We start from the raw sequence: 57,671 nt of genomic DNA, 5'->3' as shown, positions 1-57,671 counted from the left end.
AACGTCCAAGATGGCTAAAAATATGTTCCGAAATTCGGTTGTTTAAAACCCCCTTTCCGTCGATAATTTCATGTTTTTTTGCATTAAAGGCAGTTGCATCATCTTTAAAAAATTGAATATAAGTCCCTGGTTCAGGTCCTTCATATAAAATTTTAGCCTTGCCTTCATAAATACGGTGGCGACGATTCATCATGATTCTCTATTTATCTTGAGAGGTTTTTAATAACATTGATAAATGATACTATCCTAATTGATAGAATTTCTCAATGATATTGCTATGATACTTTTATAATTTTTATCATTACACGTTTACCCAAAGGTGAAGATACATAAGCGATGAGAAAGAAGATCACCTCTTTTGGATCAAATTTTTGCAAGAAAGTGAGAGAGGACCATAAGCCCTTCAGGCCAAGGTCCGTGTCCGGATTCTGCGTTAATATGGCCAGAATACCCAGCATCAACAAAGAGTGATCCCCAATCATTGGCAATTTTTTCTGCTACTGAAAATTGACAAAACTCATCGTTGCGACTGGCTATGACAATAGAAGGAAAAGGAAGCTTTTGGCGATGATAGGGGCCAAATGTCATTAAATGTTTGGGACGTATTTTTTCATTGGCGACATCTGGAGGTGCAACAAAGAATGCGCCACAAATTTTTTCTGTATTTTGTACAGTTGCATGAATAACACTGGGAACTCCTAATGAATGAGCAATAAGCATAACAGGCCTTTGAGCTTTTGCGATGGCGGTTTTAACTTTGTTAACCCACTCTTCACAAACAGGCTTTGACCAATGGAGTTGTTCAATGCGGCTGGCTGTCGACAATTTTTTTTCCCAGCGTGTTTGCCAATGATCTGGACCAGATCCTTTGTAGCCAGGAACAATAAGAATATCGAGTTGATTTGCTTTCATGAATTGTTTTCTTTGTTACAACAGATTTTTGATCATAGGTGGAATGGATTTTGGTTTTCTATGTCGCTTTATTGTTCTTCAAAAACACGTTTAAAAATCGTATTGATATGTTTGGTGTGGTAAGAAAGATCAAATTTTTCGCGAAGTTCTTCTTCACTTAAAGCTTTGGTAACATCTTTGTCGTTGAGGAGTTCTTCTAAAAAATCTTTTCCTTGTTCCCAAACTTTCATCGCATTTCGTTGTACAATTCGATAAGAATCTTCACGACTAATCCCTGCTTGTGTGAGGGCTAAAAGAACCCGTTGTGAGTGAACAAGACCGCGGAATTTATTGAGATTTTTTTGCATATTTTCTGGATAGACAATGAGATTTTCAATGACAGATGTGAGGCGAGAAAGAGCAAAATCAAGTGTAATAGTCGCATCTGGAGCAATATAACGCTCAACAGATGAATGGGAAATATCACGTTCATGCCAAAGTGCTACATTTTCCATGGCTGGGAGTGCAAATGCACGTACCATACGGGCTAATCCAGTTAAATTTTCTGTTAAAACTGGATTACGTTTATGAGGCATTGCCGATGAACCTTTTTGCCCAGGTGAGAAATGTTCCTCTGCTTCAAGAACTTCTGTTCGTTGTAAATGGCGTATTTCTATCGCTAGCCTTTCAATAGAGGAAGCAATAACACCAAGTGTTGCAAAAAACATAGCATGACGATCTCTTGGTATTACTTGGGTGGAAACTGGTTCAGCACGCATCCTCAAGGCTTTTGCTACATGTTCTTCAACGCGTGGATCGATATTTGCAAAAGTTCCTACGGCTCCTGAAATCGCGCAAGTAGAAATTTCTTCTCGTGCTGCAAGAAGACGTTTGCGACAACGGGAAAATTCAGCGTATGCAAGAGCAAACTTGATTCCAAATGTTGTCGGTTCAGCATGAATGCCATGACTCCGCCCAATGGTGATTGTCTCTTTATGCTCAAAAGCACGTCTTTTTAATGCTTCAAGAAGTTGATCTATATCCTTTAGCAAAATATCACTCGCACGCATCAATTGAATGTTCAGCGTTGTATCGAGAACATCAGATGATGTCATGCCTTGGTGGATAAAACGTGCTTCTGGTCCAATGAATTCAGCTAGGTGGGTTAGAAATGCGATAACATCATGTTTGGTAATTGCTTCAATTTCATCAATGCGATTGACATCAAATTTAGCTGCTGCCCCTTTTTCCCAAATGACTTTGGCGGCTTCTTTCGGAATAATCCCTAAGTGAGCAAGGGCATCACAGGCATGGGCTTCAATTTCAAACCAAATACGATATTTTGTTTCGGGAGACCAAATTGTTACCATTGCAGGGCGGGAATAACGTGCGATCATCATTTTTTTCCTTGTTGTGAGAGGATTGCGGCTTGGCGCAATGCATTAATACGTGTTCTGTAAAGCTCTTTATTTCCATCTTTATAAATTGCAGAGCCTGCGACAAATACATTTGCACCAGCTTTTGCTGCTATCCCAATTGTATCAACGGTGATACCACCATCAACTTCAAGATCAATAGGGCGGTTTGCAATCATGCTTTTAACGCGCTTAATTTTATCTTTTATTTCTGGAATAAAACTTTGTCCACCAAAACCGGGATTGACTGTCATGATGAGAATGAGATCTAATTGATCAAGCAAATATTCAAGTACATGTTCAGGGGTGCTTGGATTGAGTGCGATTCCTGCTTTTTTTCCCATTTTTTTGATTGTTTGTAATGAACGATGAAGATGTGGACTTGCTTCAGCATGAATGGTTATAATATCTGAACCCGCTTTTGCAAAAGCTTCCAAATAAGGGTCTACTGGTGCGATCATCAGGTGGACATCAAATATTGCTTTTGTTAATGGGCGTAGAGCCTTGATTATTTCAGGACCAAAGGTGATGTTAGGAACAAAGTGCCCATCCATAATATCAAGATGAAGCCAATCTGCACCAGCATCAACAACATCTAACATTTCTTGTCCAAGTTTAGAAAAATCAGAAGCCAAGAGAGAAGGCGAAATGAGATGAGAATGGGGCATTAAAATCTCCTTGATTGGCAGTTTTTATCATATCGCTGTGTATACACAAATATCTTTTGTGTTATGACGGAAAAGAAAAAATATGTATTATAGATCTTTTTATGGAAAGATCGCTTGAAATTTTAAAGCTTTATAAGTGAAAGATATGTCGAATCATAAAACATATTTGATGCCTGAACTTCAACATAAACATACTATCGCGGTTTCTTCCCAAGAATATCGAGATGCCATGAGTCTTTTTGCAGGAGCTGTGCATATTGTGACAACAAATGGTATTAAGGGAAGACGCGGGGTGACTGTTTCGGCGTGTTGTTCTTTATCTGATGATCCTCCAACCCTTCTTGTTTGTCTCATGCGCCATAATTTAAAGAATCAGGTGTTTATGGAGAATGGAAATTTTTGTGTTAATAGCTTGGCAGGAAAGCATCGTTCATTAGCGGATGTTTTTTCGAGGCGTTGCAATTCTACACAAAATGAGCGTTTTGATGTTGCTCAATGGGGAGCTTTGCAAACGGGGGCGCCTAGTCTTTCAGACGCTCTAGCATCGTTTGATTGTCGTTTGATTTGTTGGCATGAGCACGCAACCCATTGTGTTTTGATTGGTGAGGTTGTTGCAATTAACTGTAATCAAGAAAAAGATGCTTTGATGTATTTGAAACGTGAATATCACACTTTGCCTTTATAAAGATTTTATTTTTTTGCATTGATGAAATGATTTATTGTTGCTTCATTTAGACTTTAAACAATGAATGAGAGAGTAGGGGAGGGATGGCTCTGATATCTGATATTAGATTTCCTTCTTTTAAAAGTTTTTCAATAAGCGAGAAAAATGATTCTGGATGAGATTTGATCAAGAATCCAATCTACATAAAAAGCGATTAAACCTAAACAGTGCATTTAGACATATTCGTCAATTGTTATGAAAAGACATTTTACTCTTGTGTTGATGGGTATTGCACAATATATAGACCGCACATAGCATATGTGGAGGTTTTTTATTGCATGAGCGAAGAGATTGATGGTCAATATCGCCCTAGTGAAGATGAGCCTTTTATGAATGAGCGGCAAAAGGCGTATTTTCGTGCTAAACTGGTTTCTTGGAAGAATGATATATTAAAAGAAGCTCGTGAGACTTTGGAAAATTTGCAGGAAGAGAATGTTGGTCAACCCGATTTGACTGATCGGGCTTCTTGTGAAACTGATCGTACAATCGAATTACGTGCTCGTGATCGTCAGAGGAAACTTATTTCAAAAATAGATGCTGCTTTAGAGCGCATTGATAATGGGACATACGGTTTTTGTGAAGAAACCGGCGAGCCCATTAGTATAAAGCGTCTTGAGGCTCGGCCGATAGCCGTTTTGTCATTGGAAGCGCAAGAACGTCACGAACGACGTGAAAGAGTTTATCGCGATGATTAAGGTCATTGAAATGATAAAAAACGAAATTCGTGGTGATAAAATTGTGTATTTTTATTTTTGAGGAGTAGGAATGAATAAAGATGGTTCTTGCCGCCCCTCAATTTCGGCGGTGATTGCTGAATCTTTTACCGCTTGATTCGTAAAAGGAGAGGGATTTTTATCCGATATGTTGTTTCTTTCTGTAGGGGCGGAATTTAGATGTGTGTGTGTTTCTCTCTTTTGTATTTTAGATGTACCTGTAATATCGGATTCTACAACTACATCTGTTAATCCGCCAATAAGGAGCAAATGTTCTTTATTATCGCAACGGACTAAAACAAGGCGGCGTGCTCGATCTATAGAAATTACTTCACATAATGCTAATCGTGATAGACTTTTTTTTCTATTAATGCTGAATCTTCTCGTACTTAAACGACGTAAAAACAAGATAATTATGGTAATAGCTGTGATTGTTATTATAAAAAACAAAGAGCTTATCGTTATTTTCGCAGCAGATACACCTATTTGCTCTGATAACCAGATATACATAGATTTTCTCCCATTTTTGTGTGAAAATATCGTTTTTTATCGAGATAAATTTATAAATACACCCTTAAAAGGCTCACTTAAATACAAGAAATAAAATTTTTAACATTAAGTGAGCTTTCTTAGAAAGATAATATCATAGTATATACTTTATAACAATGAATATAAAGGAAGTTTTGTGATATAAGAAACAGCTAAATCTAAGGCAATGAGAGATGGATAAAGGTTTTGATAATAATAAAAGATCAGTGTCTTCTGTTCATCGAAGAGTTGTGATTTTTGGTGTTGTTTTTATATTAGTTTTTCTTTTCATTGTGGGTATTTTAGGTTTTTTTTATCCACAAAGCTATTTGCAAAAGGCGATATCAATATCTTTTTTGATTCTAGCAATTATCGGTGTTGCAACACTCGTTTTGTGTGGAATGGGCATTTTAAGATATCATGTGTGGTCGCATGAAGATTTTGATTTTAGCATCTTTAATAGGAGCGATGATGCAATTGTAATCTCTGATCTTTCTGGTTTTGTTTATTATTCTAATCAAAACTATCAAAAAATTCTGACCTATAAGCCTGAAGTGTCTTGTTATATGGTTATTGCTGATCTTCCAGGAGCAGGTGCACTCTCGTATCGCTTAAAGGTTGCTGCCTGTAATAATCTTGCAGCGCAAGAGGAATTGAGAGTAGAACAACCAATTTTTACCGATTCTACACCAAAAAAATCTGTTTGGTATAACATTTCCGTGCAGCCTATCACAAAACAGAAAAAAAAGCTTTTATTTTGGCGTATTACTGATATTTCGCATTTACAACAAACGCGAGAAGTTTTTTTCTCGAACCTTCAAGAGGCTATCAATCACTTGGATCAAGCCCCTATTGGTTTTGTATCCGTTAATAGACATGGAACTATTCTTTATGCCAATGCGATTTTTGCCGAATGGTTTTCAATTGATTTAGCGAATTTCTCAATTGGTCAATATAATTTTGATTCGTTATTTGATAGCGTTGGCGCTAAGAGCTCATGGAGTGATATCTGTTTGCAAACCAACAGATATCAAAGTTCAGGTTACTCTTTACCTTATAGGTTTTCGTTATGTTTAAATTCACACACGACTTGTGAGAAAATATTCCATTGTCTTATATCTGTTTCTTCTCTCTTAGAAGAGGAGGCCATTTATCGTATTGTGATCATTCCACAACAAATACAAAAAGAAGAGGACGATCAATTAAAATTACCCAGTATATTAGGAGAATATTTTGATGCGAGTCCTTTTGCAATAGCCGTGGTGGATCATGCAGGGCAATTGATTCATATGAATAAAGCTTTTTCATCACTCACGGGATGTATGGACAAAGCTGTCAATTTTTATGATGTTATTTCTCGTCGTGATTGTGTGCAGTTAGAGCGTTCTTTTCAGAGAATTGCGACAAATAAAAATTATTTTGTTTCTCTAGAAACTGTTTTAGAAAAAAATGAAGAATGCCATTTACGACTCCATATTATGTCTGTACCGCCTTATCATGGTGATGCATTGCAAGATTTGCTTATTATCTCTGTGATTGAAACAACCGAACAAAAAACACTTGAAGACAAAATGATGCAAAGTCAGAAGATGCAAGCTGTAGGACAATTGGCTGGCGGTATTGCTCATGATTTTAATAATGTTTTAACAGCAATTTTAATGTCGTGTGATCTTCTTTTAAATACGCATCGTAGTTCTGATCCTGCTCATGCTGATCTGATCAATATTAAAAATAATGCTAATCGAGCAGCTGCTCTTGTACAGCAATTATTAGCTTTTTCTAGAAAGCAAACACTTCGACCTGAAGAAGTTGATTTTACTGAATTTTTATCAGATATCCGCAATCTTATTTTACCACTTTTGGGGAATAATATTCAGTTAAAAATTATCCATGGAAGAGATTTGTGGAGCGTTGAAGTTGATCAAGCATCTTTCCAGCGTGTTATTATGAATTTGGTTATTAATGCGCGTGATGCCATGTTAGATGGAGGTATTGTTACGATTGCGACAAACAATATTACAAAGCAACAAAGTGCTGAATTTAATCATCTTGGTTTAGCAATTGGCGAGTATGTGCAATTGACTATTTCAGATACAGGGGCTGGTATATCTGCTGCTATACAAGAAAAAATGTTTGAGCCATTTTTTACAACAAAAGAAGTTGGAAAAGGAACAGGACTTGGTTTATCAATGGTTTATGGAATTATCAAGCAGAGCGGTGGGTACATTTATTGTGAAAGTAAAGAAGGTGAAGGAGCAACATTTCATATTTTTCTTCCCCGTTATATCCCCAATATAAAAGGAGAAATTTCTCAAAAGATTGAAAAAGATGAAGAGAAAGATAAAAATATAGACTTAACAGGATCTGCGACTGTTTTATTGGTTGAAGATGAAGATGCGGTCAGAATGGGGGGGGTAAGAGCTCTTCAAATGAGAGGATATACGGTTTTAGAGGCAGCAAGTGGGGTGGAAGCACTCTCTATTCTTGAGGAACAAAAAGGAGAAGTTGATATTATTGTTTCCGATGTGGTGATGCCAGAAATGGATGGGCCCACTTTATTGAAGGAAGTCCGTAAAAACTATCCTGATATCAAATTTCTTTTCGTTTCTGGATATGCAAAAGATGCCTTTGCTAAAAATCTTCCACAAGATGCTGTTTTTGGTTTTTTATCTAAACCTTTTACACTCAAACAGTTAGCTGTAACAGTTAAAGAAACACTTTCGTCATAAACAAAAATTTATGCAATAGAAAATTGCGTATTTTAAGATTTTTTAGGCGAAATACGAGAGTATTTTGATAAATAGAGCTTATGATAATGTCATAGAATTGAATAAAGAAGAAAAATTTTAAAAATGAACTAAAATTCAAAAAATTACATATTTTGTGCAAAAATTTATGAAGATATGGACTCTATTATGTCAATATTTCATAGAGATTTTCAATTGTAGATACTGAGCAAAAACTATGTGTAAAGCATTGAAATATGCTGATTAATAGATTGTTGATACACTCAAAAAGATAAAAGCTGTTGTTGCGTATCGACCATTTTGCTCTTCCCTTCAATAAATGCTTTTAAGGCTTCGGGATAGAGTTTATGCTCTGCTTTAAGAACTCTTTGTGCTAAGCACTCAGCAGTATCATGGGGATAGACTGGAACGGCTGCTTGGGCAAGGATTTTTCCTGCATCCATGTCTTCTGTAACAAGGTGAACAGTGCAACCCGTGATTTTTACACCTGCTTGTAAAGCTTTTTCATGTGTGTTTAAGCCTTTAAATGAAGGCAAAAGAGAAGGATGAATGTTTAAAATTCGTCCTTCATAAAGTTTTACAAAACGTGGTGAGATAAGGCGCATATACCCTGCAAAGCAGAGAAAATCCGGTTTATATTGATTTAAAATTGTAAAAATATTTTCTTCATGCTCTTCTTTTGTTTTGTAAATTTTACGATCAACAATATGAATAGGTAAGTTATGGTTTTGCGCTTTTTCAATACCGTTGGCACGCGGATTATCGCAAATAACCGCAACGATTTCAGCAGGATATGCCGTTTGTTGACTAGCTTGAGCAAGGGCGACCATATTGGATCCATTACCAGAAATGAAAACGACGATTTGTTTTTTCATAAATGCAGTACCCCTTTATAAAGTATTCCTTTATTTTGATCTTGGCATTTTGTTAAAATGCCAAGGGGAGTTACAGTCTCTCCTTTTCTTTCAAGAGCTTGTGTAATTGTTTCAGCTGCATGCTGTGCTACGATAATGATCATGCCAATACCACAATTAAATGTTCTTAACATTTCTGTTTCTTCTATTTTACCTTGTTTGGCAATCCATGAAAATACTGCTGGAACATTGATGTTAGAAAGATTAACTTCAGCGCAGAGAGAGGATGGAAGGACACGTGGAATATTTTCAGGAAAACCTCCACCCGTAATATGAGCAAGAGCTTTAATCCCTTCATATTTTCTCATGATGGGAAGAAGCGATTTTACATAAATGCGTGTTGGTGTAAGAAGTGCTATACCAAGGCTGCTTTCGGGGGAAAAAGGGGCAGGGTCATTCCATTTGAGATAATTTTGCTGGATGATTCGTCGAACAAGCGAAAAGCCATTGGAATGAATTCCAGAGGCGCTTAGACCTAATATAATATCACCTTCTGTCAAATCTTTTGAAGGGAGTAACTTGCTACGTTCGCATGCTCCAACAGCAAAACCAGCTAGATCATAATCTCCCTCTGCATACATTCCTGGCATTTCTGCAGTTTCTCCTCCAATAAGAGCAGCACCGGCTTGTTTACATCCTTCTGCAATACCGGAAACAATCGCAGCTCCTTGTTCAGGGTCAAGCTTTCCAGTTGCAAAATAATCCAGAAAAAAGAGAGGTTCAGCCCCTTGTACGAGTAAATCATTGACACACATAGCTACAAGATCAATACCTACAGTGTTATGGTGACCTACTTCAATGGCAATTTTTAATTTTGTTCCCACACCATCATTGGCTGCTACTAGGATAGGATCCGTAAAGCCTGCTGCTTTTAAATCAAAAAGTCCACCAAAACCGCCAATTTCTGCATCTGTTCCGGCTCGTTTTGTTGCGCGTATAAAGGGTTTAATTTTTTCTACCATGGCATTACCCATATCGATGTTTACACCGGCTTTTGCGTAGGTAAGACCAGCTTTGGATTTATCCCCAGCCTTGGATTTATTATTTGTAAGATCTTGATTGCTCATTGGAGCCTTCCTTTAATGGAAAATCAGGTTTTGATATTATGCAATGCCATGATAGAGTTCTCTCTGCAAGAGATATTGATAAGAAAATAAGCAACTTTTCTTGTACCTTATTTTGAAGTTGTTTATAATTTTTTGTGAAGAATTTTTAGGATATTTTATGAGCAAGATATCAGATAATCACGGACAGTCCTCTTGGCAGCTTATGAGAAAGAAAGTGAGTGAGAATACATCTCGTGATCGTTATAAGACTTATGTGCCAGCGTATACTCAATTACCTTTGCCGAATAATATGAAAAGGCAAATCTTTTTTTGGCTTGGTACGCTGATTTTTTTCATTTTTTTTATGTTTGTTTTTGGATCAATTTTGCTTCCTTTTGTGGCAGGGATTGTGTTGGCTTATTTTCTCAATCCCATTGTTCAATTACTTGAAAAATTTGGTATTCGTCGTGTGTTTGGGACTGTCCTTATCACCCTATTTATTGTTATTACCTTTGTTGCTGCTTTAATTATTTTGATTCCTGTTATTAGTTGGCAAATACAGCAATTTATGAGTGATGGTTTACCTGTTTACATTAATCGTATTCAAACCTTTTTTGTTGAGCATGATTTTGATTGGTTAAGGCGCTATTTTGGAAGTGATCCAAATGAATTACGGAATAATATTAAAGGATTTTTGGGAGAAGGTTCGGATTTTATTACGTCTCTTTTGAATTCACTTTTAAAGTCAGGAAAATCAATCGTTAATATCGTTAGCCTATTTGTTGTGGCACCTGTGGTGGCATTTTATATGTTATTAGATTGGCCACGTATGGTAACAGCAATCGATTCGTTAATACCGCGTGATCATCTTGAAACTGTTCGTAGTATTTTTCATGAAATGGATAGAGCTATTGCAGGCTTTGTTCGTGGACAAGGAACAGTTTGTCTCATATTGGGAGGCTATTATGCTATTGGTTTAACGATTGCAGGACTCAATTTTAGTCTTTTGATTGGTATGTTTATTGGTCTTATTAGCTTTGTTCCTTATATCGGCACAATGAGTGGTTTGGTCCTTTCTGTTGGTATTGCATGGGTCCAGTTTTATCCCAATAATTGGGGGGGAATCATCGTTGTGATGGCACTTTTTTTAATTGGTCAGTTTATTGAAGGTTATATCCTTCAACCCAAGCTTGTAGGTTCATCAGTGGGATTACATCCCGTATGGTTGATGTTTTCACTTTTTGCTTTTTCTTCACTCTTTGGTTTTACTGGTATGCTTGTTGCTATTCCTGCGGCCGCGGCTGTTGGCGTTTTAGTTCGTTTTGCTCTTCATACTTATCTGAGTTCTCAGATGTATTCGCGAAGCGGAAATTCGGAGCCGCTAAAATGAATGGGCGTGAAACGCAATTATCTTTAAATTTTCCCTATGATCCGATTTTTCAATTTGAGGATTTAGTGGTAACGGAAAGCAATCGTATGGCTTTTCAGCTTATTGATCACTGGCCCAATTGGAGCTTACCTATTGCAGTTTTGGTTGGTAAAGAAGGCTCTGGAAAAACGCACTTTTCTAATATATGGCTCCAAAAAGCAGATGCTTTCAGGATTCAGCACAATGAAATTGATCAGGCTATTACTATGGCTTCTTTAGGCAGATCATTTTTAATAGAGGATATTGATACAGGTGAAATCAATGAGACAGAACTTTTTCATTTAATTAACAGTATTAAGCAAGCAAATCTTGATGCACGACAGGCTACTTTATTGATGACGGCACAAACACTTCCTTCCGCTTGGAATTTAATGTTAAATGATCTAAAAAGTCGTCTTAATTCGGTGATGTTCGTTGAAATTAATCAGCCTGATGATGCATTGTTAACAGCTGTTGCATTTAAGCTTTTTTCAGATAGGCAACTTATTGTACATCCAGATACGGTTTATTATCTTGTAAGTCGTTGTGAACGTTCTTTATTTTCATTGAAGCGTGTTATTGATTTTGTTGATCAGTTGGCATTACAAAGAAAAAGAAAAATAACACGTTCTGTTATTGCTGAAGTTTTGAATAGAAGAAATCCGTAAATACTCCTTATCATGGCTTACTTATTCTGTCCTTCTACTATCGTTTCAATACGTGGAAAGACAAGTCATTTAAATTTTCTCCTTTTTGGATATCTATATAAAAGTAAAAAATAATATTTTTTACTTTTATCATGTGTTTATTTTAAATAGCTTTGAGATTTTATTGTATGATGTTGAATTCTTTCCATCTTCGCATTTGAAAATTTTTCTAAAAAGAGCGCTTTATTTTATTTATAATAAAATCTTTGTGCTTTGAAAAAATGTTTGTTGTTTATGGATTTGGATTGTAGAAGATTCTAGAATTTTTAATAAAAGCGTCTTTGGGAAGATAGAAAAAGAGAGGAAAAAGCTTAATACAGCTGAATTTTTTGGCTTATGTGCTCTTTGGAAAAGTTTTTCTATGATATTTAAGTCATTTTTTTCTAAAATTGTATCTGTGGAATGCATTTTGATACAGTGAGAGCTTGCTTAAAAAAGGACAAAAATTATGAAGTCCTTATAGAGAAATTCATTCTTTTTTAATATAGATTGGATTTTCTACGGAGGTTATTTTCTACTACTTGTTAATAAATCTGTTATTGAGTAGGGAAAAAAATTTAAAAATGTGCTTTTTTGTAAAGAAATGCAACAAAATTAAAAAAAAGTGTGTTTTTCTCTTGCACTTCTGTTGTGAAAATTTTAGGAAATGTGCATCAAGTAAATGTAAATGGCGGAGCGTAGCGCAGCCTGGTAGCGCACCTGATTTGGGATCAGGGGGTCGTAGGTTCGAATCCTATCGCTCCGACCATATTTGATTGAGTGTGTGAGAATGACCCAATTGGGTACGTGTGGTGAGAAACTATCATTCAAGCGTTGTGTAATCTGAAGGAAAAAGGCATGATCGCACGTATTTATAGTCCTGCTAAGACAGCTATGCAGTCAGGTAAGGGGAATACAGGTTTTTGGATTCTAGAGTATGAGCCGGTGAAAGCGAAAATGCTTGAACCTCTTATGGGGTACACGGCAACGTCTGATATGAATAATCAGGTAAGAATCCGATTTAATAGGAAGGAAGAAGCGATTGCTTTTGCGCGTAAGAATGCTATCTCTTACCGTGTAGAAAAGAAACATACGTCGATTCGACGTGCTATTTCTTATTCTGATAATTTTCGCAGTGATCGGCAGCATTCTTGGACACATTGAATTAAAGATGCTATTTTGAATTGAGAAAATAATCAGTTGGGTCCCGTAGCTCAGCTGGATAGAGCAACGGCCTTCTAAGCCGTGGGTCACAGGTTCGAATCCTGTCGGGATCACCATGTTTAAATGATATTAATAGGCTATAAAAAGTTAGAGAGTTTTCCTTTTATTCTATTAGCTTATTTTTCTGTAAACTCCCGAACCTTTTTGATGTTTTTTGGTTGATTTTGTTGCTAAACGTTTTCTGTTGACTGTTTTAGTATAAAATGATGCTGTTTTCTCTTTTTTCAGTAAAAATTGCTTTTGATTGCTGAAACTTTAGCATTGCATATTCTTGCCGCGTGTTGCTACTATATCACATGCTTTAGGAAACAGATTGCAAAAACTCTTTTTTACGAGCTTCTTTTCATCTTTCTGAAAATGAATATTTTATTTCTTAGATTAGATTTAAGCATTGCGGCTAATGCTGGTGAAATTGCCAAAAAACATCTATTGTGATTTTTTTTATTTTTTATGAATAATATTATTACGTTTTTCAGCATGATCTTTGGTAAGATCGATTTTGATTAGATACAAGGCATGATGGATTCGATTTAGAACTGTTTATGATGAGAATTTACAGACGGCACAAGAGGTAGGGAATATCTTCTTGTCTTGGAAGCTGTGATTCATAACGAATTACTTCTTTATAGTTTTTTCGTATAAAAAGTTGTTATATGTGCCGTCCAGATAAGATATTGTTTTTTTCAATGAGAGACACTTGCGGACAATTTGATTTAACATGATTGTCACTTTTTCTCAGGTAGGGTTATAGGTTGCATCAATGTTTAGGTTTTCTTAGTCTTATAGGTTTAAGAATGTATACTGTGTATTTATATGAATGAAGATAGATTGTATCTTAGAGTTAAATTTTTAGATTTCATATTTACATTTTCAAATGTTTTTTCTTATTTCTTTATAGTTTGTACATCATGTTAGAAGTATTTTAATATTGGATAACAATCACATTAAAATGTTATGCAGATGAGATCTGAAGATCTAAACTCACACGGTTCAAGGTGATCATTATTTCAATAAGAATATAGTGTGAGGAGAATGCCATTTTACAGGCTTTGTTTTAAGAGATATCTCTTAAAGCTCACTTCACGCTGGCACTCGTGAATGGTACAATGATAAATCCATTGAGCTCCATCATCTTTACACTTATGAAGAAATAAGCTGACGCTATCATATACTTTGCCTATTTGTCAGCCTCCGATGTTGCAATAGATCTTAGCACTTAAGGCATTTATCGGCATTTTTGTGCTTTTTTATACAATTTTTACTTAATACTAATTCCTCTTATGACGTGTAAGAGAGACGGTTTTGTTTGATTCAATATAAATTAGGTTTGAAATGAGAAAACATTACGATATTCGGATTTCTCATTGAACATGGCAAACAATAAAACATGATTATAAATCAATGTATTTTTAGAATGAAAAAATTTTCTTTTATCGTGTTTTTTTTACTATTTTTAATATTTTATTATAATCTGTAATTGGTAAACTCAAAATACAGCTCTAAGGTTAAGTGTTTTATATCTATCGAAGTGACTGTGGTTATATCTAACTGTTTGGACAACAAGTGTATACCAATAGACATGAAAGAATTAAGAAAAACAGGGGATAGATCAGGAAATAAACAATATTTTTTAGAACAGAAGCCTATGCTTGTCGCAAAAGTTTTACAATCAAGACTTCTGATCCGTTGAGGCGTGAAGCTGTTGGCATGTTTTTTAGAACTTTAGAGGATTTTTCACAAGAGGATTTAGAAGCATTCAAAACATTATTAGAGATGATTAGCGAAGCGCAAAGAAAAGAAAATGCTACTGTTGTAGAGAAATGTTAGAAAATCCTATTCCCTTAACTTTATTAAGGTATCCCTCATAGCAAAAAACACTTGGAAAACCAATAAGTTATTGTTGATATAAAATGCAATGGTGGGCGTGACAGGGATTGAACCTGTGACCCCTACGATGTCAACGTAGTGCTCTCCCGCTGAGCTACACGCCCATTCATTGATGTTGCATACACCATATAGAATGCCAAACGTCAATGCCTAATTTCATTTTCTCTTTCAACAGATGCAAATAACTTTAAAAATACTTTTTAAGCAGCGATAAGGATCTTTTCAACTTCATTGACGAGTTCACGTAAGTGAAATGGCTTAGAGAGAACCTTTGCATCAGGAGGGGCATCACTATTTGAATTGAGTGCTACTGCTGCAAAACCTGTAATGAACATTACTCGTAAATCAGGGTCAATCTCAGTAGCACGTCGTGCAAGTTCGATTCCGTCCATCTCTGGCATCACAATATCAGTCAGGAGAAGGGAAAATGGCTCTTCTTGTAAACGTTCATATGCGCTAATACCATTATCGAAATCGGCGACTTCGTAGCCTGCACGTTCTAAGGCTTTTACGAGAAAGCGACGCATATCGTTATCATCTTCTGCGAGCAGGATTCGTTTCATGATTATGTTCCAATGGCTCCATTTGTCAGAGTTTTGCCGCATCAATTATACAATATAGAGTATTTAGAAAAAAGATGGTAAAATGCTCATAATTGAAATGAATGGCAAAATGGTTAATTCTTACATTCTTATTCAGAATACAGCATATTCGTTGTGAGTTGGTTAAATTCGAAATATATGTGATTTTGAAAAAAGAAGGGGGGCTCTAAAACTTCTAAGATGATTCATTGCTATCTTTTCTTTTAAATTTGCTGATTATTATCAGAATTCCATTAAAAAACTTATGAAAACCATTATTGTAGGGACTTCCTATATCGAGAAATTAAAAGAATATTATGTTAATTTATTGTTTTTAAAAAGTTCTCCTAAGAAATAGAAATTTTATAGTTGTTTGTTTTTATAGAGATTTGTAATAAATATTATAAATGCGCTTTATTTCCAGTTTTTTTCCTTAAATAGATGAAAAATATTATTTTTCTAGATATAATATTAAATGAGTATTTTATAACAAATCAAAAATAGTATTTTGATGCTTTATTTATAAATATGTATCATGTTATATTAAGATAGATTTATTATTTTTATTTATATAAATAGTTTTTTATTAAGTTATTTTTTATGATATAAAATAATATTGTTTAATGTAATGATATACTTTGTATATTAGTTTTTTTATTAGAATGCGTGGTGAATATTTAGGTCATGGCTTGTCTGTAGAGGCTAGAAAACGAATCATATGAGTGGTTGGAAAGTAAAATCCATTATATTAAAAAGTGTTTGTAGATCCAATGCTCGTAGAAAATTTCTTTTTTGATAGGGCGGAGCAGAATTAAGGTTTAGTGTTATTTTACAGATACATTATCGGGAATAAATGCATCAAATGCAGCCCAAAATTGCTTTTTATAATCTTCGTTAACCATAATTGTATCCAGTTCAGCGCCTGTAATAGTAATACTTTCTGTCAGACGTGTGTGTTGGCATAATTGCTGCACTTCAATGTTGTTTGCAATATTATTTTGATTGGCAAGAATAAAGAGTGTTGGGATTCGTAAATCTCCATGAAGTACATTTCTCTTCACAGAATCAATCGCATTAAATACTGATGCTATCCATTGGGATGTTGGGGGCTTAATGGAAGAGAGCGGCACTTTATGTATGTGTCCCAATTGTATATTTTTTTGTTTTGTTTTGTTTAATTTTTTACCATCTTTCGCTGGTATAAAGCCAAGACCTATATCAGAAAGAAATTGTGTTAATTTATGTTGAAAACCATTTGTTTTATTGCCGAATGGAGCAAAAAGGGGAGAAACACAGAGCAATCTATTAAACTGATGATTAATGAGATCTAATCCGCTAAGTGCTATCAATCCACCTATGCCGTAGGCAAGCATAGAGTAAGGTGGCGGACAATTAGGATAAACAATATTTTTAAGAAATTTATATAAGTCATTAATATCGTTATTTATATCAAAATAATGATGTCTGTTTTGTTTTCTTATCTTGAGGGATGTTTTTTCTTGATCAAACCAGTCAAATATTGCTGTATGAAAACCGCGTTTAGAAATTTCATTTATTAATAAAAAATATTTTTCTAAAGCATTTGCGTAGCTTTTGAGAATAACAATTGTTCCCTTAGATTTTTCCACCTCAGGATATGTTATAGCAAAACGAATTTCATGATCTATTGCTATTTTAAGAGTACCATGATGGACATTAAGAGGAGTGGCCCCCCAGTCTATGGGATAAAGAGGTGTTTCCAATTGAAATCCTTTACAGTGTATTTGCTGCTTAGTGCTTTGACATTTATGTAATGAAGAAAAAGGATTTAAAAAGGGGTATATTGCTTTTTAGATAGTTTTTATCAATTTAGGTCCCAAAGAGTTGAAATAAAGAAAAACGATTACTAGATAATATAGTGCGGTTGCCATGATGGGGCCGCAGGTTCACAAGTAAGTTTGCCATGTGGGAACTTTGTGAATTAGTTATAAATTATAGTCGCTCTAGAGGAGGGCAATATTATGCGTCAAGTAGATTTTTCACCATTTTATCGTTCCACAGTAGGTTTTGATCATCTTTTTAACTGGTTTGATTCTAGAACACAACCAGACGAAGTTTCTTCTTATCCCCCTTATAATATCGAGCGTTTAACTGAAGATTCTTATAGAATTTCTATGGCTGTTGCTGGTTTTTCTCAAGATGAAATTGATATTGAAACGCATTGTAACCAGCTGATCGTTAAGGGAGACAGAAAGTCTAAAAATGATGATGAAGAGCGAGAATTCCTTTATCGAGGTATTGCTTCGCGTGCTTTTGAACGGCGTTTTCATTTAGCTGATCATGTTAAGGTTATTGGGGCAGAACTTGGAGATGGACTTCTTCATATTCAGCTTAAAAGGGAAATGCCAGCTGAATTAAAACCTAAAAAGATAACCGTACAGATGTCACCATCCACTACAAAAAATGATAACAGCGACATTATCGTGTAAAGAAAATTTAGAAAATATGAGATCGAATAATTATAAATTTTTCTGAAGAATAAAAAACGCGAGACAAAAGGTCTCGCGTTTCGTATGTGTTTTCCTAAGAACGAAGCGCATTTAAATAAAACAGCTTATCTCGAATTTATGATAAAATATCATTGCACATTATTCTATGTTGAAGAAAAATTTCATGTGTGTGCAATTGAAATGCATAATAATTCACTTTTTAAGTAAGCTTATTTTATAGCATTTTAAAAATGGTCGGAGCGGCGGGATTTGAACCCACGACCCCTTGACCCCCAGTCAAGTGCGCTACCAAGCTGCGCTACGCTCCGAGTTTGTGTAAAACGATTAAATGACTGTTTCTTTAAAGGCAAGAGAAAAAATAAACAGAATAATCTAAAATGCTCTTGCACTTAGAGCTTTTGAAAGTAAAAATTTTGGACATCAATATTTTGTTGTTAATTCAAGATAAATAACGAATTTGTAAAATTCTTTGTGATCATTAAATTTTTAGCACTATAGTTAATAGATGTATGCATTTAATTACTTTTGAGATTGTGAGGGGGTAAGATTGGTGACTTTAGGGGTATGAATTGGAGCAAATGAGTGCGGAAGGTATATTTTTTTTCTTACCTAATCGTTACTTTTCTAAAAAGATAAAGATTTTCAAAAGAAGAGGAGTGAATGTATGGTTTTGAAAAGTTTTCGTTTTTTTAGAGTTTTTATAGATGAGGTATTTTGCATTTTATGTGGACAAAAAATTGTAAGTTCTGGATTATATAATCACAAATCTCATTTTACGGGTATGTATTTTTATCCAAATAAACAAGGTCAGAATGCTTTAATTTATGTTTTGTTTTTTTTCTGAAATATCAGATAAAATATTATAGAGGAAAAACTTTCAAAGTGTCTATTGAACTAAGAAAAGAGTAAACTATGAGCCGTTTTTCGGTAATAAATTTGACGCAAGCAGCAGTGGATCGTGTTAAAGCAATTATGGATGCAAAAGATGCACAGGGTATTCTTGTTGGTATCAAAAAAGGTGGTTGTGCAGGGATGGAGTATACAATTACTCTTGTCAAAGAAAAGGGGATAGATGCGGATGTTGTTGAAGTGAATGGTGCCCGTGTTTTTGTAGCACATGATGCGGTATTATTTTTATTAGGGACGCAGATGGATTATGAAGTGACAACGCTGCGGTCTGGTTTTATCTTTAAAAATCCTAATCAAGTTTCAGCATGCGGGTGTGGAGAATCGGTGGAACTTCGTCCTGCTACGCAGGATCAATATAAAACAAATTGAGCTGAGCTAAATTATAATTTAGTAATTTTAGAGGGTATTGTTCTTTTAGGTAGAAGAAATCTACTATTTTTTATTGTTCATTTTTAGCTTGCTTCCAAAGTGCTTCCATTTCATTCAAGGATGCGTCAGTGAGTGTTTTAGATTGAGTGGATAGCTTTTCTTCAATATAGGCGAAACGATTTCGAAATTTTATATTCGTTTTTTTTAATGCTTTTTGTGAATCAATCGCTAAGTGGCGCGCGAGGTTAAGGAGTATAAAGTAGAGATCTCCAAACTCTGCTTCTATCTCTGAGTTTTGTTTATTTTTGATGGCTTCTTTGAGCTCTTCGAGTTCTTCTTCTATTTTTTCAAAAACTTTATCACTTTTTTGCCAATCAAAACCTACTTTAGCTGCTGCTTCTTGTAAAGCAAGTGCCTCTTGGTTTGCTGGCTGGATTTGTTTTACTTTTGCGAGTATGCTTGTGGAGGAATTGTTGTTTTTTTCTTCGCACATTCTTTTTTGTTCAACCTGTTCTCTTTTTTTTATATATTCCCACTCCTCTTTTATAAATCCTCGTTTTTTTTGCTCGGCATTTCCAAAAACATGAGGATGGCGTCGAATCATTTTTTCCGTGATTGCATAAACAACATCTTCAAAAGTAAAGCTGCCTTCTTCTTGTGCTATGGTAGCATGATAGACAACTTGTAAAAGAAGATCCCCAAGTTCTTCACAGAGATCCTTTCGATTCTTTCGTTCAATGGCATCGATGACTTCGTAAACTTCTTCGAGCATATAGGGTATGAGGGATTCAAAAGTTTGTTTTTTATGCCAGATACAACCATTATCAGAGTTTCGTAATGCAGTGATAATTGCTGTGAGATCTTTGATATCTTTTGAGGCTAACATTTTGCACTTCCTTTATAAGCAATAGAGCTTATGTTAGATGTCCCAACGCCTATGTAACCACATCCATTGTCCAGGATATTCACGGACCCAAGATTCAACAATATCATTTAATTTTTGCGTAGAAGCAGCTATATCGATATCATTTTTTTCATCACGTGGAAGTTCTACATGTTCATATAACTCTAAACGATGACGTCCACTAGGCAAACGAATACAACGTGCTGGATAAATATCACAGTCATATTGTCGAGCAAGTTTTATAATTAAGGGGTTTGTTTTAAGAGGTCTGTTAAAAAATGTTCCCATGATACCGCGGCGAAATTTTTGATCAACGAGCATACCAACATTTTCACCTTCTTCTAATTTGGCTGCTAATGCCCATGCTGCTCCGGCCTTGGAGGGAACAAGGTGTCCCATAGAAGTTTGTCGTGCTTTAAGGATTCGTTTGGCAACATAGGGATTATTGGGTGGTCTAAATAATACCGTAACATTAAGATCAAAACTTTGTGCACAAATAGGCAGAAGTTCAAAATTTCCAGTATGTGCGGTGAAAAAAATATGTGGTTTTTTTTCATTTTTTAATCGCTCAAATATTTCAATACCTTTAACCTCAATGAAACCTGGCTCGTCTGCATGAGGATCAAAATCAAAAATTTTATCAAGAAAAATATATTCGGCTAGGAAACGTCCTATATTTTCCCACATTTCTATTGCAATCGCACGGAGTTCTTGCTCTGTTTTTTCTGGATATGCACTCCTAAGGTTTGCAAGTGTGATTTGATGACGATGTACAAGGGGACCAATTTTTTTTGCTAACCAAGCAAAAAAAGAAATTCCCATTTTGGCTGGAAAACATTTTAGAATAAATAAAGAACCAAAGAGCAGATATGCCCATAACAAGTAGGATATTTTTTTAGCTATAATTTTAATACGATATATGAGATTTTTAAGAGAAAGCTTCATCATGATTTAATCGATTTTAAGGATAATTTTACCAAAAACATCACGGCTCTCCATTCGTTTTAAAGCTGTATCAATTTCATCCAGCCCAACAATTGTATCAATGACAGGGTGTACGGCTTTTTGTGCCATTTTTTGCATGGCATTTTTCATATTTTCCATACGGCAGCCAAATGAACCGAATATCTTAAGCTGTTGCTGGAATAATTGCATGAGATTTATTGGTGCTGAAACACCAGAGGTAGAACCGCAAGTCACTAAACGTGCTCCTTTTTTCATACATAACAGAGAACCGTTCCATGTATCTACACCAACATGCTCAAAAACAACGTCAACACCTTTTTTTTTGGGTTAATTTACGCACTACACCTTCAAAACGATCTTTACGATAATTAATCACATGATCTGCCCCAAGAGAGTGTGCTTTTGCAATTTTTTCATCTGAACCTACAGTTGTGATAACTGTACAGCCCATGTGTTTTGCAAGTTGAATGGCTGCAGAACCAATACCTGAGCCACCAGCCTGTATCAGGATTGTTTCTCCTGCTTGTAGTTTTGCGTTATCGAAAAGCATATGTTCTACGGTACCAAAAGTAATTGGAGCAACTGCTGCTTGCAATTCATCACATTGGGGTGGTGATGGAACTAATAAACGTGCTGGCAAATTGACAAGCTCACACGCAAATCCATCAAGGTGAAAACCGTAGACTCCCTTTACCTGACTGCAAAGATTATCCCGTCCTTCATGACAAGCTTGGCATGCTCCGCAGGTTTGTGCACCATAAATTGAGACAATCTGTCCAAGTTGGAGATGTTCAACGCCATCTCCTATTTGTATAACCTCACCAGAGGCTTCTGCACCAATGATGAGTGGCATTTTTCTTTTCGCAAAAGCCATGCCACGCCATCCCCATACATCAATATGATTAAGAGCAACGGCTTTTATCCGCACAGTTACTTCACCTATACTAGGTGAAGATGGCGGGGAAATATTGATGATTTCAAGCCGACGATCATCGAAGAGTTGCAGTGCACGCATTATCATCCCCCTTAAATATATTATTAGGTTAGCGTTATAAAATTTTATTATTAAAGGATTATCCTTTATATGCAGTGATAACAAGACTCATATTTTGACCACCAAATCCAAATGAGTTTGACAAAACCGCATTGACACAGGCCTTACGGCTATGATGAGGAACAACATCTAAAGGGATCGCAGGGTCAGGATTATCATAATTTATTGTCGGTGGAAGTATCCCCGATTGAATGGTTAAAAGCGAAAAAACCGCTTCTATTGCACCAGCAGCAGTTAATGTATGCCCAATCATTGATTTATTAGAAGAGACTGGAATATGCTTTAAAAGATCACCGAATACTGTTGATAATGCAAGATATTCCATTTTCTCATTTTCAGGTGTTGAAGTTCCGTGGGCATTAATATAATCAATTTCATTGATAGTTATTTTTGCATCGTCTAAAGCTTTGCGAACGGATTCAATTGCTGGTGATGCATCGGGTTTTGAACGTGTACGGTGAAAGTCATCAGCGGTTTCTCCACAGCCAGCTAAAATTCCTAAAACTATAGCATTACGGTTTAATGCGCTTTGAAGAGATTCAAGAACAAGAGCGCCTGAGCCTTCTGCCATAACAAAACCATCTCGATCACGGCTAAAGGGTTTTGCTGCTTTTTCTGGAGGCTCATTCTGAGTTGAAAGAGCAGATAGTAACGAAAAACGGATGAGAGATTCTGCTGAAACTGATCCATCTGTCGCAATTATAAGAGCTCGATTTGTTTCTCCCCGTCTAATAGACTCAACACCTAATTGAATTGCTGTTGCACCAGATGCACAGGCAGTGGAAAGTGTAACAGGAAGTCCTTTTGTGCCAAATGTTTTTTGAAGTTTTTCTGCAATTGCACCAAATTGTGTGGCTTCAAAAAGCGTCTCATGGAGTTTATCCTTACAGACTTTAAGAAGATGTGCATAAGAAGGCTCATTATTGAATTCTTCCTCTTGATCAAGACTAAAACGTGCTTTCCATTCAAGTTCAACAGGAGGAGCAGCTAGAAAGAGTGGTCCATTAAATTTTTTTTTATCAATAGCAGCTTGTTCTAAAGCTTCTTCAGCAGAAAGATGTGCAAGCTTCTCAGAGAGAGCTGAAGCACCAAGTGTACTTTCTTTAAGAAAATCAATTGTTCCAGCAATATATGTATTTAATCCCTCAACGGGAAAACGTGTTATTTTGTGGATACCACTTACACCACTTGTTAATTTTTGCCAATTTTCATGTTTCCCTTGTCCCAGTGATGTGACAATGCCTGCACCAGTTATTGCTACAAGTGGACGCCCAAAATGATCATGATATTTCACTATAGAAATTCCCCTTCAAACAGCTGTAAGACGCACAATACCTTCAGCTCTTTTTATACCAATAGTTGTAACAAATATTTCACGTACTTCTTTAGAAAAAGGTTTTTCATGAGGACTTAACGCTGGAAAACAATGTTTTTTTTCAATTGAAAGTGCTGCAAGAGCTAGAGCTAGAGGAAATTGTGCTTCCCTCATATAACCAAATAATGTTGTAATGCCACGATAAGATAGATCAGCATTATCAAGAGCATTTTGTTCTGCTTTTGTTGCTTCGTGAGCTCCTGAGGCTGCTGAAATGGCTAAGGCAGATTTAGCGCCAGCAGTTTTTAACATTGTTGCAATTGACTCTCTAAGTGGAATTTTGGTTCTATCTGTTTGGTCGGTAATAATTTGGTTAATTTCAGCATAAGCACGTGCGTTGCGTTTTTTGGCATGTTCTCCACTTTCAATAACTAGGAAGATACCACCAGAACCGGCTATGATACCGCCGCCGGGGTGGATTTCACGATCCCACACTGGGCTCCATCCATTATGGGTTAAAAGACCACCAAGTTCATGCGCCAACAACATATCATAACTTTGTGCATTATAGGAACTTCCTACAAGAGCATGGGTGCTTTGACCTGATTTAATACGAGCTACAGCAATTTGAAGTGCAGAAAGACCACTGCCTTCTTCTCCCATAAATGTACGAGATGATCCAGTGACTTTATGAACAATTGAAATGTTTCCTGCCAAAAGGTTTGAAAGTTGTGCCAAAAATAATGTTGGGCGAAGTTCAGTTGAAAGAGCAACATTTAACATAGAGGTATGATCGGCAACTGTGCGCGCTTTAGAAAGAATCTGTGTATCAACAGTAATATCACGTTCTCCCCCACTTGCAGCTACGATCATATCCATTGTTGAAGTGAGTTGTTCATTATTTTTCATGCCGGCATCATCAAGAGCAAGACCAGCCGCATAGGTACCAAGACGCTGCCATGTTCCCATTTGCCGTTGATCACTTTTTTTAGGAATTTGTAAACTCCAATCAATTTCGGGCAATTTATGAACCGTGTAGGGTGAAAAAGTTGTATAATCTAGGTTTGGTGTACGGATTGGATCATTTAAGAGATTCCAATGTTGATCAGTTCCTTCCCCCAGAGAGCTTATGAGACCTATACCAGTGATGAATACAGATTGATCATGCATGGCGAAAAAACTACTCCGCCTGTTTTAAGGCAACGAGATCATCAATTTTTGCACAAAGGTTTTTAAGAACAAAGTATTCTTCTGTTGCAACGGTACCTTCGTTGACTTCTTGTGTCCATTGTTCTAGAGGGACTTTTATTCCGAAAGCTTTATCAATAGCGAAAACAATATCAAGAAAATCAAGACTGTCGATTCCTAGATCGTCAATTGTATGACTTTCAGGTGTAATTGTATTGCGATCAATTTCACTGATTTCTGCAATGATATCAGCAACTTTATCAAACGTGGAAGGCAATGTACGGATTCCTTATTATAGAGTTAGTAAATTCAAAATACATTTAATATTGTTCTTCTAGCCTTTTTTCTCTTTTAAAAAAAGACTTAATCCAGAATATAGCTGTCTTTATCTATAGAGAAAAGAGGTTTACAGTACATGAAATACTATATCTCAATATTTAAAAAACTTTGAAATTTTATTACGCATTTATTTTATGAGACTATTTTTTCTATTGGCAGCAAGGACAGCAAGGGCTGTTATATTAACAACTCCCCGGGAAGTTACTGAAGGTGTTAAGATATGGGCGGGACGTGCTGCCCCGATTAGAATAGGACCAACATGGAGTGCATTTGTGAGGCTTTTAACAGTGTTGAGCGTGATATTGGCTGAATCAAGTGTTGGAAAGACAAGCAAATTAGCTTCACTTTTAAGACGAGAATTAGGAAAAACACGATCACGAAAAACTTTGGAAAGGGCAGCATCAGCATGCATTTCACCATCTGCTTCTAAATCAGGGTGTAATTTGGCAAGAATTTCTGTTGCACGTCGCATTTTACGCGCACTTTCTGTGTTTTTAGAACCAAAGTTTGAGTGTGATAATAAGGCTGCTTTTGGTGTTATTCCAAATGCTTCAACTTCTTGAGCTGCCAACACAGTCATTTCAGCGATTTCTTCTGCAGAAGGATTTTCATTGACGTAAGTATCTGTAAGGAAAAGAGTACGTTGTTGAGAGATAAGCAAACTCATAGCAGAAAAACGGTGAACATTAGGATCAAGACCGATAATTTGTTCAATCAATTCAAGTTGGCGTTCAAAGCGTCCTTCTAAGCCGCAAATCATTGCATCTGCTTCTTCACGCATAACGGCAAGGGCAGCAATAGCCGTTGTTGATGTTCTCACTACTGTTTTTGCCATTTCAGGCGTAACACCACGCCTTCCTGTATAATGAAAAAACAAATTAACATAATCACGAAAACGTGGATCATCTTCAGGGTTTGTTAATTCAAAATCTATACCGGGACGAATTCTTAAACCAAAGCGTTTTAATCTTGCTTCTACGACATGTGGACGGCCGATAAGGAGGGGCGTTGCTGTTTGTTCTTCAATGACAACTTGTGCTGCACGAAGGACGCGTTCATCTTCACCATTGGCATAGATGACGCGTTTACGTTTTGCTGTTTTTGCTGCAGCAAAAACAGGTTTCATTGTTAAACCAGAAAGAAAGACAAATCGATTGAGGATATCATAGTAGGCCTCCATATCTTCAATGGGACGAATGGCGACACCAGTTGCCATTGCTGCTTTAGCAACAGCGGGAGCAATACGCAGTATTAAACGCGGATCAAAAGGAGAGGGGATCAGATAGTCTGGTCCAAAATTGGGTGGTTCTTTTGAGTATGCACGTGCTACAACATCTGAAGTTTCTTCACGTGCAAGGGCAGCAATCGCATGAACAGCGGCCATTTTCATTTCTTCATTAATTGCACTAGCACCTACGTCTAATGCACCACGGAAGATATAGGGAAAACAAAGGACATTATTAACTTGATTGGGATAATCAGAGCGTCCTGTGCAGATCATTGCATCTGGTCGTATAGAGCGTGCTTCTTCAGGCATAATTTCTGGTACTGGATTAGCTAGCGCTAAAATGAGTGGATTTTGAGCCATTCTTTTAAGATATTCAGGCTTTAAAACACCACCCGCAGATAGGCCTAGAAAAATATCCGCATCATCAATAATATCAGATAAAGTTCGTGCGTCCGTTTTTTGTGCGTAATTGATTTTCCAACGATCCATAAGGGTCTTGCGACCTTCATAAACAACCCCCTCTAAGTCACTAAGCCAAATATTTTCAACTTTCGCCCCAAGACGAACCAAAAGATTAAGGCAAGCGAGGGCAGCAGCACCTGCACCTGAGGTAACTATTTTTGCATTTTCAATTTTTTTTCCTGAAAGATTTAAGGCATTTAATACAGCAGCAGAAACAATAATGGCAGTTCCATGTTGGTCATCATGAAAAACTGGAATTTTCATTTTAGCACGAAGCTTTTCTTCGATGTCAAAACATTCAGGAGCCTTAATGTCTTCAAGATTAATACCACCAAATGTAGGTTCTAAGGTCGATATTGTTTGTACCATTTGTTCTATATCGGATGCATCAATTTCAATATCAAAAACATCAATATTCGCAAATTTTTTAAATAAAACGGCCTTGCCTTCCATAACTGGCTTGGAAGCGAGTGGACCAATGTTTCCTAAACCAAGAACAGCAGTTCCATTGGATATAACAGCGACTAAATTAGCACGGGAGGTATATTGAGCAGCAAGATTGGGATCTTCATGAATCGCAAGACATGGTGCTGCAACGCCTGGAGAATAAGCAAGAGCTAAATCACGTTGATTATCAAGAGGTTTTGTTGCTTGTATTTCCAATTTTCCAGGTTTTGGGTGTTGGTGATAAAAAAGTGCGGCACTGTCAAGTTCAGCTTTTGGTGAACTGAAATCACTATTTCGTTCTCTAGACATTTTTATGATATCCAAGTTAGCGTATGTGTATATGAGATGTTCCATCTACGATAAGGTTTTGTCCACTAATAGATCCTCATTTCTCTGAATATCAAAATGCATGAGTATGAGAAAACTCTTCTGGATCGTAAAACCAGTTTGATGATTCTTTTTGTTTGTGCACAATGAATAATTTCATTGATAGCAGCACGATTAGTTTTTTCTTTCCTTAATAAAACGCGTAAAAATTGATTAGTCTACAAACAAATAAAATATTACTAATGATTACATTACCAAGCCATTATTTTTTTTGCAATGCTTACAAATTAAGGAAAAAAAAGAAGAGTGTTTTCTATTAACTTCATCTTCTTTATTTAAATTTCTATAGGGAGATAGAAGAAATTTTAAATAACAATTTGCAATTTATAAATTGTTTTTGCAGCTATTTAAAAGGAAACTGGAACTTTTTGTTTATTATTCAATTGAACTCTTAATAATGCGAGCTGTATAGTTTTAATATACTGACAAATCTGTGTTTTAATAAACGAAAAGTATATCCGAAACAGCTGTAATTGCATGTTTTATACCTAAAGTTCATATATTCCGTATAATGCGTTACTTTATAATTTATAATGAATCATCTCGTATGTTGAATAGGAAATTTGAATACAATAAGCTTCTTTTATTTCAAATTCACCTAATATAATAAAAAAACATTTACTTACATAATTCAAACGAGAGTAATATGTGGATAAAAACATTAAAAAAATAAATAGAAGTGTTTCTATAAGCTATTTTAATACAAAAGCATGAATTTTTTTCACAATTAATAAAAATAATTATTACCGATTTTGTACCTTTATGAAACTATGAAAAATAAAGAAGTTAAGAAAAAGATCAGGAAATAGAAAACATGCTTTATCATTCTTAGAATGATATGTTGTTTGATAAGCCATTACGCTTCTTTAGGGTTATTGCTTAGGATATCAAAGAAAACTCGCATGCCAATTATCCCAACCTTTGAAGTACAAAGCTACAGTTGAAAGAAAAGTACTCTATGATAAGCCATTAAAACAACTGGAGAGAGAGAAAGTGGAAAAAATATTTTTTCCACTTTTCTTATTTGTTATTGGATTCGACCACTTGCATGAGCAAGCATAGTGTAAACTTTTCCGGTATCTGATATCAAGTACTTGCGAACTGAGTTGGAAGAGCCAGAACTGCGCGATATATCACGTAAGAGCTTTTCGAAATCTGTAACATATTGATTCACTGAACGTTTAAACCCAAAATCGCTCATATATTTTTTCTTAATCATTTCAAATATTTTTTGTCCATTTAAGGTATAAAGGCGTTCTGTTACGATGTTTTTTTGTCCACGTTGATAATGATCCCATAGCTCAACAATGGCATTGTGATTAATAGCTTGCACTATACCAGAAGCTAATGAATTAAGAGAGCAGTTTGCAGGAGATGGTTTTGTTTGCACTGATGTTAAAACATCATCACTAGGGGGAGCATCATAAAATGTTTCTTCACGTGAAGCTCTTTCTAAGAGATTTGATACCCATTTATTTGGTCTTTTTTTGCTTTGATCTTGTTGCAAGATAGGCTTAGGTGGCACAATCTTTTTAACAGACTCAGTGGAACTGTCACTTTTTTGATTAAATATTGATGATGTAGGAAATGCTGATATTAGCTGTTTTTGTACGCTCTTTTGATCATTTTGTATAACACTGACTAAATCTTGTAACGCTGTAATCTGTTCATTCAAAGCTGTGCGAATTGTTTGCGTTGTTTCTTTTGTTTTTTCTGGAAGTTTTTTTACATTTTCATTGATATCATTATTAATCTTTGAAAGCTCTAAACGAACTTCATCAGCGGAGCGACGTATATCTTCTGCTGCTTCTGAAAAACGCGTTGATGCTTCACTAACAAGCTTATTAAGTGATTGTTGGAATGAATTTGTGGAGTTACGCGCATTCTTATCAGAGCGTTCAAGTGCTAAGTTGAAGATTTTTTCATAATGCCCAATCATTTGATTAATTTCATGAGACTTTGAAACAAGAGCATCGCTTAATACAGAAAGCGTATTATGTTTTTCTTCAAGTGTTGCACTAAGTGAATTTTCAGACTGTTCAAGAACATGAATAGTTTGGGAAAGTGTCTTTGCATGTTCACCAAAACTGCTCGTTATATGATTAATTTGTTCAAAGGTACTCTTTGAAAGTCCTTGCAGAATTTCAACATTAGTATTGAGTGCTTGATTTGAGGCTGACAAACGCTCTGCTACTTGGTCCGTGTTGCGGAAAAAATTATTCGTACTCTCATTAAACTGCCCATCAATATTTTGAACAGCCGATAATAAAACATTACTATTTTCGTGAAAATTGTGAATTGATTGATTCAACTGTGTTAAGATGGATGAGACATTATTAACAAGTTCTTCCTTCATAATCGTTATTGTTTGAAGTGTTTCAGAGTTGGCTTTGGTTAAGCTATTCACTAAAGATTCATTATGTGCATAAATTCTTTGTTCAGCATCTTGTGTGGAAAGAGAGAGTTGTTCACCGATATGCTGTGTTAAAGAATCAATTGATTCTGTCGTATTTTGCGCTGCTTGATTTAAGTGATTTGTAAGCTCTGTTATTTTTCCAACATGTTGTGAAATTTGTGTTGTTGTTTGATTTCCAGCATCTTCCAGACGGCTCGTGACATCAGAGAGCTGATATCCTAAATTATTTTTAAGATTTTGCATAGAGTGATGAAGAACATCACAGCGTTCATTAAGGACTTGCTCTATTGCTGTTGTTGATGTGTGAATAGTTTCATTCAATAATGCTTGTGCATTATGACTGGCTGTTGCGAAAGCTTCGACAGTATGCGCTGTTTGTTCAGACAGAACGGACAGAACTTTTTCACTGGTATCATAAACAGTTTTTTTGACATTTGATACAATGCGATTGCCTGATTCTGAGAGAATATTTTCTGCTTGTGCAGTAACATTTGTAACAGATGAAAGAATTTGTTCACTCGTAGAAGAAAGAATATCAGAAGCTTTTATAATCTTATTATGCAGGTTATCTGTAACTGTATTAACAGAGTCTTCTAAGGTTACACGCATATTGTCAACACTACTTTCCAGCGCTTGTTGAATTATCTGACTTTGCTCATTATTAAGAATGAGAGACGTTTTTAACGTGTCAGAACGTTCCTCAATAACAGATGTTTGCATATCAATGGCTTCACAGATTTGGCTGAATTTTTCAGATAATGTTTCCTCTAGCGTTGTTGTTCGTTCAAAAATTTTGTGTGCACGATCTTCTAGATCTGTATCAAATGATTCCATACGTGTTTCAAGGGTTTCAAAGAAAACACCACTCGATTGAGAAAGAGTATTCTTTAAAATTTCGGCATGGTTTTCAAGGTTTCTGATATGATCTTGAACCGTTTCAGTAATGTTTTTATTATTGGCGACAATTGCACTCTCAACTAAATCTATTTGTTGTTTCAATGCAACATCGACACGTATATCACTTTTTGCAATGAGGTTATGGATTGTTTCCATGCGTTGCTCAAGTGTGCGTGCTTGATCGGCAAGAACTTCATTGAGAGAAAAACTATTAATCGCTAAAGAGTCGCGCAGAGCATCGGCACGGATATCAATATTTCTCGCCTGTGCTTCTAAAGCATCTTGGGTTGTATTGCAGCTTTGTACAATGACATCTTGTAGCTTTTCAGTGCATTGAATGATGTTTGTAATATGATTTTCAGCTTGTTTATCAACGACTTGAACATTATCAGCCAAAACTTTTTCAATATGAGAAGTATTTTGGGACAAAACATCAATTTGATTTCTTAATGTATCCGCAATTTTATTTTTCTCGTTATCGAGCATGTCTGCCATAAGAGCTCGTTGATCAGAAAGTTGTACTTTAAAATCTTGTGAACGTTCTTGTATGATATCAACAATGGCATTGTCGACATATTGAATTTCTTCTCTCAGACTTTCTTTACTTTTATCAATTGCAGAAAGAATAGCTTCACGTCCATTTGTAAATGCATGGGTAATGTCTGCTGTTTTTTCTTGGAGGTTCTCATTTATTTTCAAGACATGAGCTTCCAAGAAGTTACCAAGTTTTTCAGCATTATCCTCTAAAGCCTGACTGCGTTCTATAAAGGAATCAATGATGGAATCACTATGTTCTTTAAGAGAAAGATCAACAGTTGCTAAACGTTGTTCAAAGGCTCCAATTGCTTGCGAGGTTACGTTATCAAATTTAGAAGAGAGTTTATGTGCTTGGTCGTCGAGCTTTAAGATCTTCTCATCAAAATTCTGTAGAGATTGATTATTACGATCAATAAGAGCTTTATCCAAGGCTTTAAACTTTTCATCGACAGCGTGCAAAGTTTGATCTGTTACTGCTTGTATATGTGTTGCAATTTTAGCAACATGTACTTCCGCTTTTTCTGCTGTTTCATTAAAGGTTTTTTCTATTTGTTTTTCATTATGATCAAATCGTTTTGCAAAACCATCAAAGTTTTTTCCTAATTCATGAAAAAATTCCGTGTTTTTCTGCTGAATTTGTGTTGTTGTTTTGTTAAATTTTTCAACAAGTTGATTTGTTACGCCATCACCGGCATAGGAAAGTTTTTCAACAAGGTCTTCACCTTGTTTTTGTAAAGTTTGAGAAAGGGTTTGTGCAAGCTTTTCAACATTGGTCACAATGTTAGAGGTAACCAAACCAAATTCATCACTCAGTTGTTCTTGGGTTCCTTTAATTGTTGATTGTACGCGATCTGCGTGATTCAAAATGGCTATGCGTTCATTACTCAATTCTTTGATTAATGTGTGAATGCGTGATTCATTCTCAGCATAGGCTTGTTCTAGATTGTGAACTTCACCTTGTATGATTGCTTCAAGTTCAACAGCACGTCCGAGGGTACGTTCAATACCTTCGTTCATTGCCGCTACTTCTTCACGAATGGTTTGCCCTATAGCAATAGCTTGTTTTTCAGATAGATGTTGTGGTTCACTAAGGCGCTGTGCAGCATTGGTCATAAGAAGCGCAATATTATGCAAGTCGTTTGAACGTTTTGTTAATTGAGCAACGCCCCAAGATATAAGGATAGGAATTGCTGTTCCGGCTGCTACAGCAAGTCCTGTTGGGGATGTAACAAAAGTGCTGATATTGGATAAAGAGCTGAGTCCGGTAGGTGCGAGCTTATGCGCAATAAAAGCTCCTCCCGTTGCCCATAAAGCACTAAGCGCTGTTGTATACCAGTAGACTCGAGAGGAAGAACGCTGCTTGAATGGTCCAAAATTTACAGGGGTTGTTATATCATCATTTGCAGGAAGAAGTTTTGTAGGCAATAATGTATTATGAACAGTTCCACCTGAAATATCAGGTGAAGGTTTTGGAGCAAAAAGCTGTTCAACAACGGATTTATCAATAACAGCTTCATCATGAATATTAGAAACAAAAGTTGACGTACCGTTTTCAGCAAAAAATTCTTCTTCTGCCATTGCAATTTTTTGAATCAGATCATCAACATTAACAACATTTTCAGAATTATTGGATGATATCGTTTCAAATCCTGTGTCATCGAAATCAAAGTTCATAGCTTTTGTGAGGGCTTCTTCAACTTCAACTTCAAATGTTTGCAATTTGGTTCTGCGTGCCATACTCGCCTCGTACTCTTACAGCCGGAAAAGGGATACGTCCTCTTCCACATAATTTCTATATACTAGCTGTTAATTATTTAGAAAGGAATATGCTTAGGGAAAAATTTTAAAAACTTATCAAGATAAAGTTAACGCAGTTTCTTATACCCTGTTTAAAAATGTTATAAAATATAGTAAAAACAATTTATTATTTAAATCTAACAAAAACAAAAATACTGTTTACAACTTGTGTTTATAAAAAGCTTTATAAGCCGGCAGTCTTTGAAATAAGGACAATTTAATAGCAGTTATATATACAGTAAGGTGCGAACGCCTCTCTTTAATACCGATAATCGTTAATAAATGTTGTTGTCCGCTTACTTTTATTGATTCTAAACGAAGCAGTTTCATCATCACATATAGTCTGTAATAGCTTAGGACGTATAAAAGTATGCCTTTGAATTGTAAGCTCATAAAAAAGTAAACGTGGAAAAATTTTTAATTTAGTATAGCTTTTCGTAAGCTGTACTTTATTATTGCCTTAAAGAGCCGTTTTTTCTCTAATTTCAGTTGTTTGTTGCTGAATTTTGAAGCTTCTACGTTGACAATTGGATATTTTTCAGTCGATATGCATGCACGAATATTTTATGCAATCTAGATAAAGGTGTAAGAATAATGGCAGAGCGATCACAACACCTACAAGATGTGTTTTTAAATACGGTGCGTAAGCAAAAAATTTCCCTTACAATTTTTCTTGTCAATGGCGTTAAACTCACGGGTATTGTAACTTCATTTGATAATTTTTGTGTTCTTTTACGCCGAGATGGACACGCGCAATTGGTTTATAAGCATGCTATTTCTACGATTATGCCTGGGCAGCCTGTACAGATGTTTGAGGGTGAAAGTCCTGAGTAAACATATCATTTTAAGATAGACCTCTTATCCCATTTTAAAAGTACTTAGATTGCTATGATAAATGAAAATGAGAGATTAGGAGGGGTATTTGCGCAGAACACAGGACAGGTGCGCGCACTTGTTTTGATACCGTTTTTTCAAGAAAATAGAAGTGAAAGCTCTTTGAGAGAGTGTTCTGTATCTTCTCGTGTTAAAGAGTCATTAGGGTTAGCGCGTGCTATAGGGTTAGAAGTTGTTAATTATGAAACGATTAATATTGCAACGCCTCGCTCTGCGACTCTCTTTGGAAAAGGTAAAGTAGATGCGTTAACCTGTTATATAGATGAATATTCTATTGAGCTTGCGATTGTAGATCACTTTTTAACGCCAGTACAGCAGCGTAATTTAGAAAAATTATGGAATTGTAAAGTTATCGATAGAACGGCTTTGATTCTTGAAATTTTTGGGGATCGTGCACGAACAAAAGAAGGAGTTTTGCAAGTAGAGTTAGCGCGTTTGTCCTATCAAAAAGGGAGGCTTGTGCGTAGTTGGACACACTTGGAAAGGCAACGGGGGGGGCGTGGCTTCCTAGGTGGACCTGGTGAGACGCAAATTGAAGCAGATAGGCGTCTTTTACAAGAGAAAATTATTCGTATTCGCCGCGAATTAGAAACGGTTATTAAAACACGTGCACTTCATAGAGCAAAAAGGAAAAAAACATCTTATCCTGTTGTGGCACTGGTAGGATATACGAATACAGGAAAGTCAACTCTCTTTAACCGTTTAAGCGGTGCAGATGTTTTAGCAAAAAATATGTTATTTGCAACGCTTGATCCGACTTTGCGCAAAGTTGTCCTTCCCCATGGAAAAACTATTCTTTTGTCTGATACTGTAGGGTTTATTTCTAATTTGCCAACAAATTTGATTGCAGCTTTTAGAGCAACCCTTGAAGAAGTGGTTGAAGCGGATCTCATTCTTCATGTAAGAGATATGTCAGATCTTGATCATCGAGCACATGCTCAAGATGTTTTAGAAGTGCTTTCAAGTCTCGATATCGATATTGATGATATGGAGCATATCATAGAAGTTTGGAACAAGATTGATATGTTGGATGGGCAAGCATTGAGTGTTTTACAAACAAGCGCAAAAACACGATTAAATCCTGCTCTCATGGTATCAGCACTTAAAGGGGATGGACTTGATCAATTATTAAGAGCCATTGAAGTGCGAATTTTTGGAGAGGTGCAAAGCATTGAATATCTTTTACAGCCTCATGAAATGTCGCTTATCGATTGGTTTTATGAAAACTCTGCGGAAATAGTGCAAGAAGGACATGATGATGGGTCTATTACCATTAGAGCCGTTATTACTTCTGAAGCAAAAAAGCAATTAGAGAATATCAAAATAAATATGAATTAAGTTCTTTAAAGCTATTGTTGAACATTTATGCTTAAATTTTATGTTTTTCTTATCTTAAAATAATATGACAGCAAATTAAGAGGATAGTTACTACTTTCTCTTAATAAAACAATATGAAGAAGTATTTTGCTGGTTAAAATAAAGATGAGTCTTAAGTGTAATAAAAGACTATTCGTACGTACCGTATGGCGAAGCATTTTGATTGTTTTGCTATTACAAATGCTATGTGTATCTTTGATTTGGTTGTATTATTTTGTCCAGCCCCGTGGTTACCAAGCAACTTTAGTATTTTCATTATCTGATTCTGTAGGAAAACCATTACCAATTAAAAAGCAAGACGATGTTATCGCTTTTTTGTTTTCACAGCCTATGTTCTTCAATGATTCGAATTTTTCTTTAAGTGCTTCTTATAAGAAAAAAAATCATGAAAATATCCATTTATCGCGTCATGGTGATTTTATCGATCTTACTTTTGAAGCCGAGACACTTGAAGCAGCTCAACGTGGGTTGGAAATTTGGTTTTCCGCATTTTCACAAGCAATCATAAAACAGAAACAATTTTTGTTAAATGATAAATTAGAAGACAAACAATATGATAATACTGCAATCGTTAATATCGTGCAGGAATTTCGTAAATCTGTTGATTCTTTTATTCAGCATGGTGTAAAACAAACAGAGCTTCATGATCTTTCGATGCAATTAACGCAAGCAACTTTAAAGCGTATTCATTTAACAAGTTTGAATTCAACAATTAATATGATGCGTGAAAATGGGCAGTCTTTACTGTCTTTATCGTTTATTGCAGGCAATTCAGCAATTGTTTCTCTGGAATCTAAACGTGACCTCTTGGAAACACAAAGAGCACATATGGCTGCGCAATTGGGGTGGACACATCCTCAAATTAAAGCGATGACTGCAGAATTAGAGACAGTTTCTCATCAATTAAAAAATAAAATTTTACAAATCGTTTATCAAGTTCATTCAGATGAGGTTATTGCAACGGAATTAGAAAAACAGCTCAAAAAAAGAATGAACTTTTTTGTAAAAGATCAATCCCAATCTTTGAATGAAATATTTAACGAGTTTGAAAATAAAATAAAAGCAGCAGTCGATGCACAAAATGAAGCGATGAGCAAGTCTGCTCAACGAAGAGAAAAAATTATTGATTCATATCGGAGATTGAGTGATGATCCTCTTCTCTTACAAAATACAAATATCCACGTGGTTATGCCAACAACGTTAGCACCAATTTCTTTTATGGCTCTTTATGGAAAAAATATTCTTGTGAGTGCATTGGCCAGCTTCCTTACTCTTTTGCTAGGAATATTGTTATTTTATCCGTGCTTTAAAAGCAAAAAAGACCAACTCTCAGAAGAGGGTTTGAGATCAAAAGAAAATGCTCTTAAGAAGAATGAGAGTATTTTAGTCTCTCAAGAAATGAAAAATTTTGAAGCTTTTATTACGATAGAGGGATTATCTGATGTTTTGAAATGGCGTGCTTCAACCATTGTTTCAATCATTGGACCAGAGGCTGCACGGACAGCGGCAAAGCTTTCACTTCATCTCACAAAAGAGAATAAAACAATTTTGTTGGTCGATATTTCTGGTCAACAAATAGAGAAAGTCATTGGCCCACATCGCGGACTGAGTGATATTTTAACAGGCAATGCCAAGTTGCATGATGTTATTTACCGTGATTATGATACGGGGGTTGATATTCTTCCTCAGGGGTTAACAAGTGCTATTTCTGCACAAGATTTTTCAAATGACATTTCTCATATATTACAAGAATTTAAAAAAGAATATGATTTTATCATCCTAGAGATGGCAAGTGAACCAAAATATGGATTTGAGCAATTTGCAGAGCTAACAGACTATTATATTTGTAATACTGTTCTTAATGAACAAGAATGGATGATGCGGATGGTAGACAGCTTTCCAAAGACTGTTTATCGCATTGTTGCATCATAAGCTTCGTAAAAAAGAAATATGTATCGCATGTTATAGTGGTACGCTTGTTTTTTGCTAAAGTTGTAGTACATACTAAAATAGACAAAGAGTTAATGTTTAAATTTTAAAATGCATTTTAGTTGGAGAGAAGCGTGGGGCAATCAGAGATGGCAGTAAAGAGATTAAACAATAGCATTTTAACACCTGTGCAAAAGAAAAATAGAAAACAAATACAGGTGTGGCTTTACTCTATTTTATTGCTTTGTTTGGCAATTGTCTTAGTGGGTGGCGCTACTCGTTTGACGGGATCAGGATTATCTATAACGGAATGGAAGCCAATACATGGCGTTATTCCACCGATTGGTGTGGATCAATGGCAAGAGGAATTTTTAAAATATCAACAGATAGCACAGTATAAGCTGCTTAATCCTGATATGACTTTAAGTGCTTTTAAGGTCATTTTTTGGTGGGAATGGGCGCATCGTTTTCTTGGGCGTCTTGTTGGTCTTGTTGCTTTATTGGGGCTCATTTGGTTTTGGGCGACTAAGCGTGTTGAAAAAAATATCTTACTTCCGCTTATTGTCGTGCCTATTCTTATCGCCTTTCAAGGCTTTATTGGTTGGTGGATGGTTGCTTCAGGGATTGGGCAAAGTAATTTAACAAGTGTGAGCCAATATCGTTTGGCATTTCATCTTATAACGGCATGTTTTGTTATTGTTTTTGTTACTTATTTATCTCGAGGACTTGCAGAATACTCAGAAAAGCCAGCAAATCAAAAGGTGCAATATTTTGCGGCTTGGCTTGTTATTCTCGTCTTGATAGAGATTTATTTCGGAGCTTTGGTTGCAGGGCTTCATGCTGGAAAAGTCTATAATACATGGCCGCTTATGGATGGGCAGATTATTCCTGATGGATTGTTGCAGCATCGTCCTGTTTGGCTCAATTTATTCGAAAATTCCTTAATGGTTCAATTTATTCATCGGTTTTTTTCTTATTTTTTATTTATTGTCTCAGTTGTTCATGCTTTCTATGTACAAAAAAATGTTCCACATTCCACCCATTCTCGTCGTGCATTTCTTATCTGTGTTATGATTATTATCCAAGCACTCTTGGGTATCTTAACACTGTTACATGAGGTTCCGATAAGTTTAGGGCTCATTCATCAAAGTATGGCACTAGCAGTGTTATGTTTTGCGGTTGCGCACTGGCGAGCAACAAAAGGGGCATATCGCGTTGTTGAATAAAAGTTTGTGTTTAAGGAGGTTTAGTCGCTTGAAAGCATTAAATCGAGGTTTTGTATAGCCGCAGCTGATGCGCCTTTTCCTAAATTATCGAATATGGCGCTGAGATTAAAAATACCTTCACGATCATTTCCAAATACGAACAGTTTCATATCATCTTTATTGGCTAAACACTCTGGATTAAGTCTTTGAAGTGAAGCAGTTTCTTCTTGTGATGCAACTAAAATGGTATTTTGTCCATCGTAATGGTTTGCGAGAATTTCGCGCAAATCAGAACAGTTTGCTGATTTTGTGAATAAATGGCGGTGCAGAGGAAGATTCACAATCATTCCCTGAGAAAAACGACCCACACTTGGTATAAAAAGTGGGGTTTGATTGATTTGTCCATAGATTTTGATTTCTGGCACATGTTTGTGTTCAAGATTAAGACCATAGATAAAATAATTGTCCTGAATATTTTGTTGAGATTGATTTTCCATTTGTAAAATCAACTGTTTCCCACCACCAGTATAGCCGGAGATTGCATTAATCGAGATGGGATAATAGGCGTCTAGTAGTCCTGCTTCACGGAGGGGGCGAATCAAACTAATGGCCCCGGTAGGGTAGCATCCGGGATTGGTTACATAATGTGCAGCTTGGATGCGCTTTCTTTGTCCTGCTGTCATTTCAGGAAAACCGTAAACCCAGTCTGGTGCAACACGGTGGGCTGTCGAGCTATCAATAATCCTAATGTTTTTATTTTTTTTAAGCCAATGAACTGTTTCGCGTGCAGCATCATCTGGAAGACACAAAATAGCAATATCGGCTTGATTAAGATAGTCTTGTCGCAGATGAACATTATGGCGATCTTTATGAGCTAGAGAGAGTAGTTTTAAATCTGTACGCCTTTCTAAGCGTTTTTGTATTTGTAGTCCGGTTGTGCCATGTTCACCATCAATAAAAACTTTGGTTAGCATTCTTATTTGCCTTCGTATTAACTTTGCCTATTATATTCAGCTTTTCACATTATAAATTATTTCTAATCATTAAATTATTGAATTTCTTTAGATTATAGATATTTTTTGTAAAAGGTGTAAACAAATTAAGAGTGTAAAAAAAGAAATGTAATCTCATTTTTACCATTCTTGAGAGGGAAGTTTTTCGCTGTTTTTATAACAAAGAATAAGATAAATATTTGCTTCATTATTTTTGAGTGTAAGTGGTTTAAAATGTTTGGTTTGCATGGTTTGCTGTGTTATCGTTTCTTGACTTTATTTTTTTATGTTAGGAATGTGTTTTATGACTCAGCAAGAAAATGACGCACAAAAGCGCTTTTTTAATGATAGTTTACAAACTGTTGATGGTGCAATTTTTGATGCAATTAGAGGGGAGTTTGAGCGTCAACAACATGAAATTGAACTGATTGCTTCAGAGAACATTGTTTCAAGAGCGGTTCTTGAAGCGCAGGGGTCTGTTTTAACTAATAAGTATGCAGAAGGTTATCCAAGAAACCGCTACTATGGTGGATGTCAATTTGTTGATGTCGTTGAAGATTTAGCCATTGAAAGGGCAAAACAGCTTTTCGGTGCTGCTTTTGCAAATGTACAGCCTAATTCTGGTAGCCAAATGAATCAAGCTGTCTTTTTAGCTTTACTGAAGCCTAATGACACATTTATGGGATTAGATTTAAATGCTGGTGGTCACCTTACGCATGGTTCATCTGTTAATATGTCAGGAAAATGGTTTGATGTTGTTTCCTATGGTGTACGTAGAGAAGATCAGATTATTGATATGGATGAAGTTGAGCAGCTGGCAAAAGAGCGTAAGCCCAAACTTATTATAGCGGGTGGTTCATCTTATCCACGGCTATGGGACTGGAAGCGATTCCGTGAAATTGCAGATGAGATTGGTGCTCATCTACTTGTTGATATGTCTCATATTGCTGGTCTTGTTGCTGGTGGCGTGCATCCTTCACCTGTTCCACATGCGCATATTGTAACAACAACAACACATAAGTCGCTTCGAGGTCCTCGTGGTGGTTTAATATTGACAAATGATGAGGCTTTATCCAAAAAAATTAATTCTGCAATTTTTCCTGGTCTTCAGGGTGGTCCTTTAATGCATGTGATTGCCGCAAAGGCTGTTGCGTTTGAGGAGGCTTTGCGTCCCTCTTTCAAGAGCTACAGTGCCAATGTTGTCGCTAATGCGAAAACTTTAGCAAAAACATTACAGAGTAATGGTTTTAATATTGTTTCTGGTGGTACAGATAATCATTTGTTGTTGGTTGATTTACGTTCCAAAAATCTAACAGGTAAACGTGCTGAATTGGCTTTGGGACGCGCTCATATTACCTGCAATAAAAATGGTATTCCTTTTGATTCTGAAACGCCATCTATAACATCGGGAATTCGTTTGGGATCACCTGCTACCACAACGCGTGGTTTTTTAGAAAAAGAGTTTATTCAAGTTGGTCATCTGATTTCAGAAGTTCTTGATGGTCTTCGGAGCGCAAAAAGTGATGAAGATAATCATGCCGTTGAAATGGCTGTTGAGAAAAAGGTAAAAGATATAACGAATCAATTTCCTCTTTACTCTTATCTTAGCACTTGTTAAGGATACAAAGGATGCGCTGTCCTTACTGCCAATATGAGGATACACAGGTTAAAGACTCACGTCCAGCAGAAGAGGGCGCAGTGATTCGTCGCCGTCGTGTGTGTTCCGTTTGTGGTGGTCGTTTTACAACTTTTGAACGTGTTCAGTTGCGCGAGCTCTTGGTTGCTAAAAAAAGTGGACGATGTGAACCCTTCGATCGTGATAAGTTAATGCGATCAGTTGATGTGGCTGTACGTAAGCGCAATATTGATCCTGATCATATTGAACGAGCAATTTCTGGCATTGTACGTCAGCTTGAAAGTTTGGGAGAACCAGAGATTTCTTCAGAAAAAATTGGACGTCTTGTGATGGAAGCATTGAAGAGAATTGATGATATTGCTTATATTCGTTTTGCTTCTGTGTATCGAGATTTTCGTAATGCAAGCGATTTTCACGATGTTATAGATGAATTGTCAAAGGGTATCGCGGATACAGAATCTCGTTTTGATGAATAAAAAAGTGCAAGATGAACGGTTTATGGCTGCAGCTATTCGTTTAGCAGAACGTCATGTCGGTCTTACAGGTGGGAATCCTTCTGTTGGTACGTTAATTGTGCAAAACGATAATGGTGCGGGAGCTTTTATTGTTGGCTATGGCGTAACAGCTATTCATGGGAGTCCTCATGCGGAAGTGCAAGCTTTACACATGGCAGGTTCTTTGGCTCAAGGAGCGACTGCTTACGTTACTTTAGAACCTTGTGCGCATTATGGAAAAACTTCGCCATGTGTGAATGCACTTATTGATTCAGGTGTTTCTCGAGTTGTTGTTGCGCTGACTGATTGTGACAAGCGTGTTGATGGTCATGGTATTGCTCTTTTACGAGCGGCGGGTATTGAAGTGGTTGAGGGCATTTTAGCTGAAGAGGCTTTTGAATCCTTATGGACGCATTGGTGCATAAGGAAGATACAACGCTGTGCGGTTACTTTTAAAATGGCAATTTCTGCCGATAATGGTGTTGGAAAAAGAGAGAAGGGCAGCGTAAAAATTAGTGGAACACTTTCTCATGCCCATACGCATATTCTACGTGCTCAAAATAATGCTATCCTCGTTGGTATTGGTACTATATTAGCAGATGATCCACAACTCAATTGCCGCTTGCCAGGGATGGAGATGCGCTCACCAATTCGTATTATTTTGGATGCAGATTTATCTATCCCCCTTGATGCAAAAGTTGTCCAAACAGCCATAAAAATTCCTACATGGGTTATTTGTGATGTGGATCTTTCAAAGAAAAGCAAAAAAAATGCATTGGAGCAATATGGTGTGTCTGTTTATTCGGTCGAGATGAACAATGGTTGTGTAGAACCCTTTGCTCTTTTACAGATGCTTTATAAACATGGGATTAATAGTGTTTTATTGGAAGGGGGCGTCAAGACAGGGGAAAAATTTTTGAATGCTGGTTGTGTTGATCATTTGATATGTTTTCATACCCCCATTGTTTTAGGCAAAAATCGTATTGAAGCCCCTCATTTTGGAAATTATCTCTCGCAGTTTCATGAGATTGAGACAAGAATGTTTGGAAATGACCGTTTTTATAAGTGGAGACGTAAGACATTATGTTCACAGGAATTATAACGGATATTGGTTGTGTTGAAGATGTTCAACCTTTAAAGCAGGGGATGCGTTTAAAGATTTCTACCCGCTATGCTATAGAAAGCTTAGCAATTGGCGCGTCAATTGCTTGTTCAGGAATTTGTCTGACAATTGTAGAACGAGGATTAAAACAAGAAGATTCCAATTGGTTTGTTGTCGAGGCGTGGGAAGAAACATTACGTTTAACGAATCTTGCACAATGGATAAAAGGAACTTTTGTTAATTTGGAACGTTCGCTTCGATTGGGTGATGAAATGGGAGGACATTTGGTTTCTGGTCATATTGATGGTTTGGCTGAAATCATTGATCAAAAAAATGAAGGGGATGCAATTCGTTTTTATTTAAAAGTTTCAGGACAATTTATGCCTTTCATTGTTAATAAGGGATCTATTGCTCTTAATGGGACATCTTTAACTGTTAATTGTGTTGAGGACTGTGTTTTTGATGTTCTTATTATTCGCCATACACTCGAAATGACAACGTGGGGACAAGCTAAAATTGGAGATCGGGTCAATTTGGAAATTGATCAACTTGCTCGTTATGCTGCAAAAATTTTAGCTTTAAAAAGAGAAGATGAATAAGCCAAAACTTTCTTGATCGTTTTCAGAATTTTATGCTTTATAACCCTGATTTTTTTGATTCGTTTTTTGTGGAATTCCATTATGATGAAAGAGATACGTAAAAAGCCTCACGTATTGATTGTTGAAGCACGTTTTTATGAGGGGATTTCTGATGCGCTTTTGAGAGGTGCAGTGAATACTTTGCAAAAAGCTGAAGCAAGTTATGATGTTGTAACGGTTCCTGGAGCATTAGAAATACCAAGTGCAATAGCTTTTGCTGAAAAAAATAAGATATCGTATGATGGTTATGTTGCTCTTGGTTGTGTTATTCGGGGTGAAACATATCACTTTGAAATTGTTGCTAATGATTCTTGTCGTGCATTGATGGATTTAACTGTTCATCAGCACTTGGCTATTGGAAATGGTATTTTGACTGTTGAAAATGAAGAACAAGCATGGGTGCGTGCAAAACTAGATGATAAAAATAAAGGTGGTTTTGCGGCTGAAGCTGCTTTATGTATGATCGCTCTAAAAAAGAGATTTGGAGATAATCGTTAAATATGGCTGATATAAAAAGCAGACATTTTCCGCGTTCAGCCAATAAACGTGGAGCAGCAAGACTCGCTGCAGTTCAAGCACTCTATCAAATGGATATCGTGGGTTCGGGGGTGTTGGAAACGGCAGCTGAGTATGAGGCTTATCGCTTGGGAAAAGATATTGATGGAGAGCAGTATCTTGAAGCTGATTTTCAATGGTTTTTGGCGATTATAACGGGTGTTGTAAAAGATCAAAAGCAGCTTGATCCTCTGCTTCATCAACAGCTTTCAGCAGAGTGGTCTCTTTCACGTCTTGATTCTATATTGCGAGCAATTTTACGAGCAGGTTTATGGGAGTTGATCAACCGTAAAGATGTCCCCGTTGCGGTTGTCATGAATGAATATGTTGACATAGCAAAGGCGTTTTTTGAAGGTGATGAACCGAAACTTGTTAATGCAGTTCTCGACAGTATGGCAAAAAAAGTTCGCCTCTAAGAGCTACAAATTCCCCTATTATTAGGTCTGATAGTATCAGACCTAATAATATTGAAACGGTATGTAGACTATATGATTTAGTTATGGCGTGGCAAATTCGCAGGGCCTTTTATAATTTGAATTAAGAAAGGATGTTCTTTTGTTACAGTTGGCGTTGTTTGTGTAATAAAATCAAACACTTGACCGTCTTGTAATCCGTAATTTGCAACTTTTGCAACCTGATTATTTTTATTGAAGTAAATGGCTAAAACTTTGCGATCAATAATCTTTGTTTTCATAAACTGCATCCCACGATAACGTGTCTGTGAGATGTAATAAAAAACTTCATTATCATATTTTGTTTTTAATGAAGGGGTCCCTAAAGTTAAAAGAACTTGCTCTTGACTTGAGCCAATAGAGATAGAACTTAAAGCATTTTTATCAAGAACATAGCCCTCTCTATAAATTTGGCTCGAACCTGAAGAATCAAGAAGACTACACCCAGCAAGCATTCCTATGCTTGCTATTGATAGACCAATTAATAATTTACGTTTGATTAAGGCTATTATGTGAGGCATTTGAAACAATGATATCTCCTTTTTATACTGAGATGTAGGACAAGAAGGCAACCTCAAGTTTTTTCTAATTTTAACTTAATCTACCGTAGCTTACACTGAGTTTCCTTGTTATAAAGCAAATTATGCCATATAGAATTTCTTTAGAAAAGAAAAAAATGCATAAATACTTGAGATAAATAAAAACACAGTGCTTTATGCGTTTTTATGTTTGGGAGTTGTCAATGAATGTTCAAAATGTTCCTCAAATGACATTTGCTTTGGCTTATCCAATATCCGTACGTTCTCTACCTGCTAAAGGTATAAGGGTTCATCTTTGTGCAAATAAAAAAGAATGTACACATTTAGCCCAGAACCATAATTTAATTGAAGTAAAATCTTGTGAGGGAAAATTCCATATTTTCCCGTGGAAAAAACGCGGAGTGCGTATAAAAGGTCTATTGCAAGCGCGTATACTGCAGTTATGTGTTGTTACATTAGAACCATTAGAAAATATCCTTTGTGAAAATATTGAGGTTGTTTTTGTTCCTGAAGATTCAAATTTGATGAAGCCTAAAATATCAGAGGATACAGGAGAATTGTTTTTAGATGTGGAGGGGCTTGATACTCCTGAAGTGTTTTATGATGATAAAATTGATATTGGTGCAATCATGGAAGAGTTTTTTGAGTTGTCTATTAATCATTATCCACGTAAAGAGGGGATACAGATGAATATGGTTGAAAATTTAGAAGAAGCAGAGCAAAAATTCTCTCCATTTTCTGTTTTGAAAAATTGGAAGTGATTGTAAAAACATACAAAAAATATCTATTTGTATGCTAAACGGCATTTCTGCGGAGCGATGTTTTCGCAAGATGTGCTGTGTGAGTGTTCAGGAGCCAAAAATCATAATATGTATTTAAAAATGAAAAGATGTGGGATATGCAAGCGTGATTAGAATTTCTGTGGATGTCATGGGCGGTGATTACGGTCCAGAAGCAGCTATTGCAGGAGCAGCAATTGTACAAAAATATTTATCAAATATTTATTTTCTGTTTTATGGAGTAGAGGAGGCTGTTCGTCCGGTTTTAAAAAAATATCCCTGTTTGGATTCTGTATCGCGCTTTTGCCCTACAGAAAGTTATACACGCATGGATGAAAAGCCAAGCCAAGCACTTCGTAATGGACGTGGTAAATCATCAATGTGGTACGCCATTGAAGCGGTAAAAAATGGTGAAGCTGATGCTTGCATTTCTGCTGGTAATACGGGTGCACTTATGGCCATGTCGTATTTTTGTTTGAAAATGCTTGCAGAGGCTGAGCGTCCTGGTATTGCGGGTATCTGGCCAACACTGCGCAGTGAGAGTATCGTTTTAGATATTGGAGCAACAATAGGTGCCTCGGCTAGTCAGTTGGTTGATTTGGCGGTTATGGGAGCGGGTATGTTTCGCGCTTTATATCACACTGAAAGACCAAGTGTTGGGCTTTTAAATGTGGGGGTGGAAGAGGTTAAAGGACTTTATGAAATAAAAAAAGCAGGAATGATATTGCGTGAAGTGCAATTAGAAGGATTGGAATATAAAGGATTTGTTGAGGGCAATGACATTGGAAAAGGAACGGTCGATGTTGTTGTGACAGAGGGGTTTTCTGGTAATATTGCTTTAAAAACCGCAGAAGGAACTGCGCGACAGATAGGGGAGATTTTAAACTCTGCACTGCGCAGTTCTTTTTTAACATCTCTTGGTTATTTTTTATCGCGAGGTGCTTTTCGTATACTGAAACATAAAATGGATCCCGATAGGGTGAATGGAGGAGTGCTTTTAGGTTTGAATGGTGTTGTTATAAAAAGTCATGGCAGTGCCAATGCTAATGGTTTTGCTTCTGCTATCCGCGTTGGTTATGAAATGGTTAATAATGGACTTTTAAAAAAAATAACGGCTGATTTACGGCGGTTTCATGAGAATAAAGAAACACTTCTTGACCAAGAAGATGAAGCGGTGATGAATGGAGAGTCCTTATGATAAGCTCTTATAATAGAAATGAAAAATTTGAAGAAAAGGTAAGAGCTGAATGATTCGCTCAATTATACGTGGTGTAGGAAGTGCTTTGCCAAAAAGAAGTTTATCAAATGATGAGATTGCAAAGTTTGTTGAAACGTCAGATTCATGGATTGTTCAGCGTACAGGAATACGCCAACGTTATATTGCCAGTGAAAATGAAACAACTGTTTCTTTAGGAGTTGAAGCTGCGCAAGCCGCCCTTATAAATGCTGGTCTTACAATAAAAGACATTGATTGTATTATTTTAGCAACGTCCACCCCGAATCGTACTTTTCCTGCTTCTGCTGTTGAAATTCAGCATGCTTTGGGAATGAGCCATGGATTTGCTTTTGATATTCAAGCTGTTTGTTCTGGTTTTATTTTTGCTTTAACAACAGGAGATTCTTATTTACGATGTGGAGCGGCTAAAAGAATTTTAGTTATTGGATCCGATACATTTTCTCGAATTTTAGATTGGGAAGATCGTACGACATGTGTTTTGTTTGGTGATGGTGCGGGTGCCGCTATTTTGGAAGCTCAAGAAATTGAGGGGACTATTGCTTTTGAGCGTGGTATATTGTCTGCAAAACTGCGCTCTAATGGTGCTTATATAGATAAGCTATATGTTGATGGTGGACCTTCAACAACACAAACGACAGGCTATTTGCGTATGGAAGGACGAGAAGTTTTTAAATATGCTGTTGGTATGATAACGGATGTGGTTGATGATTGTTTTGCAGCTGCAGGTATGGATTCTTCACAACTAGATTGGTTTGTACCTCATCAGGCTAATAAGCGCATTATTGAAGCATCTGCTAAAAAGTTGGGAATTTCACTAGATAAAGTTGTGATTACCGTTGATCAACATGGTAATACGTCTGCCGCATCAGTTCCGTTGGCTTTAACAACAGCTGTTTGCGATGGAAAAATAAAAGAAGGAGATCTTATCATGTTAGAAGCCATGGGAGGTGGATTTACATGGGGAGCAATTCTTATTCGTTGGTAAATTATGGCTACTTGACCATATTTCAAGAAAACGTATAAGTCATTTTGTAATTTTAAATATTTTAATAGGTGGTTATAATGACAAGTAAGACAGTAACGCGTGCAGATTTAGCGAGCGTAGTTTGTAAAAGAGTGGGCTTGTCACATACTGAATCAGCAGCTTTAGTCGAATTGGTTTTGGATGAGATTTGCAACTCACTTGTAAGAGGTGAAGCGGTTAAATTATCTTCTTTTGCAACTTTTCAGGTTCGCAGTAAAAATGAACGTGTTGGACGCAATCCAAAAACAGGTGTTGAAGCACCTATTCCGCCGCGACGTGTTGTGACGTTTAAGGCTGCCAATGTCCTTAAACAGAGAATTTTAGATTCGCATCGTGCAAAACAGAAAAAATGATATCTCATAAATAAATGCCATGGTATGTTTGGTATTTGTTAAAAAAATGTATAAAATAAGGGTCTTTGTTTTTTAGAAAAAGACTGTTGAGTAAGTTGTCAATGATGGTCTTATTTTTGACTAATCTTGTTGAGAAATTGAGACAGAATGAGTCATTGTGAAGTAATTTATTTTGTTTTAAATAAGGTGTTGCAAAATGGATAAAAGCTCTGATGCTTTTCGCACAATTAGCGAAGTAGCGGAGTTATTGGAGCTTCCGCAGCATGTCTTAAGATTCTGGGAAACACGTTTTAGGCAGATTAAACCAATGAAACGTGGGGGAGGAAGGCGCTATTATCGCCCTGTCGATGTTGATTTGCTCAATGGTATTAAGCAGTTACTATATGATCAGGGTTATACGATAAAAGGTGTGCAACGCCTTTTGAAAGAAAATGGTGTTGCTTTTGTGACTGCATTTGGTAATGGTGATCTTGATGCTATGAATGTGGTCATAGAAAAGAAACATGCAGGACAAACTTCTGAAAATGCTAGTAATAAGCCTAAGAAATCTTCTTTTGGGCTTTTGAGTTTCATGAGGAATGAAGGAGAAACATCTGTCGGTTCTGTGAATCTTTACAAAGATAAAACTGATAAAGCATTGTTACAAGAGATTCTGTTTGAACTCATTGAATGTAAGCGTGTTCTTGATAGAGCACGATAATAATAATATTTTTTTATTTTATATGTGTTTCGTAGATATTTAGACGTTTTATGGATATGCTCAGAGTTTAATACGTTCAACGAGTGGTCATGTATCGTATGTGTATATTTAACGAGTTTTTTTATAAGAGTTTTTAATTTGATAAAATATGAAGAGGAGAAAGAATAAACGCTGAGTTTTGCCATTTTTCTTTGATTTAGCTTTATAAAAATTAAGGCAATATCTCATCAGTGTAGATTGCGGGATGTATAATGCCATTGGCTTACCAATTCATGTGCTTGTTTTAAAGAGATGTTTCTTAAGGCTTCTTAATCTTATTTTACTATAATGCCTTGTGAATGATTAATGGTAAACTCGTTGAGTACTGCTATTTTTACATTTATAAAGAAGCAAGTCAGCATCATCATTATAGTTATAGTCGGTCCTCAATGATTGCAACAATCCTTAGCACTTTAGGCGGTTCATTGTGGGCATTTTAAAAGTTCTTTCTCAATAATTTTTATCCACACACTCATTCTGCTTGTTTCGTGCAAGCAAATGATTTTGATAGATTCAACATAAACATATTTAAAACGAGAGAAGCCTATGATATTCGAAACCTTATTTAATATGAATAACGATATATTACCATTATAAATCAATATCTTGTCTTTTTATAAGAGCTTATCTTACGAATAAGACATATCATTGTTCAGCTAATTTTACATATTTTTTATTAATAAATATAATCTTGTTTTCAGCCTTCTTGCTTGATGTTGCTATAATTATCGTAATGATCTATCCATGATAGTAGCAGCATTTTTTCATTATAAAAGTAAAAGATTAATGTTATTATTAATATTCAATTGTCTATGTTGTTTGTATTTAAACAGCTCATAGCTTACATTCAACTTTTTCACCAAACCACCTTGTAGAGAGAGCACGTGATTCTTTCTGGTGATAGGTAGTTGTGCATGAAACAAAAACACACTACAATATCAAATCATTTCATTTTGTACAAAAATTGAAGATTTATAGTAAAAAAATTAACGTATTACCATCTTCTGTGATATTATGCATTTATTACACGTTGCAAATCTGGAGGTGTTGCCTCATTTGAGAGTTGTTTAATTGCATCTTCTACAGATAAAAGGGTTTGATTTGTACTTCCTAAGCGGCGCATATTTACGCTGTTTGTTTCAGCTTCACGTTTGCCACATACCAAAATTACGGGAACTTTTTGTAAAGAATGTTCTCGTATTTTATAGTTAATTTTTTCATTGCGGAGATCTATTGTTGCGGAAAGCCCAATAGCTTTAAGTTTTGCTGTTATTTTTTGGGCATATTCATTTGCTTCGGATGTAATTGTTGCAACAACAATTTGTTCAGGAGAAAGCCAAAGTGGCATATGTCCAGCAAAATTTTCGATTAATATACCAAGAAAACGCTCCATTGATCCAAAAATAGCACGGTGGATCATAACAGGTTGACGTTTTTCTGAATCTTTATCAATATAGAATGCACCAAAACGTTCAGGAAGATTAAAGTCTATTTGTGTTGTTCCACATTGCCATTCACGACCGATAGCATCCTTTAATGTATATTCAAATTTTGGACCATAAAATGCTCCTTCACCCGGAAGGATGCTTGTTTTGATTTGTCCTGCAAATTTTGTTTCAATCGTTTTAAGGACAGATTCCATGATACTTTCTGCATGATCCCATAATGCATCAGATCCAACTCGTTTTTCTGGACGTGTTGAAAGCTTAAGACTAATTTCTTTAAAACCAAAATCAGCATAAGTTGATAAAATAAGATCATTAATACTGAGACATTCATCGGCTAATTGTTCATCAGTACAAAAAATATGCGCATCATCTTGTGTAAAACCACGCACACGCATAAGACCATGTAAAGAGCCTGAAGGCTCATAACGATGAACAAGTCCAAATTCAGCAAGTCTAATAGGCAAATCACGATAAGATTTTAAACCATGTTTAAAAATTTGAACATGACCAGGGCAATTCATTGGTTTAAGGGCATAAACATTCCCATGATCTGAATCTTCTGCTGCTGGAATTACTTTGAACATATTCTCCTTATACCAGCCCCAATGACCAGATATTTCCCAGAGTGACCTATCGAGAACTTGTGGTGCATTAACTTCAGCATATTGATGATCATCAAGGCGTCTACGCATATAGCTGATTAAATTTTGGAACATTTTCCAACCTTTTTTGTGCCAAAAAATCATTCCTGGCCCTTCTTCTTGAAAGTGAAATAAGTCCATCTCACGTCCCAAGCGGCGATGATCACGTTTTTCAGCTTCTTCTAGCATATGGAGGTAGGCTTTTAAGTCATTTTCATTTGCAAATGCTGTTCCATAAATTCTCGTGAGCATTGGATTATTGGCATCGCCACGCCAATAAGCTCCTGCAACTTTCATTAATTTGAAAGCATTCCCAATTTGCCCTGTAGATTGCATGTGCGGTCCGCGACAAAGATCAAACCACTCCCCTTGATAATAAACTTTTAAATCTTGATTTTCAGGAATGCTATCAATAAGTTCAACTTTATAAAATTCCTTTTTCTCAGAAAAAATTTTTCTCGCTTTTTCACGAGACCAAATTTCTTTTCTAATAGGTTTATTGCGTTGGATAATTTCACGCATTTTCTTTTCAATAATAGTGAGATCATCTAATGTAAAAGGTTGTTGGCGTGCAAAATCATAATAGAATCCATTCTCAATAACAGGACCTATTGTTACTTGCGTTTCAGGAAAGAGTTCTTGTACTGCTTCAGCAAGGACATGGGCGCAATCATGCCTTATGAGCTCAAGAGCGCGTGAATCTTCTCGGGTAATAATCTCTACTTGACCAGATTGTCCCAATGGATCCGATAAGTCTCGCGTGATACCATCAAGACTATAGGCGACTGCTTTTTTTGCAAGTGATTTAGAAATAGATTCTGCTAATTCCAAGCCTGTCATTTCGGCGGGGTAATTACGTTTTGAACCATCGGGAAAAAAAAGAGAAATAGAGCAAGACATAAAAACACCCTTTTAATCCAATTCCGCTAACGATTGCGGATGGTTTCGTGAAAATTGAGTAAAAAGCTTATAGACTGATTTTTTATCAATACATATGAAAAAAGAAAAGGATTATTTGTTGTGTTTGTCAGAAATTTTCCAGTAACGCCAAGGTTTATAAAAACAGCAAGAATTTCCAAGCGAAATAGGTACTGGATCAAAGCCATCTGTTCCAAAGGGCCCACAACGCATGATACGAAAGAGTCCCATCCATGCACCAGCCCAAAGCCCATGGCGTGCAATCGCTTCATATATATATTCTGAACAAGTCGGGGCATGGCGACACTGATTGCCTATAAGGCTCGAAAGTGTTATTTGATAGAAACGTATTAAGAAAATTCCCAATAATCGTCCGGGTGTTTTTTGCCAAGTGCCTGTGTAATTTCGAGTCAATTTTTTTTGTTGAGATTGTGATTTGAACATTTATTTTTCTTCAATTTGTTGAATGCAATCTATCGTTGCATCAAAGGGTAGTAGTGTTGCTGTATGGCGCACTTTATAGTCTTTAATGGGCTGTAAGCAAGAAAAATCCTCAAATGGAGCTTGAGGAGAAGGACCATTTTGCGTTAGCATTTTGTAGATAACTTCACGCAATATTTTAAGATCTTGTGTTGTTTGTCCGATGATATGAGATGCTAAAAGTGAAGCCGAAGCTTGCCCTAGCACACATGCATGTATTTCGTGAGCAAAATCCGTAATAATACCATTTTCCACTTTTAAATCTACAGTGATTGTCGAGCCACAAAGATGTGCATGTTTTCTTGATGTTGCATCAGGATTATTAAGACGCCCAATTTTGCCTATATGTGCAGCATATTTAAGTATTTTATCATTATAGATATTATCAATCATGCACTATTGCCTGAAATTTTAAGAGTCGTGATTGTTTAAACTTTTAATTCGCTTATATAGAGATTATACAAAATGAAATAGGTATGGAGCAAATGCTTTGTATAGAGTAAGCTTGGAGTTTTTGAATGCGTAATGTTGTTAAAGAAGACGCAAATTTATCTGAAGAAAAGCGTCCGAGTATTGAAGAGGTGGAAGAAGCGATTCGTACATTACTCTTATGGATAGGGGAAAATCCAAATAGAGAAGGGCTTTTAGATACTCCAAAACGTATAGCCAAGGCATATCGCGAGCTTTTTAATGGTTATAGTCAATCTGTTAAAGAAACCTTAGGTACAGTTTTTGAAGAGGTTTCAGGATATAATGAATCCGTAATCGTAAAGAATATACCTTTTTATTCACACTGTGAGCATCATATGATCCCAATTATTGGGAAAGCACATATAGCATATCTTCCTAATGAGAAAATTGTTGGTCTTTCAAAAATTGTACGTGTTGTAGATATTTTTTCTCGTCGTTTACAAACTCAAGAAGCTATGACAGCGCAAGTGGCTCACGCGTTAAAAACGTATCTGAAGCCTCATGGTTTAGCAGTATTGATTGAGGCTGAGCACATGTGTATGGCTATGAGAGGAATCCAAAAACAGGGCTCTACAACAATTACAAAAAACTTTCATGGTTATTATGAAAAAGATCAAGCGGCACAAACACATTTTATGATGATGGTTCAAAGGTCATAGTAGAGCCCATATTTCTCGTAATCTCTATTAAGTTATAAGTCGTCTGAATAAAATAAATTATGAGAAAAAGAAAATTGGCTTGTACCTTTCTTTATGATTTGTTAAAGGCTAAAAACCAAGGTTTTTTCTTTCCACGTGCGGTCGTGGCGGAATTGGTAGACGCGCAGCGTTGAGGTCGCTGTGGGGCAACCCGTGGAAGTTCGAGTCTTCTCGACCGCACCAGTTAGCAGTGAGTCTCTCTATAATGAGATGAAGTTATGTTAGAGAGAGGGGATTTATACGTATTATAGAAAAATCTTTTTTGTATGTTATTTGTTGGTGTGTTTCTAAGAATGTTTCGTTTTTTATTACTTTATCTATGCATTTGAAATGTTATATTTTTATAAGGTGGGGTGAAATTGCAGTGAGAAGTATAATGATTCTGAGATATTTAACACTTCTTATTTGTGTTTCTTTATTGCCAGCATGTAGTGATTCACGTGCTGTACTTTGGCATGGGGTGCATGCAACACCTTCTATGACTGCCGTAGAAAGGGAAGTTGGAGGGAAACCAGTTTCTCCAAAAGCCATCGTTCCAGTGTATGTTGCAACAAGTCGTATGATGCAAAATAATTACGCTCAACCTTATGGTGCAGAGCGATCAAATAAAGTTCATTATAATCGCGTTGACGTAGGAATTCCTCAGCAACATGTAAAGGGAGTTGTTGAAATAAATGCGTATAAACCTACACATGATAAGTATTTTGCAGCAGTAGCATTGCAAAAATACGATAATAAAGAACAGTTTAAACAGCAATTAAATGCTGCTTTAGCAAAAAAGCCAAAAGGAAAAAGAGAAATTTTTCTTTTTATCCATGGGTATAATAATAATTTTGCAGATGGTACATTTCGTACAGCACAGTTTACACACGATTATTCTTTAAATGTTGTCGCTGTGCATTATTCTTGGCCTTCTGCCGGATCTGTTCCTCTTTATATTTATGATCGTGATAGTGCTAATTTTGCCCGTGACGGATTGATAGAGCTTTTAACGCTTATTAGTGAAACCAATGCTGATCAAATTTCGGTTATTGCACATTCTATGGGCAATTTTGTTATAATGGAAGCATTTAGAACATTAGCTTTACAGGGAAAATATAGGCCTATTCGTCGTATTACAAGTTTATTAATGGCTGCACCCGATATTGATGTTGATGTATTTGAGCGCCAACTTAATGATATAAAAAAACTCCCGCAGCCAACAGCTATTTTAGTATCCAGAACGGATAAAGCTCTCGCGGTTTCAGGACGTCTTACGGGTGGACATCATCGTGTGGGCGATGGCTCAGATATTGAAATGTTGCGTAAAAATGGAATAGCTGTTCTTGATTTCTCTCATGTGGATGGGGGAGCACACAATGTCTTTGCATCTTCACCAACGTTGATGGCTCTTTCTCGAGAAGGTTCTTTGGCTTCCACAATTATGCAAGGTACAGAATTGTCACCTAGTCAAGCCCTTCTTGCTGATGGTAGTAGTGTGTTGGAGAAAACAACACATCTTATCCTTTATACACCTGTACGTTTTCTCTCTCCACGGATTCCACGTTGATAGTGAAAAGAGAGAAGGAGCTCCATCAAATAATGTATTGGAGGTAATGTTTTTTAGCACTTTCTTTAGAATGGTTTTGTAAAATGAAAAATAAATAGCGGGATGAATGTAAAAAACAGTCATTAGGTGAGTTTGTGATGATCACACGGAAACGCTATGTTAATACGCCTACAGTTGTTGATTATTTATCTCATTCCGCAATTAAGTTGTTAGACATTCATGCTATGCTTGTGAAGGTGAGAAAAGGTGATATGGGGGAAAAACCAAATTTATTGCGTCAAATTGATTCTACAAAAAAACAGTTAGATGAGATAAGCCATGCTCTTATTTTAGAATATCGTAAACGCCAAGAAAATGAGCGTTTTTTAAAACAAATTCTGCTATCCATTTCTGATCAACTTTTTGCACTTAATAATGGTTTTAAGGAAACAGGGCGTCTTTTTTTTCAAGAAGTTAGAATACTTCAATCTCAGATGCAATGTTTATATGAGGGAAAGGAGAGGCTGCATTTGTTGAATAGCCAAGAATCTTTTTGTTCTCCGTCAAAGATTGATGAGGTCATTAAACAGTTACAAAAAGCACGAGAAAAGCTTATTCTTGAAAGCCCACATCTCTTTGAAAAAAGCACAAAAGCTAAACAATAAAAGTTCTTTAGTTGAGCAGATAGATAATTTGAATTTTACAGCAAACAACGCTGTTAGATAGAAGGCTATAACCTTTTTAAAGAAAAGAATTTGCTTTAAAAAATGAAACACATGTATTTTATAATCACACTCTTTATCGCATTAAAGCTTTAGAAGACTTTGGTTATATCTTTGCTAAAGTTAAGGCTGATGAATCAGGTGGCTTTATTGAAGAAAATGTTTGTGAAAAGAATTTACAAAAAACTTTCTGATTCTTTTAATAATAGCTCGCCGGATAATTTTGCCAATGTTATGAAGTTGTTAGTATATTCATTAGAAACTTAAACTTTAATATTTTCCTTGGTATAAATTAGCTGAATTTAAAGCATTAAAAAAGAAGTTTGATAAAAATAACATGTTTTGTAAATTCACGTTCATCTCTACCTTCTCTTGGATTTAAAAACACTCGGAAAATGAATAAGCTACACGTAATTAAAAAATATATGGTACCCCCAGAGGGTGGAGCGGGCTTTTGCAACAAGATTCAAGTTATGTAAATATGTGCAAGAGCTATTGATGCAGATAATTTTTTATGTTCCAATAAAAAATTAAGTATTAAAGAAAAAATCTCAAATCAGAAATTAAAGGTGATCTAAGAGGTGGACGAGAGGGGCGTTAAGTGAGGGCTATTCATTGGTTATCAGCATCATTCGTCAAGTCATCTTCACAGGGTAAATTATTGAGATGGGGCAGGGCTATGGTTGAATGTTCGAAAAGACAATACACGCTCTTGGTTTTTTCGCTATACGCACCACAATAAGCGCCGTGAAATGGGACTTGGTCCTGTTACGAAACTCTATTTAAAAAATTAGATGCCATACCAGCCGATCAAGAAGCGGCTGCTTTAATACGCTTACAGATTGAAAATTGTTGTGCGCCTGACATTGCAGTGTTGCGTTTTGCTTGTGTGGATGATTTAAAAAATCAATCGGATTATCAACGAAGTCAAGCTGCTTTTAATTGGTGTGAGGGGCGCTTAAAACCTCTTCATATTGGGCTTGACCGACGGCGCCAACATGTTTTTGGTGTTGATCTTGCCAGATCGGGCGATGCGACGTCGATTGTGGTGATGGAAGTGGGACAAGATATTGGTGCGCCGTGTTCGGTTTATGGTGGAATTGCGCAATACGCCGTTTGACCAACAAAGAGAAATTTTATTTTATGTGGTGAATAGTTTGCCGCGTTTGTTGGGGGGCGCTTTGGATGCACGGGGCAATGGGGCTTATTTAGCCGAAAAGATGGCGCAGCATTATGGGGGGGCTTGTGAAGGAAGTACAATTGTCGCAAAGTTGGTATGGCAAAGAAATGCCGGCTTATTTAGAAGCTTTTGGGGATGGGCTAAACAAAGCCTTTCCAATTTTTGGCAATGGTTGAAGAGTTTTTTTGCCCGCGAAAAGCATCTCTGAGGGTGCCAAGGCTGGTATGGAACAAGCTGGGGAAGATTTAGCAAGTTGGATTGTCGATGGTTTTATGGGCACCATCTCACAATTGACGGATTTTTGTAAATCTTTGCCCTATCGCATTAAGGGGTGGATTGGGTCCATTAATTTAAGAGAGTTTTTGCCAAGTTTTTTGGGGGGTAAAACAGCCATTCAACCGATTGCACAATTTGCAGGGGCTCCTCCTGTAAATTCATCTGCGAGAGAGCAAAGAGACAAAGACCGTTCCCCCATCACACACAATCAAAATGTCACAGTGCATG

Annotated in this window: 47 protein-coding genes, 5 tRNA genes and 4 pseudogenes (1 of these 56 running past the window's edge); 32 read left to right on the top strand and 24 right to left on the bottom strand. The window is 36.3% G+C overall.

Annotation, left to right across the window (positions count from 1 at the left end):
* From purC to rpe, 4 genes are all read right to left on the bottom strand, one after another.
* On the bottom strand, positions 1-190 hold the start of the coding sequence (gene purC / locus ACFILD_RS04750; RefSeq protein WP_273791179.1) for a phosphoribosylaminoimidazolesuccinocarboxamide synthase. It extends 575 nt beyond the left edge of the window; 190 of the gene's 765 nt are visible here — the first part of the coding sequence; its start codon is at positions 188-190; its stop codon lies off the left edge, out of view.
* A 173-nt stretch (positions 191-363) separates the two neighbouring features.
* Complete coding sequence (locus ACFILD_RS04745; protein ID WP_375611547.1) at positions 364-912, bottom strand: RBBP9/YdeN family alpha/beta hydrolase; 549 nt, start codon at positions 910-912, stop codon at positions 364-366.
* A 68-nt stretch (positions 913-980) separates the two neighbouring features.
* Positions 981-2,288, bottom strand: coding sequence for an adenylosuccinate lyase (gene purB / locus ACFILD_RS04740; protein WP_375631281.1), 1,308 nt, complete (start codon positions 2,286-2,288; stop codon positions 981-983).
* Positions 2,288-2,974 (bottom strand): ribulose-phosphate 3-epimerase, encoded by a 687-nt coding sequence (gene rpe, locus ACFILD_RS04735; protein WP_375637471.1) that lies wholly within the window; start codon positions 2,972-2,974, stop codon positions 2,288-2,290. Before rpe ends, purB begins: the two co-directional genes overlap by 1 nt.
* Before the next feature lie 145 nt (positions 2,975-3,119).
* Here rpe and ACFILD_RS04730 point away from each other — a divergent pair, with 145 nt between their 5' ends.
* Entirely contained in the window at positions 3,120-3,659 is a 540-nt protein-coding gene (locus ACFILD_RS04730) for a flavin reductase (protein WP_273791175.1), read from the top strand.
* A gap of 317 nt (positions 3,660-3,976) precedes the next feature.
* The gene (gene dksA / locus ACFILD_RS04725) at positions 3,977-4,393 is read left to right on the top strand and encodes an RNA polymerase-binding protein DksA (RefSeq protein WP_015856486.1); all 417 of its coding nucleotides are present in this window, start codon (positions 3,977-3,979) and stop codon (positions 4,391-4,393) included.
* 51 nt (positions 4,394-4,444) lie between these two features.
* On the opposite strand, the gene ACFILD_RS04720 is transcribed toward dksA, so the two are convergent.
* Positions 4,445-4,921 (bottom strand): flagellar biosynthetic protein FliO, encoded by a 477-nt coding sequence (locus tag ACFILD_RS04720; RefSeq protein WP_273791174.1) that lies wholly within the window; start codon positions 4,919-4,921, stop codon positions 4,445-4,447.
* Between the two features lie 212 nt (positions 4,922-5,133).
* Between ACFILD_RS04720 and ACFILD_RS04715 the strand changes: the two genes are divergently transcribed.
* Positions 5,134-7,668 carry a response regulator gene (locus tag ACFILD_RS04715; protein WP_375631258.1) on the top strand — a complete coding sequence of 845 codons (2,535 nt, stop codon included), beginning with the start codon at positions 5,134-5,136 and terminating at the stop codon, positions 7,666-7,668.
* 281 nt (positions 7,669-7,949) lie between these two features.
* On the opposite strand, the gene purN is transcribed toward ACFILD_RS04715, so the two are convergent.
* Both purN and purM read right to left on the bottom strand, forming a co-directional pair.
* The gene (gene purN, locus ACFILD_RS04710; protein WP_375613082.1) at positions 7,950-8,561 is read right to left on the bottom strand and encodes a phosphoribosylglycinamide formyltransferase; all 612 of its coding nucleotides are present in this window, start codon (positions 8,559-8,561) and stop codon (positions 7,950-7,952) included.
* The gene (gene purM, locus ACFILD_RS04705) at positions 8,558-9,667 is read right to left on the bottom strand and encodes a phosphoribosylformylglycinamidine cyclo-ligase (protein WP_273791171.1); all 1,110 of its coding nucleotides are present in this window, start codon (positions 9,665-9,667) and stop codon (positions 8,558-8,560) included. The genes purN and purM overlap by 4 nt, the downstream gene beginning before the upstream one ends.
* 157 nt (positions 9,668-9,824) lie before the next feature.
* Here purM and ACFILD_RS04700 point away from each other — a divergent pair, with 157 nt between their 5' ends.
* The 5 genes from ACFILD_RS04700 (at position 9,825) to ACFILD_RS04680 (ending at position 13,020) form a co-directional block, all read left to right on the top strand.
* Positions 9,825-11,036 (top strand): AI-2E family transporter, encoded by a 1,212-nt coding sequence (locus ACFILD_RS04700; protein ID WP_273791170.1) that lies wholly within the window; start codon positions 9,825-9,827, stop codon positions 11,034-11,036.
* On the top strand, positions 11,033-11,722 hold the full coding sequence (gene hdaA, locus ACFILD_RS04695) for a DnaA regulatory inactivator HdaA (RefSeq protein WP_375664828.1): 690 nt from the start codon (positions 11,033-11,035) through the stop codon (positions 11,720-11,722). The genes ACFILD_RS04700 and hdaA overlap by 4 nt, the downstream gene beginning before the upstream one ends.
* 710 nt (positions 11,723-12,432) lie before the next feature.
* Positions 12,433-12,509: transfer RNA gene (locus ACFILD_RS04690), tRNA-Pro, on the top strand.
* An 89-nt stretch (positions 12,510-12,598) separates the two neighbouring features.
* Entirely contained in the window at positions 12,599-12,904 is a 306-nt protein-coding gene (locus ACFILD_RS04685; RefSeq protein ID WP_273791168.1) for an ETC complex I subunit, read from the top strand.
* Between the two features lie 39 nt (positions 12,905-12,943).
* Positions 12,944-13,020 (top strand) — tRNA-Arg (locus ACFILD_RS04680).
* Positions 13,021-14,880: 1,860 nt separating this feature from the next.
* Here ACFILD_RS04680 and ACFILD_RS04675 read toward each other — a convergent pair.
* The 3 genes from ACFILD_RS04675 to ACFILD_RS04665 form a co-directional block, all read right to left on the bottom strand.
* Positions 14,881-14,955 (bottom strand) — tRNA-Val (locus tag ACFILD_RS04675).
* 96 nt (positions 14,956-15,051) lie between these two features.
* On the bottom strand, positions 15,052-15,414 hold the full coding sequence (gene cpdR, locus ACFILD_RS04670) for a cell cycle two-component system response regulator CpdR (protein WP_005773448.1): 363 nt from the start codon (positions 15,412-15,414) through the stop codon (positions 15,052-15,054).
* Between the two features lie 842 nt (positions 15,415-16,256).
* Complete coding sequence (locus ACFILD_RS04665) at positions 16,257-17,174, bottom strand: alpha/beta hydrolase (RefSeq protein ID WP_375629406.1); 918 nt, start codon at positions 17,172-17,174, stop codon at positions 16,257-16,259.
* 258 nt (positions 17,175-17,432) lie between these two features.
* On the opposite strand from ACFILD_RS04665, the gene ACFILD_RS04660 reads away from it, so the two are divergent.
* The gene (locus ACFILD_RS04660; RefSeq protein ID WP_375664092.1) at positions 17,433-17,900 is read left to right on the top strand and encodes an Hsp20 family protein; all 468 of its coding nucleotides are present in this window, start codon (positions 17,433-17,435) and stop codon (positions 17,898-17,900) included.
* A gap of 252 nt (positions 17,901-18,152) precedes the next feature.
* Here the strand turns inward: ACFILD_RS04660 and ACFILD_RS04655 are convergent.
* A tRNA-Pro gene (locus ACFILD_RS04655) sits at positions 18,153-18,229 on the bottom strand.
* A gap of 604 nt (positions 18,230-18,833) precedes the next feature.
* Between ACFILD_RS04655 and ACFILD_RS04650 the strand changes: the two genes are divergently transcribed.
* Positions 18,834-19,199, top strand: coding sequence for an iron-sulfur cluster assembly accessory protein (locus ACFILD_RS04650; protein WP_273791397.1), 366 nt, complete (start codon positions 18,834-18,836; stop codon positions 19,197-19,199).
* A 70-nt stretch (positions 19,200-19,269) separates the two neighbouring features.
* On the opposite strand, the gene mazG is transcribed toward ACFILD_RS04650, so the two are convergent.
* The 8 genes and pseudogenes from mazG to ACFILD_RS04610 form a co-directional block, all read right to left on the bottom strand.
* Positions 19,270-20,085 carry a nucleoside triphosphate pyrophosphohydrolase gene (gene mazG / locus ACFILD_RS04645; protein ID WP_375637474.1) on the bottom strand — a complete coding sequence of 272 codons (816 nt, stop codon included), beginning with the start codon at positions 20,083-20,085 and terminating at the stop codon, positions 19,270-19,272.
* Positions 20,086-20,118: 33 nt separating this feature from the next.
* Positions 20,119-21,048, bottom strand: a complete 930-nt coding sequence (locus ACFILD_RS04640) for a lipid A biosynthesis lauroyl acyltransferase (protein ID WP_273791402.1) — start codon at positions 21,046-21,048, stop codon at positions 20,119-20,121.
* A gap of 6 nt (positions 21,049-21,054) precedes the next feature.
* Positions 21,055-22,084, bottom strand: a pseudogene (locus ACFILD_RS04635) (zinc-binding dehydrogenase).
* A gap of 58 nt (positions 22,085-22,142) precedes the next feature.
* Positions 22,143-23,417, bottom strand: a complete 1,275-nt coding sequence (locus ACFILD_RS04630; protein ID WP_375643180.1) for a beta-ketoacyl-ACP synthase — start codon at positions 23,415-23,417, stop codon at positions 22,143-22,145.
* Between the two features lie 15 nt (positions 23,418-23,432).
* On the bottom strand, positions 23,433-24,608 hold the full coding sequence (locus tag ACFILD_RS04625) for a beta-ketoacyl-ACP synthase (RefSeq protein ID WP_375660607.1): 1,176 nt from the start codon (positions 24,606-24,608) through the stop codon (positions 23,433-23,435).
* A gap of 10 nt (positions 24,609-24,618) precedes the next feature.
* Positions 24,619-24,903, bottom strand: a complete 285-nt coding sequence (locus tag ACFILD_RS04620; protein WP_005773457.1) for an acyl carrier protein — start codon at positions 24,901-24,903, stop codon at positions 24,619-24,621.
* 189 nt (positions 24,904-25,092) lie between these two features.
* Positions 25,093-27,411 (bottom strand): NADP-dependent malic enzyme, encoded by a 2,319-nt coding sequence (locus ACFILD_RS04615; RefSeq protein WP_375664827.1) that lies wholly within the window; start codon positions 27,409-27,411, stop codon positions 25,093-25,095.
* A 1,105-nt stretch (positions 27,412-28,516) separates the two neighbouring features.
* The gene (locus ACFILD_RS04610; protein WP_273791391.1) at positions 28,517-33,076 is read right to left on the bottom strand and encodes a hypothetical protein; all 4,560 of its coding nucleotides are present in this window, start codon (positions 33,074-33,076) and stop codon (positions 28,517-28,519) included.
* 654 nt (positions 33,077-33,730) lie between these two features.
* On the opposite strand from ACFILD_RS04610, the gene hfq reads away from it, so the two are divergent.
* The 4 genes from hfq to ACFILD_RS04590 all read left to right on the top strand — a co-directional run bounded on the left by hfq (position 33,731) and on the right by ACFILD_RS04590 (position 38,562).
* Positions 33,731-33,970: an RNA chaperone Hfq gene (gene hfq / locus ACFILD_RS04605; protein WP_005773461.1), complete on the top strand. Its 240-nt coding sequence runs from the start codon at positions 33,731-33,733 to the stop codon at positions 33,968-33,970.
* A gap of 54 nt (positions 33,971-34,024) precedes the next feature.
* Complete coding sequence (gene hflX, locus ACFILD_RS04600; protein WP_375664826.1) at positions 34,025-35,368, top strand: GTPase HflX; 1,344 nt, start codon at positions 34,025-34,027, stop codon at positions 35,366-35,368.
* Positions 35,369-35,512: 144 nt separating this feature from the next.
* Entirely contained in the window at positions 35,513-37,339 is a 1,827-nt protein-coding gene (locus tag ACFILD_RS04595; protein WP_375664825.1) for a hypothetical protein, read from the top strand.
* Between the two features lie 146 nt (positions 37,340-37,485).
* The gene (locus ACFILD_RS04590; RefSeq protein WP_375631268.1) at positions 37,486-38,562 is read left to right on the top strand and encodes a COX15/CtaA family protein; all 1,077 of its coding nucleotides are present in this window, start codon (positions 37,486-37,488) and stop codon (positions 38,560-38,562) included.
* Between the two features lie 20 nt (positions 38,563-38,582).
* On the opposite strand, the gene argC is transcribed toward ACFILD_RS04590, so the two are convergent.
* A complete protein-coding gene (gene argC / locus ACFILD_RS04585) occupies positions 38,583-39,515 on the bottom strand; it encodes an N-acetyl-gamma-glutamyl-phosphate reductase (RefSeq protein ID WP_273791387.1) in 933 nt (310 codons plus the stop codon).
* Between the two features lie 322 nt (positions 39,516-39,837).
* On the opposite strand from argC, the gene glyA reads away from it, so the two are divergent.
* The 6 genes from glyA to nusB all read left to right on the top strand — a co-directional run bounded on the left by glyA (position 39,838) and on the right by nusB (position 44,374).
* Complete coding sequence (gene glyA, locus ACFILD_RS04580; RefSeq protein ID WP_273791386.1) at positions 39,838-41,151, top strand: serine hydroxymethyltransferase; 1,314 nt, start codon at positions 39,838-39,840, stop codon at positions 41,149-41,151.
* An 11-nt stretch (positions 41,152-41,162) separates the two neighbouring features.
* Positions 41,163-41,645, top strand: coding sequence for a transcriptional regulator NrdR (gene nrdR / locus ACFILD_RS04575; protein WP_273791385.1), 483 nt, complete (start codon positions 41,163-41,165; stop codon positions 41,643-41,645).
* The gene (gene ribD / locus ACFILD_RS04570; RefSeq protein WP_273791384.1) at positions 41,638-42,765 is read left to right on the top strand and encodes a bifunctional diaminohydroxyphosphoribosylaminopyrimidine deaminase/5-amino-6-(5-phosphoribosylamino)uracil reductase RibD; all 1,128 of its coding nucleotides are present in this window, start codon (positions 41,638-41,640) and stop codon (positions 42,763-42,765) included. Before nrdR ends, ribD begins: the two co-directional genes overlap by 8 nt.
* Positions 42,747-43,364 carry a riboflavin synthase gene (locus ACFILD_RS04565; protein WP_375637483.1) on the top strand — a complete coding sequence of 206 codons (618 nt, stop codon included), beginning with the start codon at positions 42,747-42,749 and terminating at the stop codon, positions 43,362-43,364. The genes ribD and ACFILD_RS04565 overlap by 19 nt, the downstream gene beginning before the upstream one ends.
* An 81-nt stretch (positions 43,365-43,445) precedes the next feature.
* A complete protein-coding gene (locus ACFILD_RS04560; protein WP_273791382.1) occupies positions 43,446-43,901 on the top strand; it encodes a 6,7-dimethyl-8-ribityllumazine synthase in 456 nt (151 codons plus the stop codon).
* Between the two features lie 2 nt (positions 43,902-43,903).
* Positions 43,904-44,374, top strand: coding sequence for a transcription antitermination factor NusB (gene nusB / locus ACFILD_RS04555; RefSeq protein WP_273791381.1), 471 nt, complete (start codon positions 43,904-43,906; stop codon positions 44,372-44,374).
* Between the two features lie 77 nt (positions 44,375-44,451).
* Here nusB and ACFILD_RS04550 read toward each other — a convergent pair whose 3' ends face one another.
* On the bottom strand, positions 44,452-44,931 hold the full coding sequence (locus tag ACFILD_RS04550) for an outer membrane protein assembly factor BamE (protein ID WP_273791401.1): 480 nt from the start codon (positions 44,929-44,931) through the stop codon (positions 44,452-44,454).
* Positions 44,932-45,152: 221 nt separating this feature from the next.
* Here ACFILD_RS04550 and ACFILD_RS04545 point away from each other — a divergent pair, with 221 nt between their 5' ends.
* The 5 genes from ACFILD_RS04545 (at position 45,153) to ACFILD_RS04525 (ending at position 49,042) form a co-directional block, all read left to right on the top strand.
* On the top strand, positions 45,153-45,710 hold the full coding sequence (locus tag ACFILD_RS04545) for a DUF177 domain-containing protein (protein ID WP_273791380.1): 558 nt from the start codon (positions 45,153-45,155) through the stop codon (positions 45,708-45,710).
* A gap of 145 nt (positions 45,711-45,855) precedes the next feature.
* Positions 45,856-46,926, top strand: coding sequence for a phosphate acyltransferase PlsX (gene plsX / locus ACFILD_RS04540; protein ID WP_273791379.1), 1,071 nt, complete (start codon positions 45,856-45,858; stop codon positions 46,924-46,926).
* A gap of 49 nt (positions 46,927-46,975) precedes the next feature.
* Positions 46,976-47,950, top strand: a complete 975-nt coding sequence (locus ACFILD_RS04535; protein ID WP_273791378.1) for a beta-ketoacyl-ACP synthase III — start codon at positions 46,976-46,978, stop codon at positions 47,948-47,950.
* A gap of 77 nt (positions 47,951-48,027) precedes the next feature.
* Positions 48,028-48,342 carry an integration host factor subunit alpha gene (locus ACFILD_RS04530; protein WP_273791377.1) on the top strand — a complete coding sequence of 105 codons (315 nt, stop codon included), beginning with the start codon at positions 48,028-48,030 and terminating at the stop codon, positions 48,340-48,342.
* A 196-nt stretch (positions 48,343-48,538) separates the two neighbouring features.
* Positions 48,539-49,042 carry a MerR family transcriptional regulator gene (locus ACFILD_RS04525; RefSeq protein WP_273791376.1) on the top strand — a complete coding sequence of 168 codons (504 nt, stop codon included), beginning with the start codon at positions 48,539-48,541 and terminating at the stop codon, positions 49,040-49,042.
* A 1,051-nt stretch (positions 49,043-50,093) separates the two neighbouring features.
* Here the strand turns inward: ACFILD_RS04525 and thrS are convergent.
* The 3 genes from thrS to ACFILD_RS04510 all read right to left on the bottom strand — a co-directional run bounded on the left by thrS (position 50,094) and on the right by ACFILD_RS04510 (position 52,961).
* Positions 50,094-52,070, bottom strand: coding sequence for a threonine--tRNA ligase (gene thrS, locus ACFILD_RS04520; RefSeq protein WP_375664823.1), 1,977 nt, complete (start codon positions 52,068-52,070; stop codon positions 50,094-50,096).
* A gap of 111 nt (positions 52,071-52,181) precedes the next feature.
* Complete coding sequence (yidD, locus tag ACFILD_RS04515; protein ID WP_273791374.1) at positions 52,182-52,532, bottom strand: membrane protein insertion efficiency factor YidD; 351 nt, start codon at positions 52,530-52,532, stop codon at positions 52,182-52,184.
* Entirely contained in the window at positions 52,533-52,961 is a 429-nt protein-coding gene (locus ACFILD_RS04510) for an iron-sulfur cluster assembly scaffold protein (RefSeq protein ID WP_273791373.1), read from the bottom strand.
* A gap of 125 nt (positions 52,962-53,086) precedes the next feature.
* Here ACFILD_RS04510 and folE point away from each other — a divergent pair, with 125 nt between their 5' ends.
* The 7 genes and pseudogenes from folE to ACFILD_RS04475 all read left to right on the top strand — a co-directional run.
* Positions 53,087-53,698: a GTP cyclohydrolase I FolE gene (gene folE / locus ACFILD_RS04505; RefSeq protein WP_273791372.1), complete on the top strand. Its 612-nt coding sequence runs from the start codon at positions 53,087-53,089 to the stop codon at positions 53,696-53,698.
* A 137-nt stretch (positions 53,699-53,835) separates the two neighbouring features.
* Positions 53,836-53,920 (top strand) — tRNA-Leu (locus ACFILD_RS04500).
* Positions 53,921-54,113: 193 nt separating this feature from the next.
* Positions 54,114-55,286 (top strand): alpha/beta hydrolase, encoded by a 1,173-nt coding sequence (locus ACFILD_RS04495; RefSeq protein WP_375637488.1) that lies wholly within the window; start codon positions 54,114-54,116, stop codon positions 55,284-55,286.
* Positions 55,287-55,423: 137 nt separating this feature from the next.
* On the top strand, positions 55,424-55,930 hold the full coding sequence (locus tag ACFILD_RS04490) for a hypothetical protein (protein ID WP_273791370.1): 507 nt from the start codon (positions 55,424-55,426) through the stop codon (positions 55,928-55,930).
* A gap of 658 nt (positions 55,931-56,588) precedes the next feature.
* A pseudogene (locus ACFILD_RS04485) lies at positions 56,589-56,775 on the top strand (Arm DNA-binding domain-containing protein); the annotation flags it as partial.
* Positions 56,775-57,307 (top strand): annotated as a pseudogene (locus ACFILD_RS04480) (hypothetical protein); the annotation flags it as partial. The pseudogenes ACFILD_RS04485 and ACFILD_RS04480, both read left to right, overlap by 1 nt.
* A gap of 45 nt (positions 57,308-57,352) precedes the next feature.
* Positions 57,353-57,671, top strand: a pseudogene (locus ACFILD_RS04475) (phage tail tape measure protein); the annotation flags it as partial.

It is taken from the genome of Bartonella sp. CL162QHHD (assembly GCF_042195435.1).
Classification (GTDB): Bacteria; Pseudomonadota; Alphaproteobacteria; order Rhizobiales; family Rhizobiaceae; genus Bartonella.
Note: the sequence above shows the minus strand (reverse complement) of the source record. Positions and strands in the feature narration are given on the sequence as shown.

Excerpts from the sequence above, each read along its gene's own strand:
- ACFILD_RS04745 (WP_375611547.1), bottom strand. The coding sequence starts at position 912 with ATGAAAGCAAATCAACTCGATATTCTTATTGTTCCTGGCTACAAAGGA.
- purB (WP_375631281.1), bottom strand. The coding sequence starts at position 2,288 with ATGATCGCACGTTATTCCCGCCCTGCAATGGTAACAATTTGGTCTCCC.
- rpe (WP_375637471.1), bottom strand. The coding sequence starts at position 2,974 with ATGCCCCATTCTCATCTCATTTCGCCTTCTCTCTTGGCTTCTGATTTT.
- ACFILD_RS04730 (WP_273791175.1), top strand. The coding sequence starts at position 3,120 with ATGTCGAATCATAAAACATATTTGATGCCTGAACTTCAACATAAACAT.
- dksA (WP_015856486.1), top strand. The coding sequence starts at position 3,977 with ATGAGCGAAGAGATTGATGGTCAATATCGCCCTAGTGAAGATGAGCCT.
- ACFILD_RS04720 (WP_273791174.1), bottom strand. The coding sequence starts at position 4,921 with ATGTATATCTGGTTATCAGAGCAAATAGGTGTATCTGCTGCGAAAATA.
- ACFILD_RS04715 (WP_375631258.1), top strand. The coding sequence starts at position 5,134 with ATGGATAAAGGTTTTGATAATAATAAAAGATCAGTGTCTTCTGTTCAT.
- purN (WP_375613082.1), bottom strand. The coding sequence starts at position 8,561 with ATGAAAAAACAAATCGTCGTTTTCATTTCTGGTAATGGATCCAATATG.
- purM (WP_273791171.1), bottom strand. The coding sequence starts at position 9,667 with ATGAGCAATCAAGATCTTACAAATAATAAATCCAAGGCTGGGGATAAA.
- ACFILD_RS04700 (WP_273791170.1), top strand. The coding sequence starts at position 9,825 with ATGAGCAAGATATCAGATAATCACGGACAGTCCTCTTGGCAGCTTATG.
- hdaA (WP_375664828.1), top strand. The coding sequence starts at position 11,033 with ATGAATGGGCGTGAAACGCAATTATCTTTAAATTTTCCCTATGATCCG.
- ACFILD_RS04685 (WP_273791168.1), top strand. The coding sequence starts at position 12,599 with ATGATCGCACGTATTTATAGTCCTGCTAAGACAGCTATGCAGTCAGGT.
- cpdR (WP_005773448.1), bottom strand. The coding sequence starts at position 15,414 with ATGAAACGAATCCTGCTCGCAGAAGATGATAACGATATGCGTCGCTTT.
- ACFILD_RS04660 (WP_375664092.1), top strand. The coding sequence starts at position 17,433 with ATGCGTCAAGTAGATTTTTCACCATTTTATCGTTCCACAGTAGGTTTT.
- ACFILD_RS04650 (WP_273791397.1), top strand. The coding sequence starts at position 18,834 with ATGAGCCGTTTTTCGGTAATAAATTTGACGCAAGCAGCAGTGGATCGT.
- mazG (WP_375637474.1), bottom strand. The coding sequence starts at position 20,085 with ATGTTAGCCTCAAAAGATATCAAAGATCTCACAGCAATTATCACTGCA.
- ACFILD_RS04640 (WP_273791402.1), bottom strand. The coding sequence starts at position 21,048 with ATGAAGCTTTCTCTTAAAAATCTCATATATCGTATTAAAATTATAGCT.
- ACFILD_RS04625 (WP_375660607.1), bottom strand. The coding sequence starts at position 24,608 with ATGCATGATCAATCTGTATTCATCACTGGTATAGGTCTCATAAGCTCT.
- ACFILD_RS04615 (WP_375664827.1), bottom strand. The coding sequence starts at position 27,411 with ATGTCTAGAGAACGAAATAGTGATTTCAGTTCACCAAAAGCTGAACTT.
- ACFILD_RS04610 (WP_273791391.1), bottom strand. The coding sequence starts at position 33,076 with ATGGCACGCAGAACCAAATTGCAAACATTTGAAGTTGAAGTTGAAGAA.
- hfq (WP_005773461.1), top strand. The coding sequence starts at position 33,731 with ATGGCAGAGCGATCACAACACCTACAAGATGTGTTTTTAAATACGGTG.
- hflX (WP_375664826.1), top strand. The coding sequence starts at position 34,025 with ATGATAAATGAAAATGAGAGATTAGGAGGGGTATTTGCGCAGAACACA.
- ACFILD_RS04595 (WP_375664825.1), top strand. The coding sequence starts at position 35,513 with ATGAGTCTTAAGTGTAATAAAAGACTATTCGTACGTACCGTATGGCGA.
- ACFILD_RS04590 (WP_375631268.1), top strand. The coding sequence starts at position 37,486 with ATGGCAGTAAAGAGATTAAACAATAGCATTTTAACACCTGTGCAAAAG.
- argC (WP_273791387.1), bottom strand. The coding sequence starts at position 39,515 with ATGCTAACCAAAGTTTTTATTGATGGTGAACATGGCACAACCGGACTA.
- glyA (WP_273791386.1), top strand. The coding sequence starts at position 39,838 with ATGACTCAGCAAGAAAATGACGCACAAAAGCGCTTTTTTAATGATAGT.
- nrdR (WP_273791385.1), top strand. The coding sequence starts at position 41,163 with ATGCGCTGTCCTTACTGCCAATATGAGGATACACAGGTTAAAGACTCA.
- ribD (WP_273791384.1), top strand. The coding sequence starts at position 41,638 with ATGAATAAAAAAGTGCAAGATGAACGGTTTATGGCTGCAGCTATTCGT.
- ACFILD_RS04565 (WP_375637483.1), top strand. The coding sequence starts at position 42,747 with ATGTTCACAGGAATTATAACGGATATTGGTTGTGTTGAAGATGTTCAA.
- ACFILD_RS04560 (WP_273791382.1), top strand. The coding sequence starts at position 43,446 with ATGATGAAAGAGATACGTAAAAAGCCTCACGTATTGATTGTTGAAGCA.
- nusB (WP_273791381.1), top strand. The coding sequence starts at position 43,904 with ATGGCTGATATAAAAAGCAGACATTTTCCGCGTTCAGCCAATAAACGT.
- ACFILD_RS04550 (WP_273791401.1), bottom strand. The coding sequence starts at position 44,931 with ATGCCTCACATAATAGCCTTAATCAAACGTAAATTATTAATTGGTCTA.
- ACFILD_RS04545 (WP_273791380.1), top strand. The coding sequence starts at position 45,153 with ATGAATGTTCAAAATGTTCCTCAAATGACATTTGCTTTGGCTTATCCA.
- ACFILD_RS04535 (WP_273791378.1), top strand. The coding sequence starts at position 46,976 with ATGATTCGCTCAATTATACGTGGTGTAGGAAGTGCTTTGCCAAAAAGA.
- ACFILD_RS04530 (WP_273791377.1), top strand. The coding sequence starts at position 48,028 with ATGACAAGTAAGACAGTAACGCGTGCAGATTTAGCGAGCGTAGTTTGT.
- ACFILD_RS04525 (WP_273791376.1), top strand. The coding sequence starts at position 48,539 with ATGGATAAAAGCTCTGATGCTTTTCGCACAATTAGCGAAGTAGCGGAG.
- thrS (WP_375664823.1), bottom strand. The coding sequence starts at position 52,070 with ATGTCTTGCTCTATTTCTCTTTTTTTTCCCGATGGTTCAAAACGTAAT.
- yidD (WP_273791374.1), bottom strand. The coding sequence starts at position 52,532 with ATGTTCAAATCACAATCTCAACAAAAAAAATTGACTCGAAATTACACA.
- ACFILD_RS04510 (WP_273791373.1), bottom strand. The coding sequence starts at position 52,961 with ATGATTGATAATATCTATAATGATAAAATACTTAAATATGCTGCACAT.
- folE (WP_273791372.1), top strand. The coding sequence starts at position 53,087 with ATGCGTAATGTTGTTAAAGAAGACGCAAATTTATCTGAAGAAAAGCGT.
- ACFILD_RS04495 (WP_375637488.1), top strand. The coding sequence starts at position 54,114 with ATGATTCTGAGATATTTAACACTTCTTATTTGTGTTTCTTTATTGCCA.
- ACFILD_RS04490 (WP_273791370.1), top strand. The coding sequence starts at position 55,424 with ATGATCACACGGAAACGCTATGTTAATACGCCTACAGTTGTTGATTAT.